The organism is Collinsella sp. SGI.180 (assembly GCF_050313455.1).
Taxonomy (GTDB): Bacteria; Actinomycetota; Coriobacteriia; order Coriobacteriales; family Coriobacteriaceae; genus Collinsella.
The window spans coordinates 1-57,671 of sequence record NZ_JBNPLL010000006.1 but is presented as its reverse complement, the minus strand read 5'-3'; the positions used below and the strand labels follow the sequence as shown (position 1 = coordinate 57,671).

The 57,671-nt window shown below is 60.0% G+C and carries 48 protein-coding genes and 3 pseudogenes (1 of these 51 running past the window's edge); 26 read left to right on the top strand and 25 right to left on the bottom strand.

Annotated features, from left to right (window positions below):
• Window positions 1-238, top strand: the end of a protein-coding gene (locus ACQRAP_RS03965; RefSeq protein ID WP_427794954.1) for a 5-methyltetrahydropteroyltriglutamate--homocysteine S-methyltransferase. The gene continues 896 nt to the left of window position 1, outside the view; only the last 238 of its 1,134 coding nucleotides appear in the window; its start codon lies off the left edge, out of view; it ends in the stop codon at window positions 236-238.
• A gap of 122 nt (window positions 239-360) precedes the next feature.
• Window positions 361-1,695, top strand: coding sequence for a uracil-xanthine permease family protein (locus tag ACQRAP_RS03960; RefSeq protein ID WP_427794953.1), 1,335 nt, complete (start codon window positions 361-363; stop codon window positions 1,693-1,695).
• Window positions 1,696-1,753: 58 nt separating this feature from the next.
• Here ACQRAP_RS03960 and ACQRAP_RS03955 read toward each other — a convergent pair whose 3' ends face one another.
• Window positions 1,754-2,419: an alpha/beta hydrolase gene (locus tag ACQRAP_RS03955; RefSeq protein ID WP_427794952.1), complete on the bottom strand. Its 666-nt coding sequence runs from the start codon at window positions 2,417-2,419 to the stop codon at window positions 1,754-1,756.
• A gap of 136 nt (window positions 2,420-2,555) precedes the next feature.
• The gene (locus ACQRAP_RS03950; RefSeq protein WP_427794951.1) at window positions 2,556-3,869 is read right to left on the bottom strand and encodes an NCS2 family permease; all 1,314 of its coding nucleotides are present in this window, start codon (window positions 3,867-3,869) and stop codon (window positions 2,556-2,558) included.
• Between the two features lie 193 nt (window positions 3,870-4,062).
• Between ACQRAP_RS03950 and ACQRAP_RS03945 the strand changes: the two genes are divergently transcribed.
• Entirely contained in the window at window positions 4,063-4,482 is a 420-nt protein-coding gene (locus tag ACQRAP_RS03945) for a peptide deformylase (RefSeq protein ID WP_154517060.1), read from the top strand.
• A gap of 243 nt (window positions 4,483-4,725) precedes the next feature.
• Window positions 4,726-5,691 (top strand): choloylglycine hydrolase, encoded by a 966-nt coding sequence (bsh, locus tag ACQRAP_RS03940; protein ID WP_427747885.1) that lies wholly within the window; start codon window positions 4,726-4,728, stop codon window positions 5,689-5,691.
• A gap of 79 nt (window positions 5,692-5,770) precedes the next feature.
• On the opposite strand, the gene ACQRAP_RS03935 is transcribed toward bsh, so the two are convergent.
• The 3 genes and pseudogenes from ACQRAP_RS03935 to ACQRAP_RS03925 all read right to left on the bottom strand — a co-directional run bounded on the left by ACQRAP_RS03935 (window position 5,771) and on the right by ACQRAP_RS03925 (window position 7,293).
• Window positions 5,771-5,932, bottom strand: coding sequence for a hypothetical protein (locus ACQRAP_RS03935; RefSeq protein ID WP_427794980.1), 162 nt, complete (start codon window positions 5,930-5,932; stop codon window positions 5,771-5,773).
• A gap of 38 nt (window positions 5,933-5,970) precedes the next feature.
• Window positions 5,971-6,114 (bottom strand): annotated as a pseudogene (locus tag ACQRAP_RS03930) (KUP/HAK/KT family potassium transporter); the annotation flags it as partial.
• 267 nt (window positions 6,115-6,381) lie between these two features.
• Window positions 6,382-7,293 (bottom strand): DMT family transporter, encoded by a 912-nt coding sequence (locus tag ACQRAP_RS03925; RefSeq protein ID WP_427794950.1) that lies wholly within the window; start codon window positions 7,291-7,293, stop codon window positions 6,382-6,384.
• Between the two features lie 118 nt (window positions 7,294-7,411).
• Between ACQRAP_RS03925 and ACQRAP_RS03920 the strand changes: the two genes are divergently transcribed.
• Both ACQRAP_RS03920 and ACQRAP_RS03915 read left to right on the top strand, forming a co-directional pair.
• On the top strand, window positions 7,412-8,269 hold the full coding sequence (locus tag ACQRAP_RS03920; RefSeq protein ID WP_427794949.1) for a LysR family transcriptional regulator: 858 nt from the start codon (window positions 7,412-7,414) through the stop codon (window positions 8,267-8,269).
• Window positions 8,270-8,471: 202 nt separating this feature from the next.
• On the top strand, window positions 8,472-9,953 hold the full coding sequence (locus ACQRAP_RS03915; protein ID WP_427794977.1) for an aminotransferase class I/II-fold pyridoxal phosphate-dependent enzyme: 1,482 nt from the start codon (window positions 8,472-8,474) through the stop codon (window positions 9,951-9,953).
• Between the two features lie 226 nt (window positions 9,954-10,179).
• Here ACQRAP_RS03915 and ACQRAP_RS03910 read toward each other — a convergent pair whose 3' ends face one another.
• Entirely contained in the window at window positions 10,180-10,590 is a 411-nt protein-coding gene (locus tag ACQRAP_RS03910) for a peptide deformylase (protein WP_427794948.1), read from the bottom strand.
• Between the two features lie 214 nt (window positions 10,591-10,804).
• On the opposite strand from ACQRAP_RS03910, the gene ACQRAP_RS03905 reads away from it, so the two are divergent.
• Window positions 10,805-11,704, top strand: a complete 900-nt coding sequence (locus ACQRAP_RS03905) for a hypothetical protein (protein WP_427719775.1) — start codon at window positions 10,805-10,807, stop codon at window positions 11,702-11,704.
• Between the two features lie 417 nt (window positions 11,705-12,121).
• Here ACQRAP_RS03905 and pdxT read toward each other — a convergent pair whose 3' ends face one another.
• Both pdxT and pdxS read right to left on the bottom strand, forming a co-directional pair.
• On the bottom strand, window positions 12,122-12,709 hold the full coding sequence (pdxT, locus tag ACQRAP_RS03900; RefSeq protein ID WP_427794946.1) for a pyridoxal 5'-phosphate synthase glutaminase subunit PdxT: 588 nt from the start codon (window positions 12,707-12,709) through the stop codon (window positions 12,122-12,124).
• Between the two features lie 20 nt (window positions 12,710-12,729).
• The gene (gene pdxS, locus ACQRAP_RS03895; RefSeq protein WP_427794945.1) at window positions 12,730-13,620 is read right to left on the bottom strand and encodes a pyridoxal 5'-phosphate synthase lyase subunit PdxS; all 891 of its coding nucleotides are present in this window, start codon (window positions 13,618-13,620) and stop codon (window positions 12,730-12,732) included.
• 145 nt (window positions 13,621-13,765) lie between these two features.
• Here pdxS and ACQRAP_RS03890 point away from each other — a divergent pair, with 145 nt between their 5' ends.
• Complete coding sequence (locus ACQRAP_RS03890; RefSeq protein ID WP_427794944.1) at window positions 13,766-15,196, top strand: PLP-dependent aminotransferase family protein; 1,431 nt, start codon at window positions 13,766-13,768, stop codon at window positions 15,194-15,196.
• A 545-nt stretch (window positions 15,197-15,741) separates the two neighbouring features.
• Complete coding sequence (locus tag ACQRAP_RS03885) at window positions 15,742-16,614, top strand: hypothetical protein (RefSeq protein ID WP_427794943.1); 873 nt, start codon at window positions 15,742-15,744, stop codon at window positions 16,612-16,614.
• Window positions 16,615-16,865: 251 nt separating this feature from the next.
• On the opposite strand, the gene ACQRAP_RS03880 is transcribed toward ACQRAP_RS03885, so the two are convergent.
• Window positions 16,866-17,426 carry a ferritin family protein gene (locus ACQRAP_RS03880; RefSeq protein WP_154517090.1) on the bottom strand — a complete coding sequence of 187 codons (561 nt, stop codon included), beginning with the start codon at window positions 17,424-17,426 and terminating at the stop codon, window positions 16,866-16,868.
• Between the two features lie 408 nt (window positions 17,427-17,834).
• On the opposite strand from ACQRAP_RS03880, the pseudogene ACQRAP_RS03875 reads away from it, so the two are divergent.
• The 7 genes and pseudogenes from ACQRAP_RS03875 to ACQRAP_RS03845 all read left to right on the top strand — a co-directional run.
• A pseudogene (locus ACQRAP_RS03875) lies at window positions 17,835-18,008 on the top strand (iron-containing alcohol dehydrogenase); the annotation flags it as partial.
• Between the two features lie 103 nt (window positions 18,009-18,111).
• Window positions 18,112-18,348 (top strand): hypothetical protein, encoded by a 237-nt coding sequence (locus ACQRAP_RS03870; RefSeq protein WP_427794978.1) that lies wholly within the window; start codon window positions 18,112-18,114, stop codon window positions 18,346-18,348.
• 8 nt (window positions 18,349-18,356) lie between these two features.
• A complete protein-coding gene (locus tag ACQRAP_RS03865; protein ID WP_427794942.1) occupies window positions 18,357-19,736 on the top strand; it encodes an aldehyde dehydrogenase in 1,380 nt (459 codons plus the stop codon).
• Between the two features lie 123 nt (window positions 19,737-19,859).
• Entirely contained in the window at window positions 19,860-20,186 is a 327-nt protein-coding gene (locus tag ACQRAP_RS03860) for an HIRAN domain-containing protein (RefSeq protein WP_427728235.1), read from the top strand.
• An 18-nt stretch (window positions 20,187-20,204) separates the two neighbouring features.
• A complete protein-coding gene (locus ACQRAP_RS03855; RefSeq protein ID WP_154517096.1) occupies window positions 20,205-20,384 on the top strand; it encodes a hypothetical protein in 180 nt (59 codons plus the stop codon).
• A 66-nt stretch (window positions 20,385-20,450) separates the two neighbouring features.
• Window positions 20,451-20,996, top strand: a complete 546-nt coding sequence (locus tag ACQRAP_RS03850; RefSeq protein ID WP_427728237.1) for a metallophosphoesterase — start codon at window positions 20,451-20,453, stop codon at window positions 20,994-20,996.
• Between the two features lie 150 nt (window positions 20,997-21,146).
• Window positions 21,147-22,904 (top strand): DUF2130 domain-containing protein, encoded by a 1,758-nt coding sequence (locus tag ACQRAP_RS03845; RefSeq protein ID WP_427794205.1) that lies wholly within the window; start codon window positions 21,147-21,149, stop codon window positions 22,902-22,904.
• Window positions 22,905-22,983: 79 nt separating this feature from the next.
• Here ACQRAP_RS03845 and ACQRAP_RS03840 read toward each other — a convergent pair whose 3' ends face one another.
• The 3 genes from ACQRAP_RS03840 to ACQRAP_RS03830 form a co-directional block, all read right to left on the bottom strand.
• Window positions 22,984-25,665 carry a DEAD/DEAH box helicase gene (locus tag ACQRAP_RS03840; RefSeq protein WP_427794941.1) on the bottom strand — a complete coding sequence of 894 codons (2,682 nt, stop codon included), beginning with the start codon at window positions 25,663-25,665 and terminating at the stop codon, window positions 22,984-22,986.
• 267 nt (window positions 25,666-25,932) lie between these two features.
• Window positions 25,933-26,814 carry a tRNA (guanine(46)-N(7))-methyltransferase TrmB gene (gene trmB, locus ACQRAP_RS03835; RefSeq protein WP_154517108.1) on the bottom strand — a complete coding sequence of 294 codons (882 nt, stop codon included), beginning with the start codon at window positions 26,812-26,814 and terminating at the stop codon, window positions 25,933-25,935.
• A gap of 119 nt (window positions 26,815-26,933) precedes the next feature.
• Window positions 26,934-27,806, bottom strand: coding sequence for a class I SAM-dependent methyltransferase (locus tag ACQRAP_RS03830; RefSeq protein ID WP_427794939.1), 873 nt, complete (start codon window positions 27,804-27,806; stop codon window positions 26,934-26,936).
• Between the two features lie 267 nt (window positions 27,807-28,073).
• Here ACQRAP_RS03830 and ACQRAP_RS03825 point away from each other — a divergent pair, with 267 nt between their 5' ends.
• The 4 genes from ACQRAP_RS03825 to ACQRAP_RS03810 all read left to right on the top strand — a co-directional run bounded on the left by ACQRAP_RS03825 (window position 28,074) and on the right by ACQRAP_RS03810 (window position 32,567).
• On the top strand, window positions 28,074-28,790 hold the full coding sequence (locus ACQRAP_RS03825; RefSeq protein WP_427794938.1) for a helix-turn-helix domain-containing protein: 717 nt from the start codon (window positions 28,074-28,076) through the stop codon (window positions 28,788-28,790).
• Window positions 28,790-29,686, top strand: coding sequence for a DUF4097 family beta strand repeat-containing protein (locus ACQRAP_RS03820; protein ID WP_427794936.1), 897 nt, complete (start codon window positions 28,790-28,792; stop codon window positions 29,684-29,686). Before ACQRAP_RS03825 ends, ACQRAP_RS03820 begins: the two co-directional genes overlap by 1 nt.
• 97 nt (window positions 29,687-29,783) lie before the next feature.
• Window positions 29,784-31,691, top strand: coding sequence for an elongator complex protein 3 (locus tag ACQRAP_RS03815; RefSeq protein ID WP_427728251.1), 1,908 nt, complete (start codon window positions 29,784-29,786; stop codon window positions 31,689-31,691).
• Window positions 31,692-32,567 (top strand): spermidine synthase, encoded by an 876-nt coding sequence (locus tag ACQRAP_RS03810; protein ID WP_427794935.1) that lies wholly within the window; start codon window positions 31,692-31,694, stop codon window positions 32,565-32,567.
• Between the two features lie 204 nt (window positions 32,568-32,771).
• Here ACQRAP_RS03810 and ACQRAP_RS03805 read toward each other — a convergent pair whose 3' ends face one another.
• From ACQRAP_RS03805 to ACQRAP_RS03765, 9 genes are all read right to left on the bottom strand, one after another.
• Window positions 32,772-35,216 (bottom strand): DEAD/DEAH box helicase, encoded by a 2,445-nt coding sequence (locus tag ACQRAP_RS03805; RefSeq protein WP_427794934.1) that lies wholly within the window; start codon window positions 35,214-35,216, stop codon window positions 32,772-32,774.
• Between the two features lie 116 nt (window positions 35,217-35,332).
• Complete coding sequence (locus ACQRAP_RS03800; protein WP_427794933.1) at window positions 35,333-36,631, bottom strand: ATP-binding protein; 1,299 nt, start codon at window positions 36,629-36,631, stop codon at window positions 35,333-35,335.
• Complete coding sequence (locus ACQRAP_RS03795) at window positions 36,624-38,384, bottom strand: TerB N-terminal domain-containing protein (RefSeq protein ID WP_427794932.1); 1,761 nt, start codon at window positions 38,382-38,384, stop codon at window positions 36,624-36,626. Before ACQRAP_RS03795 ends, ACQRAP_RS03800 begins: the two co-directional genes overlap by 8 nt.
• 88 nt (window positions 38,385-38,472) lie before the next feature.
• A complete protein-coding gene (locus ACQRAP_RS03790) occupies window positions 38,473-39,189 on the bottom strand; it encodes a DUF554 domain-containing protein (RefSeq protein ID WP_427747902.1) in 717 nt (238 codons plus the stop codon).
• Window positions 39,190-39,277: 88 nt separating this feature from the next.
• On the bottom strand, window positions 39,278-40,669 hold the full coding sequence (locus tag ACQRAP_RS03785; protein ID WP_427794931.1) for a hypothetical protein: 1,392 nt from the start codon (window positions 40,667-40,669) through the stop codon (window positions 39,278-39,280).
• A 39-nt stretch (window positions 40,670-40,708) separates the two neighbouring features.
• Complete coding sequence (locus tag ACQRAP_RS03780; protein ID WP_154517138.1) at window positions 40,709-40,858, bottom strand: hypothetical protein; 150 nt, start codon at window positions 40,856-40,858, stop codon at window positions 40,709-40,711.
• Between the two features lie 91 nt (window positions 40,859-40,949).
• On the bottom strand, window positions 40,950-41,552 hold the full coding sequence (locus ACQRAP_RS03775; protein ID WP_427719603.1) for a hypothetical protein: 603 nt from the start codon (window positions 41,550-41,552) through the stop codon (window positions 40,950-40,952).
• An 87-nt stretch (window positions 41,553-41,639) separates the two neighbouring features.
• Window positions 41,640-42,149: a hypothetical protein gene (locus ACQRAP_RS03770; RefSeq protein ID WP_427719604.1), complete on the bottom strand. Its 510-nt coding sequence runs from the start codon at window positions 42,147-42,149 to the stop codon at window positions 41,640-41,642.
• Complete coding sequence (locus tag ACQRAP_RS03765; RefSeq protein WP_154517147.1) at window positions 42,146-42,442, bottom strand: hypothetical protein; 297 nt, start codon at window positions 42,440-42,442, stop codon at window positions 42,146-42,148. The genes ACQRAP_RS03770 and ACQRAP_RS03765 overlap by 4 nt, the downstream gene beginning before the upstream one ends.
• Window positions 42,443-42,786: 344 nt before the next feature.
• Between ACQRAP_RS03765 and ACQRAP_RS03760 the strand changes: the two genes are divergently transcribed.
• The 3 genes from ACQRAP_RS03760 to ACQRAP_RS03750 are packed head-to-tail and all read left to right on the top strand — an operon-like array spanning window position 42,787 to window position 46,412.
• Window positions 42,787-44,388 (top strand): FAD-binding oxidoreductase, encoded by a 1,602-nt coding sequence (locus tag ACQRAP_RS03760; protein ID WP_427794930.1) that lies wholly within the window; start codon window positions 42,787-42,789, stop codon window positions 44,386-44,388.
• 2 nt (window positions 44,389-44,390) lie between these two features.
• Entirely contained in the window at window positions 44,391-45,206 is an 816-nt protein-coding gene (locus ACQRAP_RS03755; RefSeq protein WP_427794928.1) for an electron transfer flavoprotein subunit beta/FixA family protein, read from the top strand.
• Window positions 45,207-46,412 carry an FAD-binding protein gene (locus tag ACQRAP_RS03750; RefSeq protein WP_427794927.1) on the top strand — a complete coding sequence of 402 codons (1,206 nt, stop codon included), beginning with the start codon at window positions 45,207-45,209 and terminating at the stop codon, window positions 46,410-46,412.
• Here ACQRAP_RS03750 and ACQRAP_RS03745 read toward each other — a convergent pair.
• Window positions 46,409-47,221, bottom strand: a complete 813-nt coding sequence (locus tag ACQRAP_RS03745) for an HD domain-containing protein (RefSeq protein WP_427794926.1) — start codon at window positions 47,219-47,221, stop codon at window positions 46,409-46,411. The two genes, ACQRAP_RS03750 and ACQRAP_RS03745, sit on opposite strands and share 4 nt — an antisense overlap.
• 515 nt (window positions 47,222-47,736) lie before the next feature.
• Between ACQRAP_RS03745 and ACQRAP_RS03740 the strand changes: the two genes are divergently transcribed.
• Window positions 47,737-48,759, top strand: coding sequence for a 2-keto-3-deoxygluconate permease (locus tag ACQRAP_RS03740; protein ID WP_427794925.1), 1,023 nt, complete (start codon window positions 47,737-47,739; stop codon window positions 48,757-48,759).
• 159 nt (window positions 48,760-48,918) lie between these two features.
• On the top strand, window positions 48,919-50,061 hold the full coding sequence (locus ACQRAP_RS03735) for a diguanylate cyclase domain-containing protein (RefSeq protein WP_427728280.1): 1,143 nt from the start codon (window positions 48,919-48,921) through the stop codon (window positions 50,059-50,061).
• Window positions 50,062-50,368: 307 nt separating this feature from the next.
• On the opposite strand, the pseudogene ACQRAP_RS03730 reads toward ACQRAP_RS03735, so the two are convergent.
• The 3 genes and pseudogenes from ACQRAP_RS03730 to ACQRAP_RS03720 all read right to left on the bottom strand — a co-directional run.
• Window positions 50,369-50,884, bottom strand: a pseudogene (locus ACQRAP_RS03730) (hypothetical protein); the annotation flags it as partial.
• A 153-nt stretch (window positions 50,885-51,037) separates the two neighbouring features.
• Window positions 51,038-51,973 carry a DMT family transporter gene (locus tag ACQRAP_RS03725; RefSeq protein ID WP_427794924.1) on the bottom strand — a complete coding sequence of 312 codons (936 nt, stop codon included), beginning with the start codon at window positions 51,971-51,973 and terminating at the stop codon, window positions 51,038-51,040.
• A gap of 100 nt (window positions 51,974-52,073) precedes the next feature.
• On the bottom strand, window positions 52,074-55,820 hold the full coding sequence (locus tag ACQRAP_RS03720) for a phosphoribosylformylglycinamidine synthase (protein WP_427794923.1): 3,747 nt from the start codon (window positions 55,818-55,820) through the stop codon (window positions 52,074-52,076).
• Between the two features lie 184 nt (window positions 55,821-56,004).
• Here ACQRAP_RS03720 and ACQRAP_RS03715 point away from each other — a divergent pair, with 184 nt between their 5' ends.
• Window positions 56,005-57,567: a cation:proton antiporter gene (locus ACQRAP_RS03715; protein ID WP_427794183.1), complete on the top strand. Its 1,563-nt coding sequence runs from the start codon at window positions 56,005-56,007 to the stop codon at window positions 57,565-57,567.
• Window positions 57,568-57,671: the final 104 nt, after the last annotated feature.

The following is a 57,671-nucleotide window of genomic DNA, read 5'->3' as shown; positions in this document are numbered from 1 at the left end:
TGCGCCCGGTAAGAAGGTCGTGTTGGGCCTGGTGACCACCAAGGCAGCCGAGCTCGAGGACGAGGACGCGACCGTCGAGCGTATTCATGAGGCGGCAAAGTACGTGCCGCTTGAGAATCTGTATCTGTCTCCGCAGTGTGGCTTTGCCAGCTGCGAGATTGGCAACAAGCTGACCGAAGGCGAGCAGTGGGCAAAGATCGCGCTGGTCAAGCGTATTGCCGAACGTGTTTGGAAATAGCGGTACCGTTTGCAAGTGACGGCGCGTGCGAGACATGGTGTATCGCGTACAATGGTTCGGACCGTATCGTTCGGGCAGGTTATCCGCTATGCCCGAGCGCCCTTCCATTCGAAAGGACATCCATGTCCCAGTCCTCGACGCCCGCCGTCACCGATGCCATCTACGACGCTTCGTCGCTCGGCCGCCCGCGCATGCTCCTGCTCGGTCTGCAGCACCTGTTTGCCATGTTTGGTGCCACGGTGCTGGTGCCCGTGCTCACCGGCCTTTCGGTATCGGCAACGCTTTTGTTTGCCGGCTTGGGCACGCTGCTATTCCACTTCCTGTCACGCGGTAAGGTCCCCGCATTTTTGGGCTCATCGTTTGCCTTTATTGCCGGCTATGCCGCAATCGCGCCCAACGGCGAGGCCGAGCTCTTGCCCTACGCTTGCCTGGGCGTTGCCTGCGCCGGTTTGCTCTACCCGGTGCTTGCGGCGCTCTTCCGCGCGTTTGGTGCCAAGCGCGTCATGCGCTTCTTCCCGCCGGTGGTGACTGGCCCCATCGTCATTTCGGTCGGTCTGATCCTGGCGAGTTCCGCTATTGCCAACTGCCAGACTAACTGGCTCGTTGCCGTGGTTGCCGTCGCCGTAATCGTCATCTGCAATATTTGGGGTCGCGGCATGGTCAAGATCGTGCCGATTTTACTGGGCGTCGTGGTGAGCTATGCCGTTGCAGCTGCGCTGGGCGAGGTCGATTTCTCCGGCGTCGCAGCCGCTCCCTGGCTTGGCTTGCCCGTCGTGTGGGACAACACGGTGTTTGCACTCTTTGGGCCGCAGTTCGATAGCGGCCTTGCCACGACGGCCATCATCACCATCATGCCGCTGGCCTTTGCAACCATGATCGAGCATATCGGCGATATATCCGCTATTGGTTCCACCTGCGAGCGCAACTACATCGCCGATCCCGGCCTGCATCGCACGCTGCTCGGTGATGGTCTCGCCACGATTCTGGCTTCGCTCTTTGGCGCTCCGGCCAACACCACGTATGGCGAGAACACCGGCGTGCTCGCCCTGACGCGTGTGTTTGACCCGCGCGTGATTCGCATTGCCGCGTGCTGCGCCATCGTGCTTTCGTTCTGCCCCAAGTTCGCTGCCGTGATCGCCGCCATGCCGGCATGCGTTATCGGCGGCGTGTCGCTCGTGCTCTATGGCATGATCAGCGCCGTGGGCGTCCGTAACCTCATCGAGAACCAGGTCGATTTCCAGAACAACCGCAATGTGCTGGTGGCGGCTCTGGTGCTCGTGCTCTCACTCGGCATTGCCTACAGCGCCGCCGGTGGCATCGTGCTGAAGCTGTTCGGCGTGACGATTTCGCTTTCGGGCCTTGCCGTGGGCTCGCTGGTGGGCATCGTGCTCAACGCGATTCTGCCTGGCAACGACTTTGAGTTCGCCGTTTCCGAACTCGAGGAGACTGTCGAGTAGTAGTTGTGTTCAGCTAAATCAAAAAAATGGCGCCCGTGCGTACGCGTGGGCGCCATTTTTAATGCGTCAGTATCCAGTGTATGCCGCGGGCCATGCGCAGACCGGTTTGGGCAAAGTGGTTACCGGGGTTGAGCTCGAAGGTCGCGGGGATGCCTCGGTCGCCGAGTAGTTTTTCCATTGCGCGCGTGTCGTCGAGTACGTGCCGCATCATGCGGTTGGGCGTCTTGGTCTCCTTTTTGCCGAGTGATAGATAGACGGCGTTGGGCGCGGCTGGCATCGTGTGCCCGTGTGCGTAATCGACAAATCCGGGAAACCATAGGGACCCCGATGCGCTTGCGGCACGGTTAAAGGCATCGGTCTGCCAGAGCGACCAAAGCGAAAAGAGGCCCGCCAATGAGTAACCGGCAATGCCGCGCCAGGTAGGCGGGCAGGGAAGTGATGGCTCGACCTCTGGGATTATCCGATTCAGCAGTTCATCGAGAAACTCGGACGCCTGACCACCAAAGGGCTCGGCATCGCGCACGGTTCCGTCGCATTCCCAAGGGCTCAGCTCGCGATTCCAATTGAGCTCGCCAATGGCGACCAGGGTGAATGGCGGGCAATCAAGCTCAAGACAACGGCTATAGACCTCGGTGCCGTCACCCATGACCGCGGGAAGGTAAATGACGGGCGCGCTTTCGACATGCTTTGAATGAATGGTTATCTGCTTTTGACGCGCTTCCATGACAAGCTTCTCTCTGCATTTCGACATCTACAAATACGATTGTCGCACGTCGGCGTAGGGACCGTCGCTAAAAGAAAGGCGCAGAGCCGCTTGATACGACTCTGCGCCTTGAGGTTTTGCTTTGGCAGCTTTGCCCTTACGCTACAAAGAAGTAGACGAGGAAGGCGAGTGCTGCGATCCACATGAGCGGCTTGATCTTGGAGGCCTCGCCCTTAAAGAGCGCGACGACCACGTAGGCGATAAAGCCCAGACCGATGCCGGCAGAGATGGAGTAGGTGAAGGGCACGCCGGCGACAATCATGAACGCTGGGAAACCCTGCGACACGTCGGACCAGTCGATCTCGGAGGCCTCGCTCATCATGAGGTAGCCGACGTAGACCAGAGCACCGCAGGTGGCGGCGCTGGAAACGATGGTGACGATGGGGGAGAAGAACGCGGCGAGAATGAACAGCACGCCGGTGGTGACGGAGGTGAGGCCGGTGCGGCCACCGTCGGCAGCACCAGAGGTGGACTCGACGAAGGTGGTGATGGAGGAGACGCCCATAAAGCCACCGGCAGCGGCGGCCACGGAGTCGACGACCAGGATGGGACGGATGTCCTCGACATTGCCGTCCTCGGTCAAGAACTCGCCCTGCTTGGCGACGGCCATCGCAGTGCCCATGGTGTCGAAGAAGTCACTCATGAGCAGCGAGAAGGCAACGACGAGCAGCATCGGGTCGGTCAGGACCTTCACGATGGCCATGTTGCCATCAGCAGTGCTGGCAAACGGGGCGCCAAAGGTCGAGAAGTCGAGCGGTGCGATGAGACCCTCGGGCGCATGGGTGACGCCCAGCGGGATACCGGCGATAACGGCGACGATGATGCCGATGAGCAGCGAGCCCGGCACGTTGCGGGAAGCAAGGGCAACCGTCACGACGATGGAGATGATGCCGACGATAAAGGTGGGGGAGGCGATATCGCCCAGGCCGACGAGCGTACCGGCGCCAGCGGTGATGATGCCGGCGTCGCACAGGCCGATCATGGCGATAAACAGGCCCAGACCCACCGAGATGGCGTGGCGCAGGACCACGGGGATGGCGTCCATGATGGCCTCGCGCAGGCCGCAAAGGACGAGTAGCAAGATGATGATACCTTCGAGGAAGATAACACTCATGGCAACGTGCCAGTCACCGCCGCACATGGTGGCGGTGATGCCCGCAATCATGGCGTTGATGCCCAGGCCCGACGCACAGGCGAGCGGGCGGTTGGCGAAGATGCCCATGCAGATGGTCATGATGCCGGCGCCCAGACAGGTGGCGCAGGCGAGCGCTCCCGCATCGATGCCAGCGCCCGAGAGCACCGCAGGGTTGACGGCGATGATGTAGGCCATCGCCAGGAATGTTGTCAGTCCAGCGCGAAGTTCGGTCCCGATTGTGGACTTGCGCTCGCTGACGTGAAAAAGTTCGTCCATGCATACCCTTTCCTTGTTCGGCCCCGAGTTTAGGCCGATTGACACGAACTTACCTACTATATCGCCTTTGGAAGGTCGATGCTTCTCGCATGTTGAAGTTCGGCGCTTTGTAACAGGCGGACGGTATTTTTCGCATGAAAATGTGTAGGTACCGTATACTTAAGCAGTTACATTAAACTCTTTGGAGGAACGTATGATTAAAGAGCTCTGCCGCGACGAGGCTATCCTGTCCCAGCGTTGCGAGGTTGCGACTGTCGAGGACGAGTCGGTCGCACAGGACCTGATCGATACCATCAAGTCGCTCGAGGACGCCGGCTGCCTTGCCGCCAACCAGATTGGCGTCACCAAGAAGGTCTGCGTCTATCTGGACGACGCCGGCGAGCCCCACGTGCTCTACAACCCCCGTCTGGTGTTTGGCCTGGGCGCCAGCAAGATGGAGGAGAGCTGCCTGACGCACGACGAAATCACCAAGTCCACGCGCTATATCAAGTGCAAGGTTGCCTTTGACCAGATCGTCGACGGCAAGATGAAGGAGTGCCGCCGCGACTACACGGGCTTTGAGGCACAGATGATCCAGCATATGATCGATCACTGTCTTGGAAAGTTGGTCTAAGGGGACCAAAGCCCGCACCTTGCCGCTCAATCGTCGCTCGCGTACCTTAAGTACGCTTCGCTCCTCTTTCGTGGCAATCTGCGGTACTTTGACCCCTTAGACGACCTGCGAGGTTGACTTGGTTGAGTTTATCTTGCTTGTGTGGTCCGGACGTGACGTTATTGTCATGTCCGGACCTTTGTGTTTAGCGCCTATTTGTTTGGTAACAATGAGCTTAACAAGGACGTATGGCTAGGAGGCGCCATGTGCACGAGCATTCGATTTACCGATAATTCCGGCAACATGTATCTGGGTCGCAACCTCGACTGGAGCTTTAGCTACGGCCAACAGGTTCGCGTGATGCCCCGCGGGTTCCATATCCCGTATTCGTTTATCGACGATGCGTCGGCGGCACACGCGGTAATTGGCATGTGCATCGATTACAAGAACTATCCTATGTTTTTCGACTGTGGTAACGATGCGGGTCTGGCTGTGGCAGGGCTCAACTTTCCCGGTTATGCCGAGTATGCCGAGGACCCGGTTGATGGCAAGACCAATATCGCAGCCTATGAGTTTCCCCTGTGGGTGGCAGCGACGTTCTCGACGGTCGACGAGGTCGAGGCTGCGCTGCGCGACACGGTGATTGTTGCCAAATCTGCCGGAGAGGGGCTGGGTGTGTCGCTGCTCCATTGGATTATCGGCGACAGCCGGCGCAGCATCGTGGTCGAGATGATGGCTGACGGTCTGCATGTATACGACGATCCGGTCGACACCCTTGCCAATCAGCCGACCTTCCCGTGGCACATGGAAAACCTGCGCACCTATATCACCGCTACAAGCGATTTTCCTCAGACGGCGACATGGCGTGGCGCCGAGCTCAAGCCCTATGGCGCGGGTGCCGGCATGCGCGGTATTCCGGGTGACTGCTATTCGCCGAGCCGTTTTGTAAAGGCGGCGTACCTCAATGCCAATTACCCGCAAAAAGAAAGCGAGGCCGAGAACGTCATTCGCATGTTCCGCTCGCTCGAGGGGGTGGCGATGATCGAGGGTGCGTCCAAGATGGGTGACGGCAAGTTCGAGAAGACTATCTACACCGGATGCTTTAGCGCGCGCACGGGCAATTACTATTACTCAACGTATGAGGATCCGTCGATTCGCTACGTGAGCCTGATGGATGCCGAGGGCGCGAGCCCCGATAGGCTCGTGGTTCCCGAGCCGCGTCGTTCGTAGCCGGCGGCCTTACTGCAATGCAAAGCGGCCCTGCGCCTCCTGTGAGGCGCAGGGCCGCTGTCGTCGACGCGCGACGTCGTTAGAAGTTGGCGTCGTTGAGTTGTTCGCTCTCGAGGCCGTCGAGCTGTTGCTGTTCGGGCGTATCGGCGACGCTCCCGAGCAGCTCGGTGGGGTCGACGTTCATGTCCCTACCGGCTTCGTTGCCGTTGCCAAGCTCGTCCGAGAAGATACCGACATCCATTTCCTCGGCTTCCTCGATCTGAACTTCGAGCTGGAGTTATTGGCGAGCAGCGCCGCGCCGCCGATCATGGCAGGTAGGACCAGCCACGGCGCCAGTTTGCGCGCCAGGCTAAACAGGGCGAAGATGCCGCCCTCGTTGTGGTTGTCGGCCTTCATGGCGATTACCACGTACTTGACCGTGCTGGTCTTGGAGGTTTGCCTCCAGTTTGGCGTGCGCCACGTGGACTCCCTTGGACATCCGGTTATCTGTCTTGGGCAGATAACTTTTATGCCGTCTTTATTCATACAAGAGCTGTTTGGCACATCGGGTAATTTTAGACAATAATCCCCAGCTGAGGATTATTTATGTACGCAGGTAGCATTTCAAAACAGGGGCGCATCCGCTGTATGGCTTTGCTGCAATGTAATAACCGCGGACGCGCTCCTGCTTTGAAACTGAAGAGGGAACTTTTAGACGCGTGCTGCCTGAGCGATACCGGTCTTGGCGCCTGAGCGTTTACCGGCGAGTTCGCAAAAGATCGCGCCGCCGATGATAAGCACGGCGCCCATCAGGCGGACCGGTGTTATGACTTCGCCCAAAAGGGCGGACGAGAACACGACGGCCGAAAGCGGCTCGAGGTAGCCGACGACAGCGACGGTCTGCACGGGCAGTTTGGCGACGGCGCTAAAGTAGAGTAGACAACCGATGCCGGTGTTGACGACGCCGAGCATAGCGACGGCGCGCCAATCGATGGTTGCGGCGATGCTGGCGGACAGGAATGAGGGGGTGCCTTGGGTGACGAGTGTAAGGACCAGCGCGGTCACAAAGGCGGCGCTCACCTGGAGCGCGGAGTTCTCGAGGCCTTCGATGTGCGGCGCGCCCTTGCTGGCGATGACCATCAATGCATAACAGAAGGCCGAGGCGATTCCGCAGACGATGCCCGCAATGGGCATATTGCCGCCTAGACCTTGCGCTGCAATGAGAAAAGCGCCGCAGGCGACTGCGATAAACCCGGCGATTTTGCCACCGGTTAGTTTTTCGCCAAAGATAAACGGCGAGAGGGCCATGACGATGATGGGGCCGCAGTAGTACAGCAGCGAAGAAACGCCGACGCCGATCGTCTGATAAGCGCGGAACAGAAAAATCCAGCTGGCGCCCAGCGCGGCTCCCGAGAGGAGGAGGGCTGCGGCTTCGCGGGGGCGAGAAGGCGCCTGCAGCTTATGGCGTTGGGTAATGGCGAGGATGGTGACAAGCGAAAGGGCCCCCAGAAAAGTGCGCAGCAGCACGATATCGGAGCTCGGGAGTGCGATGGCCGCAGCGATGATGCCGTTGGAGCCAAACAACAACAATGCTGCTAAATACGTAATCAATCCGTTGTTCATGCGCTGCCGTCCCCTCTATATCCGTGCATGTTCACTATGGTTGAACTGGCTTTAGAAGAAAAGCGAATATAATGCATGGAAAACATGACAAAAACTCATGCAAAGGTGGAGGCATGTCGTGGAAACGAATATTCAAAAGATGCAGGTGCTGCTGGAGACCGTGCGCGCTGGAAGCTTTACGCGTGCTGCCGAGCGCCTGAGCTACTCGCAATCGGGCGTGAGCCGCATGGTGGCCGATCTTGAGGCCGATTGGGGCTTTAAGGTGCTCGACCGCAGTCGTGAAGGTGTTGCTCTTTCTGCCGACGGGCGGCAGGTCATGCCGGCTGTCGAGGCGCTCTGCGAGGAATTCGTTCGCTTGCAGCGACGGGTGGATGAGATGCGCGGGCTCATGCGCGGCAAAATCTGCATCGGTACGTTTTCGAGCGTGGCGACCCACGTGCTGCCGCCGGTGATTGCGCGTTTTCGTGCTGATCATCCAGACGTCGATTACGAGTTGCTGATGGGCGACTATTCAGAGATTGAACAATGGGTGGCAGAGGGTCGCTGCGATCTGGGCTTTATCCCTCGTGAGCCCCGAGAAAACGGCATGACATCGCTGCCTTTGGTGCGTGACGAGTTAATGGCGGTAGTGCCGTCAGGCTCGTTGTTTGCTACGGCGGAGGTCGTCTCTCTTGCCGACTTGGCCAACGAGCAGTTTATTCTGCTAGAACGCGGCACCGATGACGAGATTACGCCGCTGTTTCGTCGGGCAGGACTGGCAGTGCACTCAAAACTGTCGACCTGGGATGACTATGCGATTATGGCTATGGTCGAGGACGGCCTGGGTGTGAGCATTCTTCCCGCGCTCATCATGCGCCGCTGTCAGTTCGATGTTGCCGTGCGTCCGCTCGAAGGGCATCCCCATCGGCAGATCAACGCCATATATCGAACGGCCGATATTTCGCTTGCCGCCGCCCGTTTTCTCGAATACCTTTAAATGGGCGCACGTCGTTATCGCCTTGGGATAAATCTTGAGGTTTAGGTCATGTTATTTTTGAAATTGAACTTTTAGAAATAGCACGGCGCTATACTGCTTGCTAAATTGAACCTTGGTTCAATTCGTGTTCTGTAAATTGAACTTTGCCAGCAAGGAGGTTCCTGTGACCCAAGAGACGTTTAGCGATCGCCTGCGACAGGCTATGTCCGATCGCGACGTTCGCCAGTCGGACGTAATTCGCGCATCGGAGATGCTCGGCAAAAAACTCGGCAAGAGTCAGATGAGCCAATATGTGAGCGGCAAGACGATTCCGCGGCGCGATGTGGCAGAACTGCTCGCCCGCATTTTGGAGGTCGATGTTACCTGGCTGCTCGCCGGTGACGCCGATCAAGACGAGACATCATCGACCCACAACGTTTCCAAGCCCGAACCCTATCCCTCAGCTCAAATTGCAAGGAGCACCACCATGCGTACTTTTTCTAAATCCACCAAACTCGAGAACGTTCTGTATGACGTGCGCGGCCCCGTTGTCGACGAGGCAGCCCGTATGGAGGACGAAGGCGAGTGCATCCTCAAGCTCAACATCGGTAATCCGGCGCCCTTTGGTTTCCGCACGCCCGATGAGGTCATTAAGGACATGCGCCAGCAGCTGCCCGACTGCGAAGGCTATTCCAACTCGCGCGGTCTGTTCTCTGCGCGCAAGGCGATCATGCAGTATTCGCAGATCAAGGGCCTGCCCAATGTTCAGATGGAACATATCTACACGGGCAACGGCGTGTCCGAGCTCATTCAGCTTTCGATGAACGCGCTGCTCGACAATGGCGACGAGATTCTGATTCCCAGCCCCGATTATCCGCTGTGGACGGCGTGCGCAACTCTTGCCGGTGGACATCCCGTGCACTATCTGTGTGATGAGCAGGCCGATTGGTATCCCGATCTGCAGGATATGGAGTCCAAGATCACGAGCGCGACCAAGGCCCTCGTCATCATCAACCCCAACAACCCCACGGGCTCGGTCTATCCGCGCGAGGTGCTCGAGGGCATCGTTGAGATCGCGCGCAGGCACCAGCTCATGATTTTTGCCGACGAGATCTATGACCGCCTGTGCATGGACGGCTACGAGCACGTCTCCATTGCATCGCTCGCCCCCGACCTGCCCTGCATTACGTTTAGCGGCCTGTCCAAGTCGCATATGATCGCGGGCTATCGCATTGGCTGGATGGTGCTTTCGGGCAACCAGCGCTGCATGAGCGACTTCATCATGGGCATCAACATGCTCTCCAACATGCGCCTGTGCTCCAACGTGCCGGCCCAGTCGATCGTCCAGACGGCGCTTGGCGGCCATCAGTCGGTCAACGACTACATCCGCCCCGGCGGTCGTGTCTACGAGCAGCGCAACTTTGTGTATGAGGCGCTCAGCAAGATCGACGGCATCTCGGTGGTCAAGCCCCGTGCGGCGTTTTATATCTTCCCCAAGATGGATGTTAAAAAGTTCAACATCACCGATGACGAGCAGTTTGCCCTCGACCTGCTGCACGAGAAGAAGATCCTCATCACGCGTGGCGGCGGCTTCAACTGGGCTGAGCCCGATCACTTCCGCATCGTGTACCTGCCGCGCATGGAAGTGCTCAAAGAGTCGCTCGAAGACCTCGCCGATTTCTTTGATCACTACCGCCAGTCCTAATTGGTTCCGCCGTTCTACCGAACGGCGGACCGCTTGACGCTACACGAGCCGCATTCACGCCAATCTGACGTTCAATTTCGAGGGCGCGACCAGAAGGTCAGCGCCCTCTCATTTCACGTCACCTTGGCGCAAATGTGGCTCGCTCGCTGTCGTGTGCTCAGCTTGCGTCGTTACCATGATCCAAAGGGGACGGAGGAAAACAGATCATTTTCCTTGACTCGCGGAACTATATAACGATGCCGTTGCAGTGGTCGATTTCGTGCTGGATGATCTCGGCGGTGTAGCCCGAGAAGTTTTTGATGCGGTGGACGAAGTTCTCGTCCAAATACTCCACCTTAATGCGACGATAGCGGGTACAGGGACGCTCGCCGATCAGCGAGAGGCATCCTTCGCTGGTCTGATGGGCATTGACCTGCTCAAGAATTTGAGGGTTGTACATCAGGAGCGTCCTGTTGCCGTCCTTTACGCAGATGATGCGTTTGCGCACGCCGATCATGTTGGCGGCGAGCCCCACGCACTCGTGCTCATGCTCGTGGAGCGTATCCAGGAGGTCCTGCCCGATCACGGCATCGTCGGGCCCTGCGTCTTCGGAAGGCAGGCGCAAAAAGAACTCGGATTTCATGATGGGCTTAATCATGGCGGGCTCCTTAAGGTGGACACGTTTGGTTCAGGCCATGATACCGCGACATGTCGCATTAATGTGTGCATATAGATTCTGCAGCTAGATTGGATGGCGACACCATAAACTAAGGGACGTTTTGCCGAGAGGCATGAATGTTTAAAGCGCAAAGAGTGCGCGACGGGCCCCGCGAATGGGGCGATGATGCCCGAGAGGGCCAAGAAGGAGTCTCATGTCCGAGAACGAAGAGATCATGAACGAGACCGAGAACGAGACCATGGCTGCCGAGGTCGAGGCAGTCGAGACCGTGGAGACCGAAGCTACCGAGGTTGAGGCTGCTGACGAGGTTTCCGCCGAGGAGGAGGCCGAGGTTGTCGAGGCCGCCGTTGATTACGATGACGAAGAGCTGATGGACAAGATGCAGAAGGCCGCCCGCCTGCTGCGTAGCCGTCGCTTTGCTATTTCCAAGGAGGAGGAGGCTAAGGCCGAGCGTATGGCGAACATCGAGCGCGCCATCAAGCTCCTTGACCTCAAGCCCAAGATGGAGCAGAAGGAAATGTCCGATCTGCTGGGCATGCGCCTTCGTGAGCTCGATGGCCTGATGGCCGAGGCCGAGGCTGCCGATCTGGTCGGCCGCATCGACAACGCCGAGGGCGATATGCGCAAGATCGTCGTCTTCGCTGCCGAGGATGCCGCTGAGGGCCTGGTCGAGCTTGCCAACAAGAAGGAGAAGCTCCTGCCCGAGCTTTCTTACGAGGAGGCCACCGAGCTGATGGCCGCGCTCGATAAGGTTATCGCTCCGCTCGTCGCCATGGGTCTGGACGAGGATCGCGGTCCTCGCGGCGGCCGTGACGACCGTGGTGGCCGTGGCGGCGACCGTGGCGGTCGCGGCGGCTTTGGCGACCGCGGTGGCCGTGGCGGCGACCGTGGTGGTCGCGGTGGCCGTGGCGGCTTTGGTGACCGTGGCGGCGACCGTGGCGGTCGCGGCGGCTTTGGCGGCAACCGTGGTGGCTATGGCGACCGCGGTGGCAACCGTGGCGGCTTCGGCGGCAACCGTGGCGGCGACCGCGGCGGTCGAGGCGGCGACCGTGGCGGCCGCAACGGCGGTGGCTTCCGCGGCAACCGTTTTTAGTTACGGCGTTTTACCAAACGCCGTAACGGGCCGACGCTGCAAGCCCGCCAGAGCGGCAATCTGCCTTTCAACTTCGGCGGCATGACCAGAAGGTCAATGCCGCCTCGTTTCAAGGCACCCTGCTCGCGTGTACGGGTTTTCGCTGACGTTGCCAAAACATCGGCGTTGCCTTGATCCAAACCTGCCAAAAAGGGACAGGTTTATTTTGGTCCGTATTATCTGGGCAAACGTGGCCGTCTATCGCAATCTGGTCGTTGGGGACGTTCTTGTTTGACTAGTCGTTTGAGAACGTCCCCAACGACTACATAGTATGAGAGTGGATAATCTCCCGGTTTGAGCCTGCATCCAAGCTCAAAGTGCGAGATTTCCACTCTCATTTGCTATGCGTCCGAAAATCCACGTTCGTTTGTTTTCTGCCTACATTTGGAGGAAGAGCTCGTGGAGGCGGGTGTCGTCGTCGAGCTCGGGGTGGAAGGTAACGCCGAGCTGATTGTCTTGACGGGCGGCGATGATTCGTCCGTCGACTTTCGCTAAGGCCTTGGCATTGCCGTGCACCTCGACGATGCGGGGTGCGCGGATAAACGTTAACGGCACTTCACCGTCGATACCGCCTACCTGCCCCTTGGTGCGAAAACTGCCGAGCTGCCTGCCATAGGCATTGCGCTCAACGAGTATATCCATGGTTGCCAAGCGCGGTGTCCCCTTGTCATCGTGGGCGGCAAGGTCGCGCGCCAACAGAATCAGACCGGCACAAGTTCCCAGTACAGGCATGCCTTCAACAATGCGGGTACGAAGATCCTCGAGCATATCGAGTTCGGCAAGTAGCTTGCCCTGAACGGTGGACTCGCCGCCGGGAAGTACCAGACGGTCAAAGTTCTGCTGCAAATCGGCCGCCTGCCTCAGCTCAATACAGTGTGCGCCCAGCTCGGATAGTCTTGCTTCGTGCTCGGCAAAAGCGCCTTGGACCGCCAGCACGGCGACCGTTTGGTCTGCATAATCGCTCATGGGCGATCCTTTCTGCCGGACTAGCGCCCGCGCTCTTCCATGATAATCTCGATCTCGTTGGCGTTGATGCCCACCATGGCCTCGCCCAGGTCCTCCGAAAGCTCGGCGATGAGTTTGGCATCGGTGAAGTTTGCCACGGCCTTGACGATGGCGGAGGCGCGCTTGGCCGGGTTGCCGCTCTTAAAGATGCCCGATCCCACAAAGACGCCCTCGGCGCCCAGCTGCATCATTAGCGCGGCGTCGGCGGGAGTCGCTACGCCGCCGGCGGCAAAGTTCACGACGGGAAGCTTGCCCGTGGCATGGACCTCGCGCACCAGCTCGACCGGAACCTGCAGTTGCTTGGCTGCCTCAAAGAGCTCGTCGTCGCGCAGGGCAACAACGTCGCGGATCTGCTTTTGGATCTTGCGCATGTGACGCACGGCCTGGACGACATCGCCCGTACCCGGCTCACCCTTGGTGCGAATCATCGTGGCGCCCTCGGCAACACGGCGCAGCGCCTCGCCCAGATCGCGGGCGCCGCAGACAAACGGCACGTCAAACTGGGTCTTGTCGATGTGATAGACGTCGTCGGCAGGGGAGAGAACCTCGGACTCGTCGATGTAATCGATCTCGATGGCCTGCAGGACCTGCGCCTCGACAATATGGCCGATGCGGCACTTGGCCATAACGGGGATGGAGACGGCCTCTTGGATGCCCTTGATCATCTTGGGGTCGCTCATGCGTGAGACGCCGCCTGCGGCACGGATGTCGGCCGGGATGCGCTCGAGTGCCATGACGGCGCAGGCGCCCGCCTCTTCGGCGATGCGTGCCTGCTCGGGCGTGGTGACGTCCATGATGACGCCGCCCTTGAGCATCTGCGCGAGCTCGCGATTGAGTTTGACGCGATCGGCCTTGCTGGTCTGTTCTGCCATGGTTGCTCCCTTGGTTGGCATGTGCATTGCTTGACGGAACATCCTATCGGGGAGCTGGGTATGGCGAAATACTCAGTTTTCGAGATAATAATAAGGCCAGACTAATACCAGATTGAATGACTCAATAAGGTCAGGTGATAAACTCATGCTTGACTACAATTTGGAAAAACGCGGCGAAGCATCGCTCTATGAGTATATTTACCAGCAAATTCGAGATGATATCGTTGCTGGACGCATTGCGGCGGGGGAGCATCTTCCGTCTAAGCGCGCCTTTGCCAATCATCTGGGAATCAGTGTCATTACCATCGAGAATGCATATAGCCAGTTACTTGCCGAGGGCTATATTTGCTCAATGCCGCGTCGTGGCTACTACGCTTGCGAGCTTCCGGATGCACCGGTTTTGGCTTCGGCTGCAGAGGGCATCGACCGGGATGCCGTCTCTGCGGGTTCTGGCGCGCATGATGTCAACGGACAGGTCGAGCGATTCGATGCACTTTCTCCTTCTGCTTTGGAGGCGGCGCGGCTTTGGCAAAGCGCGCTGCGGGCGACGCTGGCATCCGAAGACGAGCGCGAAATCTTTTCGACCGCGCCGGCACAGGGCACCACTCGGCTACGTCGCGCAATTGCCCACCATCTGCGCGGGACAAGGGGCATGAATGTCGACCCCAACAACGTTGTTATCGGCGCAGGCGCCCAGCTGCTCGATACCATGTTGGTTCAGTTGCTTGGAGCCGACAAGGTGTATGCCGTTGAGGACCCGGGCTATTTGCGCCTAACGCGCATCTATCAGGCTATGGGTTGCAAAGTTCGACATATCCCGTTGGATGGTGAGGGCGTAGACTTGAGCGCTCTGCTGAAAACGGGGACCGATGTCCTTCACCTGATGCCGTCCCATCAGTATCCGACCGGCCTTGTGACGAGCATTGCGCGTCGCTATGCGCTGCTGAGCTGGGCCGCCGAGCGACCAGGTCGATATCTCATCGAAGATGACTTTGATTGCGAGTTTCGTCTGGCCGGCAAGCCGATTCCCGCGCTTGCTTCGATCGATGCCGCTCAATCGGTCATCTACACCAACACGTTTTCAAAGAGCCTTTCATCGGCGTTGCGTCTAGCGTACATGGTGTTGCCCGATAAGCTGATGAAGCGGTTTAGGTGCAACCTTGGTTTCTACGCCTCGTCGGTGAGCTCTGTCGACCAGGTCGCTTTGGCTCGTTTGCTGGAATCGGGTGATTACGAGCGACATGTGAACCGCGTGCGCGTTCGTGCTCGTGAGGCGCGTGATGGCCTGGCGGCGCTTGTACGGAATGCGTTTCCAGCAGGAGAGGTTTCGATCGAGCATGCAGACGCAGGCCTTTACTGCACCGTGGTTGCGGAGCGGGGAACGGGCGGAAGCTCTTTTGCGCAGGCCCTCATGCGCTCGAGCATCCCTTTTATCGATATCAGTAACTGTTATTGGTGCGCCGATGGCGCATCTGTCCCTGAAAACTCAACTCAAATTCTTGTCCAGTATGACGACCTGAGTCCGGAGGTGCTTAATACCCTGGAATCGCAGCTAATGGGGCACTCTGTAACCTAAGTGAGTAGACTTTTGGCACTTTGGCGACCAGACAGTTTTGTAACAAGCTATCTACCTGTGGTTTTGAGAAGTGGGATCATCGGTCTGCTCGGGATGTCCCAAAAAGTCTACTCACTTGCCGCGCAAAGCTTCCGCATGAGAAAAAATGGGGTTTTCAACAGGGCTTCGTCCAGTTCTCGGTAAGCTTTTGGCCAGTTGGGGAGGGCTGTTGAAAACCTTGCAGTTCGTTCGGAGCCATTTTTGGTGCGTTCGCTCCAATGAGAGACCGACTGGGTTGAAATTCGTGCTTTCCTGTGCCTATGAAGGATCTACTTTGTGACATATCGGCTTTTAGGTACTGGCGTTTGCCCCCTCAAGTCCGCGCTTTGTGTCCTCCGCTTCCGCGGCCGGATGAAGACCGGCAGCGATATGACCTCGTCCGCAACCCGACGGCTGCAGTCGCGCTCGGTTTTCCCTTGTATACATTGGTTCGGACGAGAAACAAACGGACTTGCCCTGCCAACATTAGGCAGCGGCTGTTTCTTGGTGAACTCCCCAGGGAATCCGTGCTGGAAACGGAGCATGGATTTTTGGTCACGTCTCCTCTACTGACGGCATTTATCATGTCTCGACATCTGACGGATCTCCAACTTCTGCTGGTATTGGCGGAGATGTGCGGCTTGTTTGCGGTATGCGCTCTGCCGGCGGCACTTGAGGTGGAGCTTTCGCGTGCAATTGATTCGGGTACGATTTCGACAACGTTGGGTTGGGTGCGCTGCCCGTCCGAGGGCGGCGCCGCCTCAAATTTGTGGCGTCGCGACGCTTTGGTTTCGGATGGGGACCTTGACCGTTTTTGTTCAGATGTTTGCGGGATGCGTTACGGCAATCGATTTATGGCGGTGTCGCAACTCGTTCCATTGGGTGCCGCTTCGCCTTTTGAGGTCGAGGCGTATTTGTTGCTTGGACTGCCGCGAGCCCTGGGAGGTGAAGGGTTTTGCGGCATAGAGCTCAATGTCAAAGTGATGTTAAGCACAAGTGCTCGAGCGATTGTAGGAAAGACCCGCGTATATATCGATCTACTTCTTTCCTCGCCGGACGGGAGGCGACAGGTGGCCATTGAATGCCAGGGAAAGGCCTCGCACGGGCGCGCGGGGGATGGCTTGCGTGACGCTGATCGCATGACGGCGCTTCAAGCCATGGGCTACGACGTGCTTCTCCTGACACACGGACAGATATCCGATGAGGATAGATTCCGTGCGATCGTTAAGGCCGTATGCAGGATGCTCGATGTTGAATATCGCGAAAAAAGCTCGGATGAGCAAAGGGCTGAGGCATTACTCCGGTCTGAACTATTCGTTGACTGGACAAAATTGGGAGTAATCGGCGGAAAGATGTCCATTGGACACAAAACAGCTCGATCGTGGACAGCGCGGATCTAAGTGAGTAGACTTTTGGCGTGATGGCGACCAGGCCGTTTTGCAACAAGTCATTTACCTGCGGCTTTATAGAGCAATATGGATGGTCTGCTCGGCAAGTTCCAAAAAGTCTACTCACTTAGTTTTTGACGAGAAGTCGATGCCGAAGGTGGCCCTATTTCAGGGCGTTAACGAGTTCATGAGACACGAAAAAAAGGCCCGAACCATGCGGTTCGGGCCCTTTAAAGTTAGAGATTATCTCTCAGGCGGTTGGCTTAGCCAAAGTAGCGCTTGAGCAGGCCGGCGAAAGCCTTGCCGTGGCGGGCCTCGTCGCGAGCCATCTCGTGCACGGTGTCGTGGATGGCATCGAGGCCAGCGGCCTTGGCACGCTTGGCAAGATCGGTCTTGCCGGCGGTGGCGCCGTTCTCGGCCTCAACGCGCATCTCGAGGTTCTTCTTGGTGGAGTCGGTCACGACCTCGCCCAGGAGCTCGGCGAACTTGGCGGCGTGCTCGGCCTCCTCGTGGGCAGCCTTCTCCCAGTATAGGCCGATCTCGGGATAGCCCTCGCGATGGGCGACGCGAGCCATGGCCAGGTACATACCGACCTCAGAGCACTCGCCCTCAAAGTTGGCGCGCAGGTCGGCAACGATGTCCTCGGAGACGCCCTCCATCTTGGCGACGCCCACGACGTGCTCGGCAGCCCACTCGAGCTTGCCCTCCTCCTGCTTCAGGAAACGAGAACCGGGAACGCCGCACTGGGGGCACTTAAAATCCTCGGGCAGCTGGTCGCCGTCGAACTCTTCCACATAACCGCAAACGGGGCAAACAAATTTCATGATTCGATCCTTTCGATGGATGGCGATGGGGCGCTTGTCCGATCCCGTAAGGGCCCTCTCCGGACGTGCGTCTTGACGAGTTCTATTATCCATAAATGCAACAAAATGTGAAGCCTATTAGGAATGATTTTTGATAAAACAATTTTGAGAGATGAAGATGTTGATTGATTAACGATTGGCAGGCCGCCTGCGACCTCTGATGAGTACAATCAGTCGAACAAATGTTGACCAATCAACAAATGAGGGAGTTTCCTTTATGCATCTAGCCCGCCGCTGCGCCTGGTGCCGAACGTATCAAACGGTTTTTCGCATCGCATCGCCGGTGCTGCCCTATACCGAGCCACGCATTCTGGAGCATGCTGAGAGAGCGCCTGCCAGGCCATTATCGGCTTTGGCGGTGGCTCGGCCATGGACTGTGCCAAGGGCGTGGGAGCACGCATCGCGCAGCCAAACAAGCCCATCAACAAGATGCGCGGCCTGCTGCGCGTCCACCGTCTTCTGCCGCTGCTTATTGCGGTTCCCACTACCGCCGGTACGGGAAGCGAAGTTACGCTCGCGGCGGTTATCACCGATGACGAGACGCACTACAAGCACCCCATTAACGACTTTGTGCTTATCCCGCGCTTTGCGGTGAACGACCCCGAGTTCGCGCGGTCTGCCCGCCTCCATTACGGGGCAGACGGGCATGGGCGCCCTGACGCATGCCGTCGAGGCCTTTATCGATTGGGCCGATCGAATGAACGCCGCCTTGGACATTCCCAAATATGTGACGGGCATTCGCCGCTCCGACATTCCCGAGATAGCGGCGCATGCCGATGCCGAGGCCAATCCGCTGTACCCAGTTCCACTTTTGAAGGACCGTTTGGAGCTGATGCGCATGTACGAGGTCGTCGCGGGTGGTATGTTTGAGGGCGAGAACTAGGAGGGTCCATGAACACCGAGGAAATTGCGCGCATCGTCGGAGACCAGCGCGTCTACTTTAAGACGCACGCCACGTTTGATGTCGATGCTCGACGTCGTGCGCTCGTGAGTTTACGCGATGCGGTGCGGGCCCACGAGGCCGATATTGCCCATGCGCTCAAGACCGATTTGGGAAAGTCGCATGACGAGGCGTATATGTGCGAGATCGGCACGTCGCTTTCCGAGATTCGTCATCAGATCGCGCATGTGGCTCGATGGAGTCGTCCGCGCCTGCGTCTGTGCGACCTTGCCAACGCCGTGAGTGTGTGCAAAACGCAAGCCGTGCCCTATGGCGTCACGCTCATCATGGCCCCGTGGAACTACCCGTTTTTGCTAACGCTCGAGCCGCTCGCCGGCGCCCTTGCCGCGGGCAATACTGTGGTCATCAAGCCGAGCGCCTATGCTCCGGCATCGAGTGCGGTGCTCAAGCAGATCTGCGAAGAGGCATTTGATCCGTGCCTGGTGACAGTTGTCGAGGGCGGGCGCGCCGAGAACGAAGCGCTGCTCGATGAGTGCTGGGACAAGATCTTCTTTACCGGTAGCGTTCCGGTCGGCAAGCTCGTCATGGAGCGCGCAAGTAAAAACCTTACGCCCGTGACGCTTGAGCTGGGTGGAAAGAGTCCCTGCATCGTGGATGCGACGGCAAACTTGAAGGTTGCGGCACGGCGTATCGCCTTTGGTAAATGGCTCAACGTGGGGCAGACCTGTGTGGCGCCCGACTACCTGCTGGTCGATACGCGCGTGCACGACGAGTTGCTGGGCCTCATCAAGGAAGAGGCGCGCCGTATGTTTGGCGAGCATCCGCTCGACAACGAGGATTACGGGCATATCGTCAATGCCAAGCATTTTGCGCGCGTGCATGGGCTAATCGATCCCGATAAGGTCGTGCTTGGAGGTGCTGCGCGCGAGGCTTCGCTCAAGATTGAGCCGACAATTTTGGACGGCGTGGCCCCCGATGACGCCGTGATGCAGGAGGAGATTTTCGGTCCCATCTTGCCGGTGCTGACGTTTGAGAGCCTAGACGAGGCCGAGACGTTTATTACGGATCGTCCGACGCCGCTGGCCCTGTATATCTTTAGCCAGGACCGTGAGGTTCAGCAGCGCTTTGTGCGTTACGTGCCCTTTGGTGGCGGTTGCGTCAACGACACGATCATGCATCTGGCTACGAGCCATATGGGCTTTGGCGGCATGGGAGCGAGCGGTATGGGGCAGTACCATGGACGCGAGAGCTTCGATACGTTTAGCCACAAGAAAAGCATCGTGAACAAGGCAACGTGGCTGGACGTGCCATTCCGCTATGCCCCTTACGCAAACTGGAAGCACAAATTCGTGCGCATGTTTGTGCATTAAAATCAGATGGCGTAGGGACAAACGGTCGAAAAGACGCAGACAGGATGAATTTGTGTCCGCACGGACCCGTAGACTTCTCGGCAAGGTTAAACGCCGGTTTATCCGGCCGTTAGGGGAGTTGCTATGTACGAGCCCTCACGTGTTCTTCTGTCGTTTCATATCGCAGGATTTCAATATGCCGACGGCGCTTTGGTCCTAGGCGATTTTAAAGCGGGCGATAAACTGACGCTGTGCGCCGAGCGCGATAATCCCCATGATCCCGAGGCGGTCGCGATCTACTATGGCAAGACCAAACTTGGCTATGTTCCGGGAAACGAGGTCGGCCCGCTGTCCTTGATGATGTATTACGGCCACGAGGACGTATTTGAGGCCCGCGTGCAGCAGGTTGCCCCCGAGCGTAGCCCGTGGCACCAGGTGCGCGTTGGCCTCTATGTGGTGGATGCTCGCTAGTCGGTAAGGGAGGCTGCCATGTTTGATGACGACGACCTGTTCGATTTGACGGACGATTCGTTTGAGTGGGATATGCTACTCGACGACGATGAGCTGGAGCAGGATCGTAAGATGCGACAGGACAAGAAAACTCAGGGTGATGCGTCGAAAAAGAAAGACAAGCGCCGTCGCGGACTGTTTGGCGGGCTCTTTGGGTAACTGCCGCATCGCTGCGTCTGTATACTTAGCACGAGTTGGACGCGTTGCGAAATGAGGACTGAGCCGATGATGTGGTTTACCGCCGACCTGCACCTGGGCGACACGAATATCTTGCACGACATGGACCGACCGTTTGGCTCGGTTGAGGAGATGAACCGCAAGGTCATCGATGCCATCAATGAGTGCGTGGCTGCGGATGACCGCCTCTATATTCTGGGTGACTTTACCTATCGTTTGCCCCTGGCGGAGGCGGTGCGCCTGCGTAAACGCATTGAATGCCAGAACGTGACGCTCATCCGTGGTAACCATGACGGTGACTGGAAAGATCCCGACGTACCGCAGATTTGGGAAGACGTGCGCGATTACCTGGAGATTGCTCCCGGCTATGCCAAGGGCCATCGTCTGGTTATGAGCCATTACCCCATGCTCAGCTGGAACGGCAAGGCGCGTGGCGCCATTATGCTGCATGGGCATATCCACAGCAGGGGAGACCGCACCAATACGCGCAACCGCGATCGCGAACGTCCTATCTTTCGCTACGATGTCGGCCTCGATGCCAACGAGTACAAGCCCGTAAGCCGTGACCAAATCCTAGGCTTCTTTGGATTGTAATTCTCGAACCGTCACACAAACCGCCACAAAGGGGACGGGCACCTTTGTGGCGGTTCTGGTGCCGTTGCCATTATGGCGGCGGCACCTTTTTTGTCCGTGCGGCGCGGTAGAGTGTAGGCGGTTGAAATTTGCGTCCAGCGAGGAGCTGCTATGAACGAGATCAAGTGCCCACATTGCGGCGAAGTATTTAAGGTCGATGCATCCGGCTATGCGGATATCGTCAAGCAAGTGCGCAATGCCGAGTTTTCGCGCGACCTGGATGAGCGTGTGAAGGCGGTCCAGCGCGAGGGCGAGCAAGCGCTGGAGCTTGAGCGCTCGCGTTCGATGGCTGCCTTGCAAGAGGCAGAGTCCCAGCGCAACGCTCAGCTTACCGAGCAGAAGAACGCTGCAGCTCAACAGCTGGCACAAGAGGTTGCCAAGCGCGATGCTGAGCTCGCCGAGCTGCGCGCCAAGCTCGAGGGCGCTGCCGCAGAGCGCGAGAGTGCAAGCCAGCGCGCGGCGGTAGAGGCACGAGCCAACGCTCAAAAGGAGAATGCCGAACTCCAGCGCGAGATTGACAATTTGCGTGCGCAGCTGGAGCGCAAAGATGACGAAGCCAAGCTCGTCGAGTCGGCGGCGCGCAATGCCGCTCAAAACGATTTAGCTGCACGTGATGCTCAGATTGCCGAGCTGCAGGCCAGGCTTGCCGCGGCGGACAAGGCCCAGGAGATGGCGCTTGCCGCTGCCGCGGCAGAGTCGCAGCGTGAGCTCGATGCCGCTCGCAGCGAGGCCGAGCGCGCGCTTGCTGACTATCGCGCGAAGGTACAAGAGAAGTTTTCCGCCGCAAAGGCTCAGTCTGAGCGCGAGGCCGAGGGCCTTCGTGCACAGCTTCGCGAGCAAGAACTTTCTGCAAAAATGGAGCTGTCGAAGGCGGTCGCCGCGGCGGAGCGAGAGCGCGATGAGGCGCGTGCCAAACTGACGAGCGAGCTGGCGGTGCGCGATTCTCGCGAGGAACAGGCCAAGGCGGCACACGAGCTCGAGCTTGCGCAGGCCAAGCGCGCGAGCGATGACCTGATTCGCTACAAGGATGAAGAGATCGAGCGCCTTAAGGACATGAAGGTCCGTCTGTCCACCAAGATGGTGGGCGAGTCGCTCGAGCAGCATTGCGAAACCGAGTTTAACCGTCTGCGCATGACGGCATTTCCCAACGCGTACTTCGAGAAGGATAACGATGCGTCCGAGGGTACCAAGGGCGACTTTATCTTCCGCGAGTGCGACGCGAGCGGCAACGAGGTCATTTCGATTATGTTCGAGATGAAAAACGAGAACGACGAGACCGCGACCAAGCATAAAAACGAGGACTTCTTTAAGAAACTCGATCACGATCGTCGCCAGAAAGGCTGTGAGTACGCGGTGCTCTGCACGCTGCTCGAGCCCGAGAGCGAGCTCTATAACGTAGGGATAGTCGACGTGAGCTATCGCTACGAGAAGATGTACGTGATTCGCCCACAGTTTTTCATTCCCATGATCACGCTCCTTCGCAACGCCGCCATGGGCTCACTGCGCTATAAGCAGGAGCTAGCGGAGTACAAACAGCAGAATATCGACGTCACGAACTTCGAAGCCAAGATGGAGAAGTTCAAGAATGATTTCGGTCGCAACTACGAGATCGCGAGCCGCAAGTTCCAAACGGCAATCGATGAGATCGACAAGACGATTAGCCATCTGCAGAAAACCAAGGAGGCATTGCTGTCCTCCGAGAACAATCTGCGCCTAGCCAACAAGAAGGCCGACGATCTTACCATTCGCAAGCTCACGTGGGGCAACAAGACCATGAAGGCGGCGTTTGACGAGGCGCGCGGGGCTGCGCCAGAGACAAACGATGAGCCAGCCGAGGCGGATTCGTATGAGGTCGAGGATACCGAGTAAGGCATAGCGTATAGTGCAAAAACGGGGCCGCTGGCGATATTGCCAACGGCCTCGCTTCGTTTCGTTCCAGTATGTTCGACTAGTCCTCGAGCAAGTCTTCGATAAAGCCGACGCGGTAGTTTTTGAAGATGACTTCACCGCCGTCTTGCGTGGCGTCCAGATCGACATCGCCCATGATGCCAAAGTCGTGATCGCCGTCCTCGTCGGCAAAGATCTGGTGCACGTGCCATACGTGCGCGGTTTTCTCGTCGGACTCATCGATGGAAAACATCGCGGCGCTGCGGGCGTCTCCGTCGGTGAGGATTTCCTCGTGCTGCTCATGGTAGGCATCGAGGGCCTTTTGCCAGCGGATCTCGCTCATGCCCCAGTCGTCGTCGAGCTCGCCCAGGTCGCGAACGTGCTCACGGGCGGCAAGGGTCACGCGGCGGAAGAGCGCATTGCGCACCAGCAGCGTGCAGCCGCGGCGGTCCGCCACGACCTCGTCGATGCCCTGTGGCGGCGCGGCATCGAGGGCTGCCGGGTTGCCGGCGTTCTCCCACTCGTCCACCAGGCTCGAGTCCACCGAGCGCACCACAAAGCCCAGCCACGAGATAATGTCGCGCAGGCGCTCGTCGCGCTTCTCGATGGGTACGGTGCGGTCGAGCGAACGGTAGGCCTCTGCCAGGTAGCGAAGCAAAATGCCCTCGGAGCGGGCGATGCCGAGCTTTTGAATGTAACCCTTAAAATCGCTCGCGCTTTCCAGCATATCGCGCAGGACACTCTTGGGAGAGAGCTGGTAGTCGTTTGCCCAGGGCACTTCCTGGCAGTACTTGTCAAAAGCGGCGTCGAGCAAATCCTCGAGCGGCTTTTCGTACGTGACGTCTTGAATGCGCTCCAAGCGTTCCTCATACTCGATGCCGTCGGCCTTCATCTCGGCCATAGCGCGATCGCGTGCGGCGCGCTCCTGTGCACGCAATACCTGCTTGGGGTCCTCGAGCGTGGCCTCGACCATCGAGATGAGGTCCATGGTATAGGTCTCACTTTCAGGGTCGAGCAGCTCCAGCGCGGCAAGCAAAAACGGCGAGAGCGGCTGGTCGAGCGCAAAGTCATCGGGCAGGTCGACCGTCAGCGCGTAGTCGATATCCGGCGCGGCGTCAGCCGGAGCGTCGGGTGCGGGCGGCACCTCGGTGCGCACGACGACGCCGGAGTCGATGAGCGTGGCGAAGATCTCGTCGGCGCGAACCTCAAGCTTGGCCTTTTCTTCGGGGGTCTGCAGGCTTGTCTCGATGAGGTCATGTACGCGGGCTCGGGCATTGCCGCCCTGCTCGACCACACTAATCACCATAGAGTGCGTGATGCGCAGGCGTGGCTTGAGTGTTTCGGGTTGCGTCTCGATCAGGCGCTCAAAAGTTTGCTTGTTCCATGAGACAAAGCCCTCGGGGGCCTTTTTCTTTTTAATCTTACGGAGTTTTTTGGGGTCGTCGCCCGCCTTGGCCATAAGCTTGGCGTTCTCGATCTCGTGCTCGGGTGCCTCGGCGATTACCATGCCCTCGGTATCGAAGCCCGAGCGACCGGCGCGACCGGCAATTTGATGGAACTCGCGGGCGCGCAGACGACGCATTTTGTAACCATCGAACTTGGTGAGCGCGGTGAGCACCACGGTGTGGATGGGTACGTTGATGCCGACGCCGAGTGTGTCGGTGCCGCAAATGACGGGCAGCAGGCCCTGCTGCGCCAAGCGCTCGACCAGCAGGCGATAGCGCGGCAACATGCCAGCATGGTGCACGCCGACGCCGCATCCAAGCAGGCGCTTGAGAATCTTGCCAAAGGCCGTGGAGAAGCTCGTTCCCTTTGCCGCTTCTTTGATGGCCTCGCGCTGCTCCTTGCTGGCGATGCCAAAATTGGCGAGCGATTGTGCCGTCGCAAGGGCGGCATCCTGGCTAAAGTGCACGATATAGAGCGGGGCCTCGCCACGGCGCATGGCGAGCTCGACCGTGCCCTCGAGGGAGGTCGTCACATAGTCGTAGCTCAGCGGAACAGGACGCGGGGCATCGACAACCAAGTCGCAAGCAGCGCCGGTGTGCTCCTCGAGCGAGGCGGCGATGGCGGTGACATCGCCGAGCGTGGCGCTCATGAGCATAAACTGCGTGTGGGGCAGGGTGAGCAGCGGTACCTGCCAGGCCCAGCCGCGGTCGGGGTCGGCAAAGTAGTGGAACTCGTCCATGGCGACGCAGCCCACGTCGGCGCCCTCGCCCTCGCGCAGCGCATCGTTGGCAAGGATTTCGGCCGTGCAGCAGATGACGGGCGCCTTGGTATTGATATGCGTATCGCCGGTGATCATGCCGACGTTATCGCGGCCGAGTACCTGTACCAGGTCGAAGAACTTTTCGCTGACCAGGGCTTTGATGGGGGCCGTGTAATAGCAGCGCTTGCCCTGAGCCATGCCCATAAAGAGCATGCCCAGCGCGACGAGCGATTTACCCGATCCGGTCGGTGTGCCTAAAATGACGTGATCGCCGGCGGCCAGGTCCATGAGGGCCTCTTCTTGGTGATCCCACAGCTCAATGCCACGGTCGCTCGTCCATTCAAAGAAGCGTTCGAAGGCCTGATCGGGCGTGAGCCATGGTTCGGGCTCGCTGCCGTCCTCGGGCTCCCACCAGGTGGGAGAGAGCGCGCCGAGCGAGCCAAACTCGGCTTCGGTTCCCGTGCCGCCCGAGAACGAGCTGGCGGCGCCGGCACCGGAGACGGTGCTGGCGGCGGTATCTGTCGTGGTCTGTGCCATGTGTTTGCTTTCTCTCGCGATTGTCCGCCAACTATTATGGCGTAGCGTCGCATCGATGCGTTCGCAGGCAAGAAAATGCAGGAAATGGGCGTTCTGCCCAGCTGTTTGGTGCAGTTGCCAACTAAGTGAGTAGACTTTTTGCAATATTGCGAGCACATGGCTTTTGCGCAAAGGCTCTACCTGCGGTTTTAGTATTGGTTATGCGGGTTGTGCTTGGCTATTGCAAAAAAGTCTACTCACTTAGATTTGAGGGTCGTTTGCTGGCGCCTATTTGCGCTTGTTTGCCGAAGCCGCGACCATCAGAGGCCCCTGGGACTCCTGCGGTAAGCGCTTCTTGCCCTTGCGGGCGCGGTTTTTGAAATTCTCGACGGCCTCTTCCATGCCGAGGGGCACGTAGGTGAGCTCATCGAGATTGTCGGGCAGGTAGCACGCAAGGCTTTGCTCCTGCGCGCGCCCCGCCGTGAGCTGTTCATCGCTGGGCAGCGCGTCGGGAGTGGCGCAAATGCCATAGACGGCGGCACCCATCTCGCGCGTGCGGCGCTCGTATTCGGTCTCGGGATGCTCGGGATGGTCGCGGCGAACGTCGTCACTTACCCATAGTGTGTCGTAGCCGGCCGCGGCAAACTGCCCCAGGGCGTAGTCGCGCAATGGCTTGCTGTCGGTGCGCAGCGTGACGGTGGCGCCGGCTGAAAAAAGCGGGCGGTAGAGCATCAGATGGTCGACATGGACGAGTCGTTTTTTGGCGTACTTGGCCTTGGGCTGCGGCGTGGGAAAGTTGATAGTGATGGCATCGAGCTCGCCTGTGGCAAACAGCTGCGGCAACGATGCGGCGCCTCGGGGCAGGACGAGTGCGTTGGTCAGTTCCTGCTCGCAGATTTTCTGTGCGGCATAGGCGATGCAGATGGGCTCCTGGTCCATGCCGATAAAGAGCGTGTTTGGCTCGTGGGCCGCGCGCTCTACAAGGTACGTTCCCTTGCCGCAGCCAAGATCCAGGTGAAGGTGTTCGAAAGACTTGCTGCCTGCGGGCGCACAGGCCTCGCGCCAATCTCCGGCATAGATTTCAGGGTTCGTCTCAATCGCATCGGCGTAGCGCTCCAGGCGCTCTTCGAGCACAAAGTTCTTAGGCGTGCGAACGTGGACGGCTCCCATGAGGCTCCTTGGTCATAAGTATGGAACGCATAGCTGCGCGTTCCGTCAATGGGTTGAAAAAAGGGTAGGCATAGCTTGCCCGAAAGATGCAGTGCGGCTCGACGGCGAGTCGTCGGCGCCTACAGGCGCTTGAGAATCACGTAGCGGTTGAGCTCGCCACTGCGACCGTCGGCATGGAAGCGCTCAAGCTCGCGTACGGGGACCTCGCCGCTCTTGTAGAACGTGCGCACGCCGCGCACCAAGTCGGTGATCTGCTGATCGTCAAAGTGGTGGCAATAGCGGTAGGCATGGCGGTCGTTTTGCCAGCCAATGAGGTGGTCGCCGGCTTCAAACTGCGCGGAATCGTAACCCTCAAACGGCGGGGTGAGCTCGGCACGGGCCTCGGCGCGAACGGCCTTGCGCGCCATGCGCTCGTCGTTCATAAACTCCCAAAAGCTAATGGCGATGATGCCGCCCGGGCGCGTCTGGCGCACCAGGGCGTCGAGCACGCGCACGCGGTATTCGCACGACGGCACGTGGTGCATAAAGCCAAAACAGACCGAGATATCGGCGAGCGGGGCGTCGAAAAGCGCGTCGGGTGTCTCGGCGGGGTTGAGCTTCATGAGGGCATCGAGCACGTCGAGTTCCTGGAAGTGCAGGTTGGGAATGCGCAGGGCGTGACCTCGTGCATCGATGGCCAGGTCTTGGCACGAGTCGACGCCATAGAACTCAAACGGGCAGCTGGCATCTGCCGAGGAGTTTGCGCCGTCGACGCCCTTGGCGGCAAGTGCGCCGCCGGCGGCAAAGTTCTCGAATCGCATATTGCCGCAGGCGAGATCGAAGACGCGGACGGGATGCTCGATCCTGGCGACGTCGAGCTGCTCGAGCGCGATATCCATGGTGCGTACCCAGCCGGGCCACGGGGCCTGACGCGTATCGGAAAAGGAGGCGGAGTGCTCGCGATAGAACGTGTTGTTGAGCTGGATGAGCGATGAGGCGAAATCGCGGTTCACGGCGCGGGACTCCCTCCGTTGGCGGTGCGGAATTAACAGTACGACCATACTACCGTTAACGCCGCAACGGGGACAACCAAGCTACGTGTCATTGCTTTGTTTGGACACATTTCCGCAGCTCATATGCACCCGCAACCGCCGGTTGTCAAAAATCTCACTAGAATAGGTGGCATGCTTTTGGCGGTGGCGGATAGATTTTTAACTATGCAAGGCGCATTAAGAACATAAACGGTCCGGCGGCACGGCTGGCATCACATAGGAGGAACCATGAATGTAGAAACTGCGCAGCGGCTCGCCGACCTTCGCCGCAGCAAAGGCTTTAGTCAAGAAGGGCTGGCACGAAAGCTGGGACTGTCGCGCCAAGCGGTCAGTAAATGGGAGCGCGCGGAGAGCTCGCCCGATACCGAGAACCTGATCTCGCTCGCCAAACTCTATGGCGTGAGCCTGGACGAGCTCCTCAATCCGAGCGACGAGATCGAGGACGATATCGAGTTTGAGAACGAGGACCGCGCCCGTCAGCGCGAGGCCGAGGCCGCGGAGCGCGCCCGCACCCATGAGGCGGCGGCACGCGCCACCGAGGCGGCAACGCAGGCGAGTGATGCTGCGGCCAAGGCGGCACAAGCGGCAAGCTGGAGTGCGCAGGCCGCCAACGCCGCTACGGCGCAGGCGACGAGTGGCGGTGCAGTTGGCTCGACTCCGGCGAAGGGCCCGTTCCAGTCGTTCCCGTATTGGGCTGTGTGTTGGCTGCTGTTCTTTTTGCTGATGTTCCCGTTTGGCGCCGGCCCCTTTGCCGCGCTGATCTTCTTTACGATCCCTATCTATCACTGGGTGGCGCGTGCGCTCGATGGCGATTGGGCGCGCGGTGATATCCAGGTTGGTCCGGCGCCGGTGACAGCTAGGGCTCAGAATGTTTCCACTGCGGTTGATGCTGACGTGGCTACCGCGACTACCGCTGAGCCGATTGCCAAAGAGGGTGATGAATGATGAAGCTTTCGCATGAATCCAAGGTACGCTTGGGCGTTGGCGTCGGAGCGTTTGTGCTCATCATTGGGCTTGTCTTTGGCATTTCGCGGCTATTGGCGCATTCCGATATGGTGCGTACGACCGGTATTCTATCTGGCCATTTGTCTGATTTTGACGATATGTTTGACGAGGACGATTCCTTGAATAGCGGTAACTATTCCGCTCGGCCTCAGCAACTTTCGAGTGTGACTTTTGATGCCGATGAGTTCCGCTACCTCGATTTCGATATCAATGCGGCTTCGGTGGACGTCAAGGTTGTTGATGGCAACAAGGCTCGCGTTATAGAGCGGGGGCGCGTTGCCGAGGGTATGGATGCCTCCAAGGCCGCGACGCAAAACATCGCATCCGTCGAGGACTCGACGCTCAAGGTTTCCCAGTTTGGAAGTGATAACGGTAAGGCAATCGATCGCTCAGTTACGGTTGAGCTGCCACGCCGTGTTGCCGAACATCTGAAGGGAGTCAACGCGCACGTGGGCTTGGGTGATCTGCAGATTGCCGGTGTCATCTGTGATGGTTTCGACCTTTTCCTGGGTGCGGGAGATGTAGAGTTTTCGGGCAGCGTGACTGATGCGCTCAGCGCTGAGGTCGGTTCGGGCGATGTGACGTTCGAGCTTTACCAGGCCCCCGCGAAGTCGATGGACGTGAGCGTGGCCTCGGGCGATGTGGAGATGACGGTTCCGAATTCTACGGGCTTTAAGGCGAGCCTTACCGTGGGCAGCGGCGACTTCGAGAGCGATTTCCTTCCGCTTGGCTACGACGGCGAGACCATTTTGAATCTTGAATTCGATAACGGTGATAAGTCTGCCACGTATCGTTTTGAGGTCGGTTCGGGTGACATGTCGTTTGATCCGGAGTGACACGCGGTTTTCGGAGATCGGTACATATAGGCGTGCTCTTTGATGAAGGCGCCGGGGCCGTGACGGGCTCCGGCGCCTTTGCCTTTACAATGGGGGCATGGAACAGATTATCTTGAACATACTTAAAGCCTTGCGTCGCGGCGAGACCGTGGACGACAAGGCGCTCGTCAAATTGATACATGCCGAGGCACGCCGTGAGGGTGCCGACAAGCGCGATCTGGCCAAGCGCCGTCTGCTGCCGTTCTACCAGCGGGTTAAACGTGAGGATCCGGCTCGTTGGGCTGCGTGGAATGTCGATTCCGATCTGGAACGTCAACTGCTGCAGGTGCTACGCATGAAGCCGCGCCGCACGGCTTCGGGCGTAGCGACCATTACCGTCATCACCAAGCCGTGGCCGTGCTCGGGCGATTGCCTGTTTTGCCCCAACGACCTGCGTATGCCCAAAAGCTATTTGCATGCCGAGCCCGCGTGCGCCCGTGCGGAGCAAAATTGCTTCGATCCGTATCTGCAGGTGAGCGCTCGTCTGACCGCGCTTTCGCAGATGGGGCATGCGACCGATAAGATTGAGCTCATTGTGCTCGGTGGCACCTGGAGCGACTATCCGGAAGGCTATCAGACATGGTTTATGTCGGAGCTTTTCCGTGCGCTCAATGACGATGCCGTCGCCGGCGTGGCGGCCAACCCCATGTTGGCGCGTCCGGGCATCAGCCGTGCCGAGGCGGGGCGTCTGCTCGACGATGCACCCGCCGATGCCCTGCCGCCGGTGGTAGCGGAGCGCCGCGAGCGCTATCGGGCTGCCGGCATTGCGACAGACGAGGCCGAGCTCGCTGCCGGCGTTGCCGACGAGCAGGAGCGTGTGGATGCTGCCGTGCGCGGCTATAACCGTGCGGTGCGTCGTCTGTACGGCCCCGGTACGCCGTGGGGCGAGGTCACCGAGTGGCAGACGGCAACGATGGAGGAGCTCGAGCGTCAGCAGCGCATCAACGAGACGGCGAAGCATCGCGTGGTGGGACTCGTTATCGAGACGCGCCCCGATGCCGTAACGCCGCAGGCGCTTACGCTCATCCGCCGCCTGGGCTGCACCAAGATTCAGATGGGCATCCAGAGCCTCGACCAGTACCTGCTCGATATCAACGAGCGTCGCATTTCGGTGGGGCAAATCGAGCGGGCGTTTTCGCTTGCGCGCCTGTTTGGCTTTAAGATCCACGCGCATTTTATGCTCAACTTGCTGGGTGCCACACCCGAGGGGGACAAGCGCGACTACGAGCGCTTTATGACCGAGGGGGCCTTTATGCCCGACGAGGTCAAGGTCTACCCGTGCGCGCTCATCGAGGGCTCGCGTCTGGTGGGCTGTTACGAGCGCGGCGAGTGGCGCCCCTATACCGAGGAGGAGCTGCTCGACGTGCTAGCCGATGACATCGTGGTGACGCCGCCGTTCTGCCGTATCAGCCGCATGATCCGCGATTTTAGCTCCGATGACATTATGGTGGGCAACAAGAAGCCCAACCTGCGTCAGCTCGTCGAGAACCGCCTGGCTGCTCGGGGTGACGGTGCGACGGTGCGTGAGATACGCTATCGCGAGATCAGCACGGCGGGTGCCGACTTGGATGAACTGACCCTTGACGAGGATGTAGCGTACGAGACGCCGGTGACGCACGAGCGCTTTTTGCAGTGGGTGACGCCGCAGGGCAAGATTGCGGGCTTTTTGCGCCTGTCGCTGCCCGACCATTCGTTTGTTGCCGCGCATGCGGACGAGTTGCCGACGACGCCGGACGAGGCGATGATTCGCGAGGTGCACGTGTACGGCATGGCGGCGCGCGTGGGCGACCAGGGCCAGGCGGCGCAGCATCACGGGTTGGGGCGTTTGCTCGTAGAGCGTGCGTGCGAGATTGCCCGGGATGCGGGTTATGCGCGCATCAACGTGATCAGCGCGATTGGCACACGCGAGTACTATCGCCATCTTGGATTTTATGACCATGGCCTTTATCTGCAAAAGGAGCTCTAGATGAACAAACCGAGTGTTTCTGCCGGCGTTGTTGCCGGCGTTGCTCTGGGAGCCGCGGCGCTTGGTGCGGCTGCCGTCGCTGTTCGTGCTGCCTGCCTGCAGGTTGCGCGAACCCGCAATGGGTTGGCGCGTGTGAAACGCGTGCACGATGAGGGCGGCGATGAAGTCCGCGTATTGGTGCAGGGCGGTGTCTACCAAAGCGCGAGTTACGTCGGCGAGCGCTGGGCGGAGCCCGTCTTTGCGTATTATCGCGCGTTTGACGACGTGTTTGAGGCCGAGGATGCGATGCGTGACGTTTATGGTCACGGTATCAGCCGTATGCTTATGCTAGGTGGCGGCGGGTTTGCCTATCCCAAATTTGCGCTGATGTCGCATGAGGGCCTGCGCATGGACGTTATCGAGTATGACGGAGAGATTACGCGCCTGGCGCGCCGCTGGTTCTACCTAGACGAGCTAGAGCGCGCGGCGGGCGATCGCCTGCGGGTGATAACCGCTGAGGCTCGCTCGTATCTGGGTGTGACGAGTGTGGGCCATCGTCGCTACGACGTGGTCGTGAGCGATTGCTTTGGCGGTGCCGAGCCCGTAGGCGAGCTGGCGACGGTTGAGGCGTTGCGTTTAGTGCGGGGCAGCCTGAACCCCGGGGGTATCTACGTTGCCAATATCGTGAGCGCAAACGAGGGGAGCGATGTAACGTTCCTGCGCGACTGTGCTGCCACGGCACTCGAGGTATTCGGCCACGCCTGGGTGGTCCCCTGTGGCGATACAGAGTTCGGCGGCGAGGAAAACTACCTGCTCATCGCCAGCGACGGGAACTATGCCTTTGCCGAAGCCGTGCCCTTTGACGCCGACTTCCTCGGCGCCGTCCTTCACGACTAGCGCGTCTTTCTGCGACCAGTCTTTCTGGGACGGGGCTTTTTAGTTGCTTTCGGATGCCGGCTCGCTCCACATCGGGAGCAGTCAATTTGGGACGGGGCTCTTTTAGCTATCCCTGCCACTAATCGGACAAACCTTTCGCTTTACCTGCAAGGGCAGCTAAAATAGCCCCGTCCCAAATTGACTGCTCATATAGTCAGCCCCGTTTTATGCGTGGTCGCGCCAGCTGCGGACACGCTGCTTCATACCCTCTATGTCGAGCACGCCTTCGGCAAAGCCCTTACGCACGAGCTCTTCGGGAACGAACTCATCGTAACGATCAAAGTAAGGCACCTCGCCGGGATAGACGAGCTCGATGGGATCGAAGTCCTTCTCGGCCTCGGCGGCGAGTACCTCAAAGAACGTCTCTTCGTCGGCCTTCATCTTAAACTGCATAAAGTACGGGCGCGACGGGTCGAGTCCGCGAAGGCCCAGCTCCGCGGCACATTTAATCTTGAGCATGCGCTCGAGCGCCAAAAAGGCATAGCTGCCCAGCCAGGGGAAGAGCACCCAGGTGTCGCCGCCCAGGTTAATGAGTGGCCTAGTGCCCGCACCCGAAATCTCGGCCGTATGGCGAGCCTGCGCCAGACGGGCTCGCGCGTTGCCCATAAGGTACGGATACGCGGCATGTTCGTTGAGCGCCTTACGCATGCGCTCGAGTACATGCGTGTTGATGTCGCCGGGGCAATCGCCAAAGTAAGCCGGCACACGGCCCTTGACCTGCGTAGCAAAGACGGTGTGGCGCTTCCAGTCCACTTCTTCGACAATCCAGCAGTGCCCGGCGATGGCGATGCGCTCACCGGGCGGTGGGGGATTGACGATCGTGCCCAGCTCGGCCGACTCGCTGCGGACGGTGAACTCCTCGTTTTCCTGGAACACGGCGTAGAACTTAAAATTGTTGATGATGCGCTCGCCCGCGAGGCCCACGATGAGCCCGCCGCCCTCGGTGACCTGGATATGGTCGATCTTAATGAGGTGACGCAGCAGCACGCGATAGTCATCGGCTGAGACGCGGTGGAAATAACTGAGCGTGAGCACGCGCTGGGCAAGTTCTGCCGGCGTGAGCTCTCCGGTGCTGGCAAGCGTCGACATAGTCTGGTGATAGAGCAGACTGTAGGGGAGTCGATCGAGCTCGGGCGGCTCGACCCACTTTTCCTCGCGATAGAGTTGTACGAGTGCGATGCCCTGCAGGAGCTTCCACGGAATGGTTTCGGGCATCATCGTGCGCGGCTCGGGCTCTTCCTCGCGCATGACAAACCACATCTCGGGCGGAAGGTCGCGGCGTCCCGTGCGGCCCATTCGCTGCAAAAAGGAACTGACGGTAAATGGCGCATCGATCTGAAATGCACGCTCCAGACGGCCGATATCGATGCCAAGCTCAAGCGTAGAGGTGGTGACGGTCGTCTGTGCCTGCTCCTCATCGCGCATGAGCTCTTCTGCCGTCTCGCGCAACGATGCCGAAAGATTGCCGTGATGGATGAGGAAACGGTCAGGCTCGTGTCGGCTCTCGCAGTAGCTGCGCAGCATGGAACATACGGCCTCTGCCTCCTCGCGCGAGTTGGCAAAGACCAGACACTTGCGCCCGCGGGTGTGTTCGAAGATATAGCCCATGCCGGGATCGGCGTTGTCGGGTGCGGTGTCGGTAGGGTTGAGGAGCGCTTGCTCGGCGGCCCGGGGGATGTCGACTTCGCCCTCGGGGGCCGAAGAAGTTTGGCGGTCCTTGGGAGCGGCCTTGCCCCGTGCTCGCTCACGACCTTGACGGCGCTCCTCCTGTGTGGGCTGTCCGCTGTGGCTCGTGCCTTGGGTGTCGGCCGGCAGCGCCGTGGGTGCCGCTGCCTCAATGCGCTCGGAGGCAAGCACTTCGGCCTCTTGAGGACCCATGCTCTCGAATCCCCGCTGCTGTGCCTGGGGACCCGAGTTGTAGAAGTGCTCCATGGAGATGCGCCACACGCGGCGCGGTTCCTCAAAACGGGGGATAACGCAGTCACGTCCCGTTCCCTGTGAGAGAAAAGCGCCCGTGCGCTCGGGGTCGCCGATGGTGGCCGAAAGGCCAATGCGTCGAGGCTGCACGCCGGCCATGCGCGAGAGTCGCTCGATAAGGCAGAGCGTCTGCCCGCCACGGTCGCCGCGCATGAGCGAGTGGACCTCGTCGATGACCACATAGCGCAGGTCGCAAAACATGCGCGGGATCGCCATGTGCTTATGGATCAGGAGCGCCTCGAGTGACTCGGGCGTAATCTGCAAGATGCCGCTCGGCTTTTTGATGAGCTTGGCCTTGTGCGACTGCGAGACATCGCCATGCCAGTGCCAGACAGGGATATCGGCCTCTTCGCAGAGGTCGTTAAGGCGGACGAACTGATCATTGATGAGCGCCTTGAGGGGGCCGATGTAGAGGGCGCCCACGCTCGCGGGCGGCTTCTCCCAAAACTCGGTCAGGATGGGAAAGAAGGCCGCCTCGGTTTTGCCGGAAGCCGTGGATGCCGTCAGGAGCACATTGTCTTGTGTGTTAAAGATGGCATCTGCCGCCGCAACCTGAATGGAGCGGAGACTCTCCCAATCGTGGGAGTAGATGAAGTCTTGGATAAACGGGGCGTAGCGGTCAAAGGCGTTCACGGGGCCTCCTTTCAAAAGCGAATCTCTCGACGCGGCAGGCAGTGGCTTGCTGCATGACTGCTTCAATGTTTGCCCAGGTAAAACCTGCCAAAATAAACCTGTCCCTTTTTGGCAGGTTAGATGGCGAATTCGGCGAAGTTGCGGTCGGCGCCTGCGGTGCCGGTGTCGTCTGTTGCGGCTGCTGGCGCGTCACCGCCGACGCTTTGCAGCAGCTCGGCCACGTTGGCGTTGGGGTTTTGGCATAGGATGTCGAGCAGCTCGATAAAGTCACGAATGACTTCGCGCGGCGTCAGATGCGTGTCGGCTCCCACGCGACCGAACTCAATCTTGAGGAAGTCCACCAGGTCGTTCTCGGTAAGCGTGGGCGTCCAGCCAAAGTAGCCGGCGTGAATTTGCATGATTTTTTCGATCAGCACCAGCAACTCTTCGTAGGTGAGTGGCTGCAGACGGATGATGGGCGCGAGCATGTCTTTAAGGTCCTCGCGTGCAAAGCGGCCCTGAGCGAGTCGGCTGCGCAGGGCCTCGTAGGAGAACACGCCGCGGCGGCGGTCTTCGATGGAGGTTGGCGTGCCGCCCATGATCATGCCCAGGTACTGCGCCTTGCCCTGGAGCGTGTCGTTGTACATGGTCAGGATCTTCTCGTAGTTGTATTGGCGCGTGATCGCGTTGGGAATCTTATACAGATTCACGAGTTCGTCGATGAGCACCAGCATGCCCTTGTAGCCGCTGCAGACCAAAAAGCGCGCAATGAGCTTAACGTAGTCGTACCAGTCGTCATCGCTGATGATGGTTGAGGAACCCAGTTCGGCTCGAGCCTCGCTCTTGGTGCGGTATTCGCCGCGGATCCATTTGGTTATGCGGCTCATGGCCTCTTCATCGCCCTCGGATACGGCCGTGCGGTAGCGGCGGAGCATGCGGGCGAAGTCGAAGCCGTGGACCATCTCCTCGAGCGGGGCCAGTTGGGCATTGACGACCGACTCGTCGACGTCGGCACACGAGGCGACCCAGCGATCCAGAATAAGGTTGAGCGCACCGCCCTCGGGGCGCGTCTTGGTCGATATGTTGCGGATGAGCTCACGGTAGGTGGCAAGGCCCTGCCCCTGACCGCCCTGCAGGCGGCGCTCGGGCGACAGGTCGGCATCGGCGACGACGAACCCCTCGCCCATGGCGTGCGTGCGGATGGTCTGGAGCAAAAAGCTCTTGCCTGCGCCGTAGCGACCGACCAGAAACCGGAAGCTCGCGCCACCGTCGGCGATGAGACTCAAATCGGTGAGCAGGGCGCGGATCTCGACCTCGCGCCCTACGGTGATATAGGGAAGGCCGATGCGCGGGACCACACCGCCCTTGAGTGAGTTGAGAATGACGGCAGCGACGCGCTTGGGCACGCGGGGTGCTGCGGATGCGGTATCACTCATGGTCTAGGTATCCTCTCACGTCTGCTTCGTAATCCTCGATAATTTGCGGTCCTGCCGCGCCGAACTCGATAACGGTGTCTCCCACCAGGTCAAAGAGCGTCTCGTTGATGCTGTCGACGAGCATATCCTCGCTCTGGCCCGACCTCTCCACTGCCGATGTCGCTTGCGCTGTGTTTTGCTCGAGGAGTGCGCGAAGAAAGGCATCTTCGGCGGGCGCGAGTTTGTTCGTAGCTTCGGCAGACGCGGGCGTTGCGGGTGCGGGCGCAGACACGAGGAGCGGTGCCATGACGCCAAACTCTTCGGCGGAGACAGTCTGCTCGTCGGGTTCGTCTTGCTGAATGGTCATCTCGCCAGGTTCGGCAGTCATGCCGGGCGCAGACTCGCGGCCCGGCTGCTCGATAAGCGTTGCCTCGGCTTCCACGGGCATGCCGTCCTCGCGCTCCTCATCAATCAAAAGCGCTTCACGCGTTTGCGCGGCGGCGCTCCGAATGTGCCCCAGCTGGCTCAAATCGATATCGATCTTGATGGGCTGGTGTGCGGCATCCCACGAAAGCCATGCCACGATCTCGTCATCGATGATTTTGGCCAGATATTTGGGGACCTTCTCCTCCTTCAGGGGGTGGGCGGGGGCTAGGGCCAGGCGCAGACGTTGGTCGCAGGCGCGCATCATCTCACCAAGCTTGCTGCTCTTTTGCCTGCTGCCGTGAATTCGCATGCATTCCCAAAAACCGTTTTGGCAGCGGTAGATATGGATGGGGTCAAGACGGTATTCGCAGTCCTCGTGGCGCTCGGGCGCAAAGAACACGGCCGAGGCAAACATGGTATAGGGCATGGCCGTCTCCTCCCCAAACAAGCTCGCCACGATACCGGTCTTTCGATGCGTGTCATAGTAGCGCGCCATGCGGACGTACACGGCACATGCCACGTGGCGTAGGTCGCGATGGTGGCTGCGATCGAGTCTAGAGTTATCGAGGTTATACGTGGAGAGGGCGTTGATAGCGGCCATGAGTCGCTCCTCGCCCGCCTCGTCGGGCGGGAGGGGGAGCGTAGGCTCGGAGGTCTTGCGACGCGCAGGCGCCAGGTCCGACGGCGTCGGTGCAGGTGCAAGGTCTCGAGCCGCGCGCCGCAGCTCGATAAGGGCGTTATCGAACATGACGGTTTTAGAGTCGCGAAGCAGTTTGGGGTCGAGCCCGTGGAAAACGGCGTAATCTTGCAACCACACGCGTGCAAACCGGTCGATGCCGGGCTCGAAGGCACGATAGGCGTTCCAAAAGGCCTTGATCTTGCTAAAGCCATCGAGTGGGTCATCTACGCCAATGCCGCAGATCAGCTCATAGAGATACAGGAAGGCAAAGGACGTAGACGTTTCCTCGACAGTTCCGCGGCGCACTTGGGCACGCCAGGTAAAGTAGCCGCGCAACTGTCGATCGCTCATGGCATTGTAGGTGGGAAAGTACGACTTAAAGGTGCCGTTGTAGGGACAATCGTCCTCGAAGTCGGCCATCAGCAGGCCTTGGCGGTAAAAGAGCTCCGCCTCCGATAGCCAACGTCCCGCGCCGCCTTTGGGATCATCTTGCCAGCGTGATATCTCGCGCATCTTGCGGTACTGGTCGGGGAGGAAGTTCTGCATCTGTCGACCGGTCTTGAGAATCGGCTCGTCAGCATAGATTTCGTTTGAGAAGCGGGCGGACTGATGGGTCCGGGCCTCGGCCATAATGCGCTCGATGAGCATCTTGACGTCCTGGTCGGCCACCGCTTCTCCTCTCCTAACGCAGCTTCGGTGACCTCATATCATAGCACAGCATCAAACAGGTGTTCGAGAAACCGCTACGTAGATAGATTTAGAACAAGAGGGCGTAGATGACCGCCACGACGACGGAGGGGAGCATGTTGGCCGTGCGGAAGGTCTGAGGTCGAATAAGGTTAACCCCAACACAGAAGATGAGCATAGAGCCCACAAGCGAAAGGCTGTCGAGGGCTGCGGTGGTCATGATGGGGGAGAGTGAGCCGGCAAAAAGCGTGATCGTGCCCTGGAATACGGCAACGGGCAGGGCCGAGAAGATGCAGCCGCGGCCAAGCGAGGCCGTCATGGTGCAGACGATGATGCAGTCCAGCGCGCCCTTCAGGGCAAGCGTGGACCAGTCGCCGAGCAGACCGTCCTGAATCGATCCTACGATGGCCATGGCACCGATACACACGGTGAGCGATGCCGAGACAAAGGCGTTGGTGAACTCGTTGTCGCCTTCGCTGCCGGTTTTGCGCTTGAGCCATTCGCCGAGGTTCTCGATGGCGGCCTCCAGGTTGATGGCCTCGCCGATGAGCGAACCGAGGGCAAATGAGACGATAAGCATGGTGGTGCCGGTGGTCGCCAACGCCTCTCCATCGATAACGAGCATCTTTTGCATGGTGCCGCCCAAGCCGATAAACAGAACACACAACCCCGACGCCTTCATGAGCGTGTCTTGGATGCGAGGCGTAATGAAGCGCCCGCCCATAAGGCCAAGCAGACCGCCCGCGATCAAAAGCGCGACGTTGATGATCGTTCCTAAACCCGGCATGAACCCTCCTGTAATTGATGCCAACGCGGCAATCGTAGCAGAACGGGGAGGGGGCGCTCAGTATCCGAGCCAAGCGGCGGTTAGCGGTCTAGGACAGGATGGGGCTAAAGTCGAAGCGCAGCGTCATGAGGTGCTGCGGGGATTCGATGGCTGCGGCAATGATGTCGGCATCTCGTGCGCGATCGAACCCTTCAAGTTCCATTTGATAGGGGACGTCTTCTTGGATACCGATGCGACGAGGAACCAAAAGCTTGGTTCCGTCGAATTCTTCGGTTCGCGTTCCGTCTGCTGCAACGGAATAAAGGTGTAACTTGGCGGTCGTTGTGGCATCAAGTGCCGAGATAGCTTGGATATCGTTCGATGCGCTCTTTGCTCCCACTGCTGTAAGTGCCGTAGGCGCGACGACTTCGCCCGAAGGCAAAAAGACGAGCTCGACGGTGTTGGGGAATGCGATGAGGATATTTTTGCGGCGGGGCGCATTGGCAGCGACTGGCTCAATGCTTGCAGCATCGACGGTTTCCGTGTGGTCGAGCGCGACCATCATGCAACAGTTGCCTTCGTCGACACCTGGGGGAGCGGCAAAGTCCAGGCCGTCTTTCGGTTGGGAATCGCCTAGTTCGGTGGCGCTGCCGCTTGGCTTCTCGAGAGGAACCGCAGCGTTGTCTTCTGATGATGCATCGTCAACATGTGCCGGTGCGTCTGCGACCTCGTCTTTGGGGGATTTGTCATTATCGCTCGATATAGGAGCGGCAATCTCGACGGACCCCACTCCGTGCCATGTCATTTGGAGCAGCGCCGGATCGGCGAGAATGCGCTGCACGCCCGGCTCCTGGGCATCGATATTGATGGGGGCGGGTTCTGATCCGCGCGTGAGGTTAAGCGAGCCCTTCTGCCCGGTGCTTTGAACCTTTTGGTCGTCCGCGTCGCCAGCGTAGAACAGCAAAGGCGCATCTCCCGTTGCGATGGCTTCGGTGTCCGCCTTGGTCAGCCGCAGCGACGCCGTAAAGGAGATGATGGGCTGCGCGCCATCGACATTCGAGGGAACGCAGCCCAGGCATACACCCCCTTCTTCTTCATGGGCCGCGCTGTCGAAGACGACCTTTGCCCCGTTCGCCGAGTCATCGACCGAGGCAATATCGATGCGCAGCTCTAAGTCGCATGGGTCGCCATCGGCGTCGACTGCAGCCGATTTCCATGTGCAGATGGCGCAACCTGTCTGGGGGCCGTTCTCCTTGTCCGGTCGATTGATATCCACGACTATCGAGTCGACCGTATTGCGGTGAAGGCATCCCGAGGTTCGGACCGTGGCATGTGCGAGCGAAAAACGTTGGCAGGCGACGATACCCGACGAATTCGACGCGGGGTTCAGAGCTTGCGGTAAGGAGCTTGCCGTGGCGGGCGTCGCCCAAGCGGCGAGAGGCGTACCGCTCGCCAGTGCGCTGCAGAGCGCGGCAACGGGCAAAAGGTTTTTGGGTGCCATGGTTCTCCTATCTATTCCGCGTACTCCGGTCGTGCTTGGCTATTGGTTGCGTTTGATGTGCAGGCCAAGGCACGTCAGTCCTGCTCCCACCGTGGCGACGCCTACCGCAATGAGTTGTCGGGTGTCGCTCGTCTGGACGAGCGGCTCGTGACGGCTGCCGCGATTAAGGCCCGAAAGATCGACGGTCACTTCTGTGGCCGCTTGCGCTTGCTCTTGTTGAGCAAAGGCCATTGCGGGTGCGGACGCCAAGATGCTGACGATGGCGGCCAGTGCAATCGCCTTAGGACGTGGCGTGCGCACCGGGCTCGACCGTCCAGGTGATGCTTGCCACTTGATCTCCCGTACCGGTGGCGTGGTAGATGTCACGCGTGACGCGGGCGACGTGGCCACTCACATTGAGCCTAATTTTGTCCGTTCCGTCGCCAATGTCCTTGTACTTCATGTCGAAGCTTGCGTCTTTGGAAAGATCGAGGCCCGTAGTCTGAGTCGCCGAGCTGGCATCCTTTTCTGCCGTATCGGGGCCAACCTTAAAATCGATGGAGTTCTGGGCCGAGCCCGTCTTTGCGTCTGCAACGATTGTCCAGTCGTTCTTGGCCGTGACCTTCATGTTGGTGACGTGGATGCCATATGCCGAGAGGTTGTCGATGGTAATCGTCTCGTCGGAGGGTCCTACAAGCGTTCCGTCGGCTTTGGCGGCAAAGGGGATGACCGTTGGCGCCTTAAACGAAACATTGCTAATGTCGGCCTTCACCGTCACATCGGTGGTTCCAACGCGCACCTCTGCCATGGCCGCCGTTGGCGCGGCGCCCATCGCAAGTGCGAGCGTAAGCCCTGCGCCCACGGCGAGTGCCCTGGCTCCGCTCAGGTTCATGGGTGTGTTCATAATCGATCCTTTCTGCTCGTCACGGACTGTTTCCGTGATGGTTGGACGAATGGGGACAGGGTGCTGCCCCTGCGAGCGCGTCGGCCACTAGCCTTCTGCCTGTGCCACCCGCACTTTGACGCGCGTCGGATTGCCGTGGGTGTCGTAGGTCTTGGCATCGAGTGCCTGAATCTCGATATATGCCTCGCCTTCTTGGATATCGCCGGCGGGGCAGGTCTCAACCGTCTTGCCGGCTTCGACCACACCGGACTCATAGATGGTCTCGTCGTTTTGAATCACGCGGAAGCGCTGGGGAAACTTGTTGTCTTGGACGTTTTGCACGTTGACGCGCAACTTGCCGCCTTCCTGCAACTGTGCGACCGGCGCGACCGAGATCGTCATCATGTTGTCGCGGACGATGGCGTCGAGCTCATCCTGGATTTCTTGGCGCGATTTACCTTCTGCCGTCGTGACTGAGGCGCCCGCTTCGGGCACGGGCTGCGACTGCCAGGCGTATAGCCCTACGGCGATGAGGGCGCAGACGACAGCCAGGCAGACAACGACGAGTTTCTTGCGACGCCCCAGTCCTGCAAGGCGGGGCGGCTTCTTCGCACTCATGCGGCGTCCTTGGTGGTGTAGACACGTGCGAACGTGGACGGGTCCGCTCCAAAGAGCATGTGAAGCATCAGGCGGCGCGAGTAGATGAGCTCGTCGAAGTCGTGAGGGAGCTCGATGTTGTGGATACGCGCGATGTGGTGGGCGAGCGCCGAGAACGACTCGGGGTCGCAGATCACATCGGTGGTGACGTGGTAGACCTCCGTACCTGGAAATGCATCTTCGTCGAAAGGCAAGAGATAGGGGTCGTCATCGACTTCGATGGCGAAACCGTATTGGGGCCAGTAATATGCCATGGAAACCTCCCTGCTCTGGGGCCAAAACTCCTATTGGTTTGGCTGTCGATGCCGACCGTATCAGCCGCAACTTGCCCAATAACTAACCAATTGCTTGACGAGCCGATATCTCCGCAGGTAAAAGCATGTGAAAAAAATCTCAACTATTTTTGACTGATAAATGCACATGTTGTGGCTGCGCGGCAACGTGTGGCAAAAGCGTCGCTTGTCCCGAAAATTCCACCGTTCGCCGAATTGCGCGAACGTTAAAAACGTCAATTATGGAGACGGTCTCGAACATGTCGGTGAAACGATGCGGTAACATTTCCCTGCAAACACTGTAGTTAGCTAAAGGGGGAGTTCGCGTGTCTGCAACCATCAAACCCTTCACCGACGAGTTCGAAGAGTATGGTCGCGATGAGTCTCGCACATCGGGCGAGGCCTCGAGCATCTCGTTTCCGACAACGGAGGACGAGGTCCGCGCCATTATGGAAAAGCTCCATGCCGAGCGTGTCCCGGTGACGGTTCAGGGCGCCCGGACCGGTCTTGCCGCCGGCGCCGTGCCTCATGGCGGTCACATTCTCAATACTTCCCGCATGAATCGCTACCTAGGCATTCGCCGCGATGAGCAGGGCCGCTTTCTTTTGCGCGTGGCGCCCGGCGTCGTGCTGTCTGAGCTGCGCAAGCAACTGGGCAAGAAAGTGCTGCCGACTGCCGGCTGGGACCAGGCATCGATTGAGGCCTACGAGGAGTTCCAGGAAGCTCCCGAGCAATTCTTTCCTACCGATTCCACCGAGGCGTCTGCCTGCCTGGGCGGTATGGCGGCATGCAACGCTTCCGGCGCCCGTAGCTACGCTTACGGCCCCATGCGCCCTCACATCACGGGCCTTCATGTCGTGCTGACCGATGGCGACCTGCTCGAGCTTCACCGTGGCGAGGTTTTTGCACAGGGTCGTCGCCTTTCGCTCGTCACGGTGCAGGGCCGCACGCTCGAGCTCGACCTTCCCGACTACACCATGCCCAAGACCAAAAATGCTTCGGGCTATTTCGTTGCTGACGATATGGATGCCATCGATCTGTTTATCGGTGCCTGTGGCACACTCGGCGTCATCACCGAGCTCGAGATTGCCCTGCAGGCGGCGCCTGCGGTCGTTTGGGGCGTGAGCTGCTTCTTTGACAGCGAAGACAAGGCCGTGTCCTTCACCGATTCTGTACGTCCCGTCCTGTCCCACGCGGCTGCCATCGAATATTTCGATGCGGGCGCCCTGGATATCCTGCGCCGTCAGCGTGAGCAGTCGACTGCGTTCGCCTCGCTGCCGGCGCTCGACAAAGACGCCAAGGTCTGTGTCTACGTGGAGCTCGACTGCGACGACGAAGCCCAGGCGACTGAGGAGCTGTATCACTTGGGGTGGGTACTGGAGCTTGCGGGCGGCAGCGACGATGCGACATGGGTCGCGCGCACCGAGGTCGATCGCGAGTGTCAGCGATTCTTCCGCCATGCGGTGCCCGAGAGCGTCAACATGCTCATCGACGAGCGTCGCCGCACGGACCACACCATTACCAAGCTGGGGTCGGATATGTCGGTGCCCAACGCACACTTGGCCGATGTCATCGCCCTTTATCGCCGCACGTTGGCCGAAAGTGGGCTTGAATCTGCCGCCTGGGGGCACATCGGTAACAACCATCTGCATGTGAACATTCTGCCGCGCAATGCGCAGGATTACCGCCGCGGCGGAGAGCTCTTTGCCCAGTGGGCTTCCGAGGTCACGGCCATGGGCGGCGCCGTCTCCGCCGAACACGGCGTCGGCAAGATCAAGGCGGGCTTCTTGGAGACGATGTACGGTCACGAGGCCATGGTCGAGTCGGCGCGGCTCAAGCTCCAGCTCGATCCTGCCGGGCAGCTGGGCCGCGGTAACCTGTTTTCGGAGCAGCTCTTGGATGAGCTCGTCCAGAAAGGGGGCGCGTGAAGATGAGCGATTTCCATATGGTGGTGTGTGTCAAGGCGGTGCCGGGCAGCACCGAGGTCAAGATGGACCCCAAGACCAATACCATCGTGCGCGATGGTAAGCAGGCGGTCATTAATCCCTTTGACGCGAGCGCTTTGGAATGCGCGCTGGCGCTGAAGGACGACTTTATCGACTTTGGCATGGACGTGCGCGTAACGGTGGTGTCGATGGGCATCCCCGCGACTGAATCGCTATTGCGCGACTGCATCGCCCGAGGCGCCGATGACGCACTGCTGCTAACCGATCGCGCCTTTGCAGGTGCCGATACCCTGGCAACCACCTATGCCCTCAAGTGCGGCATCGAGGCGCTCGACGAGGACTTCGACCTGCTCATCTGCGGCAAGATGGCGGTGGACGGCGATACGGCCCAGATTGGTCCCGAGCTTGCCGGTGCCTTCGAGATTCCCTGCGTGACCGACGTGAGTTGCGTGCAGAGTGCGGGCTTTACGACCTGTGGTTCACTGGCGCTTGTTCACGGCTGCGATGCCGGCGAGGAGACGGTCTATCTTGAGATGCCGTGCGCGATGACGACTGCCAAGGAGATTGGCCAACTGCGTATGCCGAGTATCGCCGGTATTCGTGCGGCCGAGGAGGCGGACGTGCGCGTGGTCAACGCTGCCGACGTGAACGCCGACCCCGCGCGCTGCGGTCTTGCCGGCTCGCCGACACAGGTCGTGCGATCGTTTGTGCCCGACCGCGACCAAACGTGCGAGGCCGTTGACGGAACGGCGTCCGAGCAGGCGGCGAAACTTGCCAAGATTATCGAGGGGATGGCATAGATGAGCGGACTGATTATCGATAGCGAAGCCTGTATCGGCTGTGGTCGCTGCGTTCGCGCCTGTGCCTCGGGCGGCATCGTAGTGGAAGGCGAGCGGCCCAACCGTTGCGCCCGCGTAACCGACGGCTGCATCCTATGCGGCGGGTGCGTCGACGCTTGCCCCGTCAATGCCATTTCGATCGAGCGCGACGAGGCCGCTGGCGCGGTTGACCTCGATGCATATCGAGACATTTGGGTATTCGCGCAGACCGACGAGCACGATACGGTGGCTCCCGTTGCCTTCGAGCTCATGGGCAAGGGCCGCGAGCTTGCGGATACACGCGGCTGTCGCCTGGTGGCGCTGGTCGGCATGGGCCCCGAGGGTTCTCTCGGTGACCTGGAGCATCTGGTTTGCGCCGGTGCAGACGAGGTCCTGATCTGTCGCGACGAGCGTCTGCGCCAGAACGATGTGGAGGTCTACGCTCGCCTCGTCTGCGATTTGGTGGCAGAGCGCAAGCCCGAGGCCATTCTGTACGGAGCGACCGCCTTTGGCCGCGAACTGGCACCCGGCGTTGCCGTGCGTTTGCAGACGGGCCTTACGGCTGACTGCACCGTGCTTTCGATGGATACGGAGACGGGGCTGCTGCAACAGACGCGTCCGGCGTTTGGCGGCAACCTGATGGCCACCATCGTCTGCCCCAATCATCGTCCCCAGATGGCAACGGTGCGCCCCGGCATCTTTAAGGCGCCCGACTTTGACTACGGCCGCTCCGGCACGATCACCCAGATAGCACTTGCGGATGATGCTAAGGCTCGTGTCGAGATCTCGATTCCCGCCGAGGAGTGGGGACAGCAGGCTTCAATCGCCGATGCCGAGCGCCTGGTCGTGGTAGGTCGCGGCATTGGTTCCAAGAAAAACCTGCCGCTGATGCGAAGGCTCGCCGAGGCTCTGGGAGCCGAGCTTGGCTGCACGCGACCCGTCGTGGAGGCCGGCTGGTTGGAGTATCGCCATCAGATTGGCCAGACGGGCGTATCGGTTTCGCCCAAGATTCTTGTGAGTATCGGTGTTTCGGGCGCCATCCAGCATCTTGCCGGCATCGGTGGGGCGGAATGCATCATCGCCATCAACGAGGACCCGGATGCCCCCATCTTTGGTGCTGCCCAGTACAAGGTTGTCGGTGATGCCGTCGAGGTCGTCGAGGAGCTGCTAGCCCAGCTTGAGCGCTAGGCGCGCGCCAGCCAGTCGCGCATCTCTTCCCTAAGACGGCTCCAGGTTGCCTGTGTGGCGGGGTCGGTAAAGGGCTGCGTAATACCAAAGGGCGCGTCGAGCAGGCGGTAGATATCGCCCTGCTCGCGCGCCAGCGCGCGGCTCGCCGGATAGACGAGCTCAAACATAAAGCAGATGAGTCCTACCAGGTAGTCCGCGGGCTCGTCGCGTTCATCACGTGCGACGCAGCGGTGCTCGTCAAAGGCGGCCAACGTCGGCGCCGAGAAGTGGCTGGCGAGAAATGCGTTCTCATCCACCTTGAGGATGGTGTCAACGGTGCTGTCGGCGATGGTGCGCATAATGTCGATTTTGTCGCCATCGCGCACGATATCGCAGAAGCACCGTGTACGCTCGTCGAGTTGCGCCGGCAGGCGAAAGTCACTGTGATAGGCGATGCTCGCGCGGATGAGCTCGTCTTCTGCCGGGCTGTCGATAAAGTCGCGGATACTTGTTGCCGCGGGCGCGTCTGCAGGGTTTTTGCCAAAGAGGACCTCGAGGCCCAACTTCGCATGGCTCATGCTCTCGGCATCCTTAAACGTGTCCCAGCGTCGCAGCTGCTCAAAGCGGCCCATATCGTGCAACAGCCCACAAAGCCACGCCAGGTCAATGTCCTGCGGTGTCCAGTCCTGCTTGCGTGCCACGGCATCGCATGCCTCGGCAACGTGGTACGTATGCTCGATTTTGAGCGCGATACGCGGATTGGCGGCATCGTAGGCATCGGTGTAGGTCCTGAAGGCCGCGATTGCCCCCGTTCGATCGATAGCTGTCATAACGACTTCCTAAAAAAGCTGTGTCTTTCTGTGTCTTTCGATCCGGTGGCAATTGTAGGTGAACTCGGTTGCCGCCGGGCGATGATTCTGCCATGTCGTCGAATGCGGCTCAGAAAGCTTGTCGGGACGAGGAACGCCATGGTGCTCAAAATCGTTAAAACCGTCTGGCCGGTGATGCTTACCAATGTTGCGATAGGTGCGCCGTTGTCGATGTTCCCACCGCTATTGCGGGTTTTGTCTGCACATCGCTCTTTATTTGCCTGCTCTTTTCGCAGCGGCTGTCGGCGTCGTTGCGGTGGCAATCAAGACAAAGTCGATGTTGTGGTGCTGCGTCTCGGGTATCGGGCTCTATATCGTTTTGAGCCTCGTATAGGAGTGGGGTGCGTTTACCGTCCGGGCCCCACGAATCGGATTTCTCACCGAGCCGGTCTGCTTCTTCTGGTACCATGGTCAAACTTTACTGTAGCAAAGCATGACGTGGGCTTTTGTTCTGCGTCGGCGGAAATGGGGGTTTCATGGCACAGGAAGCGATCGCCAACGAGCAGAAGAAATTCAAAGTACCGCGCATTCCGGGTGACATCATGATCTACCCGATGATCGTCGGCCTTTTGCTCAATACCTTCTGCCCGCAGGTCTTCGAGATCGGCGGCTTCTTTACCGCCGCCTGCCGCGGCGGTTCCAATACCATCGTCGCCGCGATCCTGTTGTTCGTGGGTGCCGGCATCAGCTTTAAGTCCACGCCGGGTGCCATCAAGACCGGCATCGTCGTACTGATTCCTAAGCTTGTGGTGGCAGCCGTGCTGGGCTTGAGCGTTGCGTATTTCTTTAACGACAACTTTTTGGGCCTGAGCTCGGTTTCCATCATCGGCGGCATAACGTTTTGCAACATGGCGCTCTACACGGGCATCATGGGCGAGTTTGGCGACGAGTCCGAGCAGGGCGCCGTGGGCATCCTGTTCTTCACGGCGGGCCCTGCGGTTACCATGATCATTCTTGGTGTCTCTGGTCTTGCCAACATTCCCGTTGGCACCATCATCGGTTCCATCCTGCCGCTCGTGATTGGCATGGTTTTGGGCAACCTCTTCCCGTTCATCAAGAACCTGCTGGTTCCCGGCACCAATCCTGCGATCGCCGTCATCGGATTTCAACTCGGTGCGTCTATGAGCCTGTCGAGCTTTATCGCCGGCGGCATTTCCGGCATCTTGCTGGGCCTTGTCACGTTGTTTGTCGTCGGTCCCATCACCTTTGCGTTCGAGCGCCTGTGCGGCGGTAACGGCAAAGCCGCCGTGGCTTGTTCCACCATCGCCGGCACGGCTATGACCACGCCGGTTGCTCTTGCCGAGGTCGCGCCGCGCTATGCCGAGCTTGCGCCCACCGCATACGCTCAGATCGCCACCGCCGTCATCATCACGGCAATCATGGCTCCGATTCTGACCGGTTGGGTCGATAAGAAGTTCTACCAGGGCAAGGAAGACCTGTCGCCCGCCGGTGTCGAGGCCATCGAGGAAGCCGTCGCGGCCGACATCGATGGCGAGTAGCCATCGGCGTCCATCAATGATGCTGGCGTGCAACTCGCGCCGTGAGAGCGCCCGGGCGCTCTGGTATTATTCCCTTATTCCCCTCTGGATTGGGGGAGTTATGGTGATGCGTGCGGCTCGGAGAAGCGCTGTCGGTTTGATGATGGGGAGATGGGCCTGGTGGTCAAGGCGCTCAAGATTGAGATATTCCTGCTAAGCATGATTGTTCTTATCGGGCTTGCCGTGCGGAGTCGTCGCTCCTTGTTCTCGAGCACCCAGCAGCTATTGTTTAGCATGCTTGGCTACACCTCTGCCGCGTACATATTATTCGATATGATCTGGGTGCTATTGGATGGTGTGGACGGCACGTTGGGCATTGCTGTCAACTGGATTTCCAACGCGGTTTCGTTTTCGCTCTTTGCCATCGTGTGTCTCATTTGGTTTATCTATTCCGAGACGGTGCAGGGTTCTCGCCTTTTGGCCTCGCGCTATAGGGTGGTGCTTGTAGCGTCGCCTACGGTTCTGGTGGTCGTGCTGGCGTTTACCAGTTACTGGACGCACGCCCTGTTCTATATCGATTCGCAGGGCGTGTATAGTCGCGGCTCTGCTTATATGATCCAGCCCATTGTCAGCTACTGTTACGTTATACATACGTCCCTACATGCGTTTGTGCAATCTCGCAGGGTCGAGAGCCTGCAGACGAAGACCATCTATCGAACCTTGGCATTTTTCGCCATTCCGGCCCTGGTGGGCGGTACCTTTCAGGTTGTATACTCGTTGCCCGGCCTTTGTGTCGGCATAATGATTAGCATATTGCTGCTCTACATTGTCTTCCAGGAGCAGCTCATCTCGACCGACCCGTTGACTGGCCTCAACAATCGCAACCGTTTTGAGACCTATATACTGTCGCTCTTCTCAAATGTGGATCAGGCCAAAGACGTGTATCTGCTTGTGATGGACGCCGACGGCTTTAAGCAGATTAACGACCGCTATGGACATGTGGAGGGCGACCATGCTCTTCAGGTCATATCCGCTGCGCTCAAAGAAGTCTGCTCGGCGTCTGGTAGCTTTATCGCGCGTTATGGCGGCGATGAGTTCGTGGTGCTTCAAAAGGCGATAGCGGAGCAGGATATCTTGCATCTGTGCGCGGCAATCAACGACGAGCTCGCGCGCGCCGAGGTTCCGTATCTGTTGCGGATGTCCATCGGCTACGCACGGGTTGGTGATGGCGTCGATACCTGGCAAGACTTGCTCCGTGCTGCCGACGCGGAGCTCTACCGCGTAAAGCGCGAGAAGAAGAAAGTCGGCGTCCAGATACGCTAAAAAAGGGGGCGCACGACCGTTGCGATGGTCGTGCGCCCCCTCTGCGCTTTCGGGGACTAGTATCGGCTGTCGAAGATGCGCCTCGTCTTTTTCTCGGAGCGGGGTAGCTCACCAGGCGCGGCGTGGCATCGCCATGGTTTTCGATGGGGTTAAACGCGTCTGCGGCCTTGCCGCTGGAGTAGGCGTCTGCAATCTGCGGCAGGCGCTCGTTAACCTCGCCATGGGCGGCAAACGAACGGCGCGGGAAGATAACCCATTTGGGATCCTTCTCAAAGGTGCCAGCGGGATGTGCGACGGTATGCTCGGGTACCTCCAAATAGGTTGAGGCGTGACATATGCGGGTGGTGGGGCGCACGATAACGGGCGTATGGTAGCGCTCCGAGATTTCAAATGCCTCTTGCATCATCGCGTAACCCTGCTCCAGATTTTGCGGATCGAGCACGGGGATCTTCGCAAATGCGGCAAAGCGGCGCGTGTCCTGCTCAGTTTGAGAGGAGATGGGGCCGGGATCATCGGCGACAAACAGCACCAGACCGCCCTTGATGCCCACGTAGTTGAGGCTCATGAGCGGGTCGGAGGCAACGTTTAGTCCGACTTGTTTGCAGGTAAAAAGGCAGCGCGCTCCTGCATACGATGCACCTGCCAGCACCTCGAGCGCGGCTTTTTCGTTGGTCGACCACTCGACGTGGACACCCTCGGCACTACCTTGGGCCTTGAGTTTGGCAACTGTCTCGACAAGTTCCGTCGACGGCGTGCCCGGGTAACCGGCGACCACGCGAACGCCCGCCGCAAGCGCGGCATACGCAAAGGCCTGGTTTCCCATAACCAGTTTCTTATGCATCTGTATCCCCTCGATGTCGCCGGCGCGTTACGGCAAGACGGCGTCTGTCGCCGCGACTCGGTACGAAATCAACGAGATACAGTGTACTCCATTAAGCTAAAGTGAGAGCTGCCCTTTTCCAAACGGGGTGGTTTGTTAGGCCTTTTTAGGTTTGTTGACAATGATGATGCCACTGCAGACCAAGAGCAGGGCCACAATTACGGTAACGGGGCTCGTGCCAGCGCCCTCTCCGAGCAACAACGCGCTCAACAGCACGCCAAAGACCGGGTTCATAAAGCCAAAGACCGAAACGCGGCTAACGGGGTTGACGGCGAGTAGGCGGGACCACAGCGAGTACGCGACGGCGGAAATGAGCGCCATATAAATGATGAGCGCGATGGCGGGGGCGATTTCGGTGGGGAATAGCGCGCCGCCCATCAAAAACCCGATGGCGGTAAGGATCAAACCGCCGACTAAAAACTGCCAGCCGGCGAGCAAGACGCCGTCATGCTCGCGCGAGAAGATGCCAATGAGGCAGGTCGACAGGGCGCCCGCAATAGTGGAAGCCAAGATAAATCCCTCGCCGTCGAGTGTAAAGCCAAAGGTGCCGTCCGCACCCGAAAGGTTGACGAATGCGACGCCGGCAAAGCCCAGTACGCAGCCGAGCACCTTGGTCGCATCGAGCTTTTCGGTGCGAAACGCCAGAGCGGCAAAGAGGATGGCGAGGAAGTTGGCGCTGGCCTCGATGATGGAACTCGACATGGCGCTGGCGCGCGAGAGTCCCAGGTAGAAAAAGAAGTACTGCCCGATAGTCTGGAAGAGCGACAGGATGCAGATGGGCTTAATGTCGCGAGCCTGTGGAACGAGTGGGCCGCGCTGGGCCGCGCTCATCCCAACGATAACCAGGGCGCCGGCAAGCGTGAAGCGCAAGCCCGCAAAGAGCAGCTGCGAGGCGCTATCGTGCGCGGGGATGCCAAAGAGCTCATAGCCGATCTTGATGCAGGGGAAAGCCGACCCCCAGAGTGCGCAGCAGACGAGGCAGCCCAGGATGAGTCCGGGCAGGGTGGCGAGATACGGCTTGCGGCTTTCCATGATGTCCTTCCTGTATGCGCGAAGTAAAAAAGAACCCGCCACCGGGTGTGCCGGTGGCGGGTGTTGTTACCCGAGGGGATTGTACCCGATGGGAACGTATTTAAGCGAAGTAGGCTACGCCGCTCTCAAAGATCGGCATGAACTTATCGCCGGGGACATGCTCGGGCACGTTGCGGTACAGGTTGTCGCCGCGACGCTCGGCATGGCCCATCTTGCCCAGGACGCGGCCGTCGGGGCTCGTGATGCCCTCGATGGCGAGCGCGGAGCCGTTGGGGTTGACGGAGAGATCCATGCTGGGCTTGCCATCCTCGCCCACGTACTGGGTGGCGACCTGGCCGTTGGCGATCAGCTGGGCGAGCACTTCATCGTTGGCGACAAAGCGGCCCTCGCCGTGGCTGATGGCGACGGTGTAGGGGTCGTCCAGACTGCACTGCGACAGCCACGGGGACAGGTTGGACGAGATGCGGGTGCGCACCAGACGGCTCTGATGGCGACCGATGGTGTTGAACGTCAGCGTGGGCGCATCGGGCGTGGCGTCGACGATGTCGCCGTAGGGCACCAGGCCGAGCTTGATCAGGGCCTGGAAGCCGTTGCAGATGCCCAGCATCAGGCCGTCGCGGGCCTTGAGCAGGTCGCGGACTGCCTCGGTGACCTCGGGAGCGCGGAAGAACGCCGTGATGAACTTGGCGGAGCCGTCGGGCTCGTCGCCGCCCGAGAAGCCGCCGGGAATCATGACGATCTGGCTTGCACGGATGCGGCGGGCGAGCTCGTGGGTGCTCTCGGCGACGGCCTCGGGCGTGAGGTTGTTGATCACGAAGGTGTCGGCCTCGGCGCCGGCGGCGCGGAAGGCGCGGGCGCTATCGTACTCGCAGTTGTTGCCGGGGAACACAGGGATGATCACGCGCGGGCGGGCGATCTTGGCGCCGCCGTACACGTGGATATCCTTGGCGCGGAAGTCGATGGCCTCGACCTCTGGGGTCTCGCCGGCGCTGCGGTAGGCGAAGACGCCTTCGATACCGCTCTCCCAGGCCTCCTGGAGCTCGGCGAGCTCGATGACTTCGGAGCCGGTGTCGATGACATAGCCCTCGACGGTGGTACCCAGGGGCTCGACGACAACGCCGTCGGCGACCTCGGGCAGCTCGGCGTCCTCGGCGAGCTCGACGATAAAGCTGCCGTAGAGCGGGGTGAAGAGGCTCTCCACGTCCACATCTTCGGCAAGCTCGATACCGATCTGGTTGCCGACGCACATCTTAAAGAGGCTCTCGGCGCCGCAGCCGTAGCCGGGCGTGGAGACGGCCAGGGCGTCGCCGGTAGCGGTGAGCGCCTCGACGGCGTCAAACGCGGCGAGCAGCTGCTGGGCATCGGGGCGGTAATCCTCGCCATAGGTGGCGGGGGCGATGCGAACGACGCGGTGCGTGAGGCCCTTAAACTCGGGGGAGACGGCGCGGGCGGCACGGCCCACGGCGACAGCGAAGCTGATCAGGGTCGGCGGAACGTTGAGCTCGCCGGCCTCGTCCTCAAACGAGCCGCTCATGGAATCCTTGCCGCCGATGGCGCCGGCACCCAGGTCGACCTGGGCCATAAGGGCGCCCAGGACGGCTGCCATGGGCTTGCCCCAACGTTCGGGCTCGGTGCGCAGGCGCTCAAAGTACTCCTGGAAGGAGAGGTAGGCGCGCTTGTGCTCAAAGCCGGCGGCAACGAGCTTGGCGATGGACTCGACCACGGACAGGTAGGCGCCTGCAAACTGGTCGGCCTCCATCAGGTAGGGGTTGAAGCCCCATGCCATAGCGCTCGCCGTGGTGGTCTCGCCGTCCACGGGGAGCTTGGCGACCATGGCAGAGCTCGGGGTGAGCTGCGTCTTGCCGCCAAAGGGCATGAGCACGGTAGCGGCACCGATGGTGGAGTCGAAGCGCTCGGAAAGGCCCTTGTTGGAGGCGACGTTGAGATCGGTGACAAGCGAGGTCATGCGCTCGGCAAGCGTGGTGCCGGCCCAGCTGGGTTGCCACACGCTGCGGGCACACACGTGGGCGACCTGGTGCTTGGGTGCGCCGTTGGAGTTGAGGAACTCGCGGGACAGATCGACGATGGCGACGCCGTTCCAGGCCATACGCATGCGCGGCTCGGCGGTAACCTCGGCGATGACGGTCGCCTCCAGGTTCTCCTCGGCGGCATAACCCATGAACTCCTCGACGTCACCGTCGGCGACGGCGCAGGCCATGCGCTCCTGGGACTCGGAGATAGCGAGCTCGGTTCCGTCCAGGCCATCGTACTTCTTGGTCACGGTGTCCAGGTCGACATACAGGCCGTCGGCAAGCTCGCCCACGGCGACCGAGACGCCGCCGGCGCCAAAGTCGTTGCAGCGCTTGATCAGGCGGCAGGCGTCGCCGCGGCGGAACAGACGCTGCAGCTTGCGCTCGACCGGGGCGTTGCCCTTCTGGACCTCGGCACCCGAGGTTTCGATGGAATCGGTATTCTGGGTCTTGGAGGAGCCGGTGGCGCCGCCGATGCCGTCACGGCCGGTGCGGCCGCCCAGCAGGATGATCTTGTCGGTGGGGGCGGGGCACTCGCGACGCACGTGGTTTGCCGGGGTGGCGCCCACGACGGCGCCGACCTCCATGCGCTTGGCCACGTAGCCGGGGTGATAGAGCTCGTTGACCTGACCGGTGGCAAGGCCGATCTGGTTGCCGTAGCTGGAGTAGCCGGCGGCAGCGGTGGTCACGAGCTTGCGCTGCGGCAGCTTGCCCTCGAGCGTCTCGGAGACCGGGACGGTGGGGTCGCCGGCGCCGGTGACGCGCATGGCCTGGTACACATAGCTGCGGCCAGAGAGCGGGTCGCGGATGGCGCCGCCCACGCAGGTGGCGGCACCGCCGAAGGGCTCGATCTCGGTCGGGTGGTTGTGGGTCTCGTTCTTAAACAGGAACAGCCAGTCCTGGTCCTCGCCGTCGACATCGACCTTCACCTTGACGGTGCAGGCGTTGATCTCCTCGGACTCGTCGACATCGGTCATGACGCCGGTCTTCTTAAGGTACTTGGCACCGATGGTGCCCATGTCCATGAGGCAGACGGGCTTGGCGTCGCGACCGAGCTCGTGGCGCATCTCCATATAGCGGTCGAAGGCCTGCTGTACCACGGCGTCATCGATTGTCACATCGTCCAGGACGGTACCGAAGGTGGTGTGGCGGCAGTGGTCGGACCAATAGGTGTCGATCACGCGGATCTCGGTGATGGTGGGGTCGCGGTCCTCATCGCGGAAGTACTGCTGGCAGAAGGCGATGTCCGCCTCGTCCATGGCAAGGCCGCGCTCGGAGATAAAGGCGGCAAGGCCGGCCTCGTCGAGTTCGCGGAAGCCGTCGAGCACCTCGACGGGCTGGGGCTCGGGGGTCTCCATGTACAGCGTCTCGGGTAGGTCGAGCGAGGCGATGCGGGCCTCGACGGGATTCACCACGTAGTGCTTGATGGCCTCGATGGCGGCTTCGTCCAGAGTGCCCGAGATCATATAGACCTTGGCGGAGCGCACGGCGGGGCGCTCGCCCTGGCTGATGAGCTGCACGCACTCGCTGGCGGAGTCGGCGCGCTGGTCAAACTGGCCAGGCAGGAATTCGACGGCAAAGACGGCGCCATCGCTTGCGGGGAGTTCGTCGTAGGTCACATCGACCTGGGGCTCGCTAAAGACGGCCGGCACGCAGGAGCGGAAAAGCTCCTCGTCGATGCCCTCGACGTCGTAGCGGTTGATGATCCTCAGGGCCTCGATGCCCTTGATGCCGAGAATTTCGGTCAGCTCGCCCTTGAGCTGCTGAGCCTCGACGTCGAACCCGGGTTTCTTCTCCACGTAAATACGAGAGACCATTGGTTCCTGCCTTCCTGATCGGTTGGGCGTACGGTGCGGTATGCGGCAGCGGTCGGTTTGCGGGACAAGCCTCGCGGTCGCCTTGAGCCACATGTTTGTAAACGTCACTATGATACGACAGCTCATGGCGTATTGAGGACGGCGAGGGTGCTACAGTGAAGCGCAAACAAGAGAAAGGCATCACATGGCATTCGTTTCGCTCGCCATCATCGCGCTTGTGGCCTTCGCAAGCCCCTTTATCGCATCGGCGATTCCCGGAAAGCCCGTTCCCGAGACGGTCTTTTTGCTCGTGTTCGGCGCGGTGCTGGGACCTCACATGCTCGGCGTCATCCATGTAGATGCCGAGGTATCGCTTGTGTCCGAGCTCGGTCTGGCCTTTTTGTTCCTGCTTGCCGGCTTTGAGATCGACCCCAAGAACATCACGGGCGTCGAGGGACGCTACGGCATGGCGACGTGGGTCGTCACGTTTGGCATTGCCTGGCTTGCCGTGCGCTTTACCCCGTGGTTCTCGGTCAGCCATTTCGACGGTATCGCCGTGACGCTGGCGCTCACTTCGACGGCGCTCGGCACGCTCGTGCCCATCATGCGTGAGCGTTCGCTGACCGGCACGCGCGTGGGCGACTCCATCCTTGCCTATGGCACGTGGGGAGAGCTCGGTCCCGTGCTTGCCATGTCGGTGCTGCTCTCCGCTCGTACTGGTATCCAGACGCTCGTGATCCTCGGCTTGTTTGCACTGGTCTGTGTGCTGTTGGCCGTGGTTCCGAGCCGCTCCAAGCGCGTCGGCAGCCGCTTCTTTGCGTTTGTCGAGGAGCGGGCCGACACGACGTCGCAGACGTTCGTGCGCCTGACGGTGCTCATCCTGGTCACACTCGTGGCATTTTCCGCCATCTTTGACCTCGACATCGTGTTGGGCTCTTTTGCCGCCGGCTTTGTCCTGCGCTATATCATCCCCGAGGGCAACCATACGCTCGAGACCAAGCTCGATGGCCTGGCCTATGGCTTTTTGATTCCGGTGTTCTTTACCGTGTCGGGCGCAAAGATTGACCTGACGGCCGTGGCGTCGCGCCCGGGTCTGCTCGTGGGCTTTATCGCGGCGTTGCTGATCATTCGCGCCGTGCCGATCCTTGTCTCTATGAGCATTTGTCCCGCGACACGTGACGTTTCGGCGTATGGCCGCATTACCGTGGCCCTGTACTGCACCACGGCCCTGCCGATCATCGTCGCCGTGACGAGTGTGGCCGTCAACGCGGGCGCGCTGTCGCAAGACGTCGCCTCGGTTATGGTAGCCGCCGGTGCCATCACGGTGTTCTTGATGCCGCTGCTCGCGCAGCTCTTCTATCGCGTGGTCGATGCCGCGCCGGCCACTGCCGTGGCAGAGGTCGCCGAGCACCCTGCCGACGCACTCGATATCCTGCGCGCTCACCACGACCTAGCGAGCCTGCTCGCGCGCGAGCATGAGCTTTTGACCTCGCATGGCCATGGGCGTTCGCTCGACGGCATACCTACCCTTGATTCCATTGCTGACCGCCTCTCGACCGAGGCGGCAAGCGGCCACATCGATGCCCGTATCGTGGACGCCGCTCATTTGCTGGCTGAGAAGACCTATGGCGACGAGATCGACCCGTCCAAGCTGACTCCGCGTGAGCGCCGCCGCCTGGAGCGCGCCAAGCTCGCCGTGCGCGAATACCGCCGCCGCATGCTGGAGCTCTACGCACGCGATGAAGCCCAGGACGACGACGGCAAATAACGAGATGCTTCCCTAGGGGAAGCCGCGTCCCGCTTTAAAGACCCGAAACGGGACGCAGTTTCCGCATCGGCCCCCATCGGGAAGTCACATCCCAGAATGGACGC

Coding starts and splice junctions, on each gene's coding strand:
- ACQRAP_RS03960 (WP_427794953.1), top strand. CDS start 361: ATGTCCCAGTCCTCGACGCCCGCCGTCACCGATGCCATCTACGACGCT.
- ACQRAP_RS03955 (WP_427794952.1), bottom strand. CDS start 2,419: ATGGAAGCGCGTCAAAAGCAGATAACCATTCATTCAAAGCATGTCGAA.
- ACQRAP_RS03950 (WP_427794951.1), bottom strand. CDS start 3,869: ATGGACGAACTTTTTCACGTCAGCGAGCGCAAGTCCACAATCGGGACC.
- ACQRAP_RS03945 (WP_154517060.1), top strand. CDS start 4,063: ATGATTAAAGAGCTCTGCCGCGACGAGGCTATCCTGTCCCAGCGTTGC.
- bsh (WP_427747885.1), top strand. CDS start 4,726: ATGTGCACGAGCATTCGATTTACCGATAATTCCGGCAACATGTATCTG.
- ACQRAP_RS03935 (WP_427794980.1), bottom strand. CDS start 5,932: ATGGATGTCGGTATCTTCTCGGACGAGCTTGGCAACGGCAACGAAGCC.
- ACQRAP_RS03925 (WP_427794950.1), bottom strand. CDS start 7,293: ATGAACAACGGATTGATTACGTATTTAGCAGCATTGTTGTTGTTTGGC.
- ACQRAP_RS03915 (WP_427794977.1), top strand. CDS start 8,472: ATGTCCGATCGCGACGTTCGCCAGTCGGACGTAATTCGCGCATCGGAG.
- ACQRAP_RS03910 (WP_427794948.1), bottom strand. CDS start 10,590: ATGATTAAGCCCATCATGAAATCCGAGTTCTTTTTGCGCCTGCCTTCC.
- ACQRAP_RS03905 (WP_427719775.1), top strand. CDS start 10,805: ATGTCCGAGAACGAAGAGATCATGAACGAGACCGAGAACGAGACCATG.
- pdxT (WP_427794946.1), bottom strand. CDS start 12,709: ATGAGCGATTATGCAGACCAAACGGTCGCCGTGCTGGCGGTCCAAGGC.
- pdxS (WP_427794945.1), bottom strand. CDS start 13,620: ATGGCAGAACAGACCAGCAAGGCCGATCGCGTCAAACTCAATCGCGAG.
- ACQRAP_RS03890 (WP_427794944.1), top strand. CDS start 13,766: ATGCTTGACTACAATTTGGAAAAACGCGGCGAAGCATCGCTCTATGAG.
- ACQRAP_RS03880 (WP_154517090.1), bottom strand. CDS start 17,426: ATGAAATTTGTTTGCCCCGTTTGCGGTTATGTGGAAGAGTTCGACGGC.
- ACQRAP_RS03870 (WP_427794978.1), top strand. CDS start 18,112: ATGGGCGCCCTGACGCATGCCGTCGAGGCCTTTATCGATTGGGCCGAT.
- ACQRAP_RS03865 (WP_427794942.1), top strand. CDS start 18,357: ATGAACACCGAGGAAATTGCGCGCATCGTCGGAGACCAGCGCGTCTAC.
- ACQRAP_RS03860 (WP_427728235.1), top strand. CDS start 19,860: ATGTACGAGCCCTCACGTGTTCTTCTGTCGTTTCATATCGCAGGATTT.
- ACQRAP_RS03855 (WP_154517096.1), top strand. CDS start 20,205: ATGTTTGATGACGACGACCTGTTCGATTTGACGGACGATTCGTTTGAG.
- ACQRAP_RS03850 (WP_427728237.1), top strand. CDS start 20,451: ATGATGTGGTTTACCGCCGACCTGCACCTGGGCGACACGAATATCTTG.
- ACQRAP_RS03845 (WP_427794205.1), top strand. CDS start 21,147: ATGAACGAGATCAAGTGCCCACATTGCGGCGAAGTATTTAAGGTCGAT.
- ACQRAP_RS03840 (WP_427794941.1), bottom strand. CDS start 25,665: ATGGCACAGACCACGACAGATACCGCCGCCAGCACCGTCTCCGGTGCC.
- trmB (WP_154517108.1), bottom strand. CDS start 26,814: ATGGGAGCCGTCCACGTTCGCACGCCTAAGAACTTTGTGCTCGAAGAG.
- ACQRAP_RS03825 (WP_427794938.1), top strand. CDS start 28,074: ATGAATGTAGAAACTGCGCAGCGGCTCGCCGACCTTCGCCGCAGCAAA.
- ACQRAP_RS03820 (WP_427794936.1), top strand. CDS start 28,790: ATGAAGCTTTCGCATGAATCCAAGGTACGCTTGGGCGTTGGCGTCGGA.
- ACQRAP_RS03815 (WP_427728251.1), top strand. CDS start 29,784: ATGGAACAGATTATCTTGAACATACTTAAAGCCTTGCGTCGCGGCGAG.
- ACQRAP_RS03810 (WP_427794935.1), top strand. CDS start 31,692: ATGAACAAACCGAGTGTTTCTGCCGGCGTTGTTGCCGGCGTTGCTCTG.
- ACQRAP_RS03800 (WP_427794933.1), bottom strand. CDS start 36,631: ATGAGTGATACCGCATCCGCAGCACCCCGCGTGCCCAAGCGCGTCGCT.
- ACQRAP_RS03790 (WP_427747902.1), bottom strand. CDS start 39,189: ATGCCGGGTTTAGGAACGATCATCAACGTCGCGCTTTTGATCGCGGGC.
- ACQRAP_RS03785 (WP_427794931.1), bottom strand. CDS start 40,669: ATGGCACCCAAAAACCTTTTGCCCGTTGCCGCGCTCTGCAGCGCACTG.
- ACQRAP_RS03775 (WP_427719603.1), bottom strand. CDS start 41,552: ATGAACACACCCATGAACCTGAGCGGAGCCAGGGCACTCGCCGTGGGC.
- ACQRAP_RS03770 (WP_427719604.1), bottom strand. CDS start 42,149: ATGAGTGCGAAGAAGCCGCCCCGCCTTGCAGGACTGGGGCGTCGCAAG.
- ACQRAP_RS03765 (WP_154517147.1), bottom strand. CDS start 42,442: ATGGCATATTACTGGCCCCAATACGGTTTCGCCATCGAAGTCGATGAC.
- ACQRAP_RS03755 (WP_427794928.1), top strand. CDS start 44,391: ATGAGCGATTTCCATATGGTGGTGTGTGTCAAGGCGGTGCCGGGCAGC.
- ACQRAP_RS03750 (WP_427794927.1), top strand. CDS start 45,207: ATGAGCGGACTGATTATCGATAGCGAAGCCTGTATCGGCTGTGGTCGC.
- ACQRAP_RS03745 (WP_427794926.1), bottom strand. CDS start 47,221: ATGACAGCTATCGATCGAACGGGGGCAATCGCGGCCTTCAGGACCTAC.
- ACQRAP_RS03740 (WP_427794925.1), top strand. CDS start 47,737: ATGGCACAGGAAGCGATCGCCAACGAGCAGAAGAAATTCAAAGTACCG.
- ACQRAP_RS03725 (WP_427794924.1), bottom strand. CDS start 51,973: ATGGAAAGCCGCAAGCCGTATCTCGCCACCCTGCCCGGACTCATCCTG.
- ACQRAP_RS03720 (WP_427794923.1), bottom strand. CDS start 55,820: ATGGTCTCTCGTATTTACGTGGAGAAGAAACCCGGGTTCGACGTCGAG.
- ACQRAP_RS03715 (WP_427794183.1), top strand. CDS start 56,005: ATGGCATTCGTTTCGCTCGCCATCATCGCGCTTGTGGCCTTCGCAAGC.